The following is a 56,695-nucleotide window of genomic DNA, read 5'->3' as shown; positions in this document are numbered from 1 at the left end:
TCGTGGCGGTGCAGGTCGAGGCCGGCCAGGGTCCGTTCCTTGACCTCGCGCAGGTGGCGGGTGACGAACTGGATCCGGGTCACCGCCCCTTCGATGTCGGGGTCGAGCGTCGGCAGGATCGGCTGCCAGCGCTCGACGTGCCGGTCGACATGGTCGCGATCGCTCATGCGGCCCAGCCTATGCCGACGTCAAAATATTTGATGTCGAAAAGTTCGGCGTCGAATTACATTGTCCGGGTGAAGACCCACCCCCTGCGCCTACGCCCGTTCCGGCTGCTCTTCCTGGGCCGTACCGTCTCCGCCCTCGGCGACGCCGTCGTGCCCGCCGCCCTTGCCCTGGCCGTGCTCCGGGCCACCGGCTCCACCGGCTCCCTCGCTCTCGTGCTGGCCTGCGCGTTGACGCCCCGCCTGCTCCTGCTGCCCCTCGGCGGCGTGCTCGCCGACCGCCTCGACGCCCGCCGCGTCGCGATCCTCGCCGACCTCGCACACGGTTGGCGGGAGGTCCGCAGCCGCGACTGGTTCTGGAGCAGCCTGCTCGGCCACGGCGTGTGGAACGGCGCCGCAGCCGTCCTGACGACCCTCGGCCCGGCGGTCGCCGTGCGTCGCCTCGGCGGCGAGGGCGTGTGGGTGCTGATGCTCCAGGCCGGCGCGGTCGGCATGCTCGCCGGCTCGCTGCTCGCCGCCCGGATCCGCCCCCGCAGACCGGTGCTGGTGGCCAACCTCGGGCTGGCCAGCTACGCCGCACCGCTGGCCCTGCTCGCCGTCGCCGCGCCCGCCCCGCTCGTCATCGCCGCCTACGGGGTCGCGCTGACCGCCCTCGGCTACCTCAACCCGGTGTGGCAGACCGTCGTGCAGGGCCAGTTCCCACCCCACGTCCTCGCCCGCGTCACCTCGTACGACTGGCTGGTCTCCCTCGGCGCGATGCCGCTGGGTTACGCCCTCGCACCCGTCGCCGCCCGGGCCTGGGGCGACTCGGTGCCGCTGCTCACGGCCGGCGCGCTGGTCCTCGTCGCCTGCGCCGGCACCGCCGCCGTGCCCGGCGTACGGCGGCTCACCTCGCCGTCGTCATCGCCCGGCGACGAGGTGACCCGGCGCACGGTGAACGCGTGACCAACGCCCCGGCACGCCCGTCAGCGACGGATCAGGCCGCGAGCCCTGGCGACGGCGACGGCGGCGGTGCGGGAGTCGACGCCCAGCTTGCCGTAGACGTGCACCAGATGCGTCTTGACGGTGGCCTGGCTGAGATGCAGCCGCAGACTGATCTGCTGGTTGGACAGCCCGTCGGCGACGAGTTGGAGGACCTCGGTCTCGCGGCGGCTCAGGGCGACGCCCGGGGTGCGCATCCGGTCGATCAGCCGGTTCGCGACGGTCGGGGCGAGAGCGGAGCGGCCGGCGGCGGCGGCGCGCACGGCCGCGGCCAGTTCTTCGGGCGGGGCGTCCTTGAGCAGGTACCCGGTCGCCCCGGCCTCGACGGCGGCGAGGATGTCGGCGTCGGAGTCGTAGGTGGTCAACACCAGCACGACGGGGCCGTCCGGGCGTGCGGTGATGGCGGCCGTGGCGGCGGCGCCGTGCATGCCCGGGCCGAACTGGAGATCCATGAGCACCACGTCGACTCGCTCCCGTTCGGCGAGCGCGACGGCCCGCTCGGCGGTGGCGGCCTCGGCGACCACCTCGAAGTCGGGCTCGGTGGCGAGGACGGCGCGCAGCCCGGCGCGGACGACCGGATGGTCGTCGGCGAGCAGCAGCCGGATCGGAGCGCTCACGTGCCCACCGCCGACCCGCCGGTGCCCGGGAACGCGAAACTGACGGCCAACGCGGTGCCCCGGCCGGGCCCCGACTCCACGGCCAGGCTGCCGCCGAGCTCCTCGGCCCGGGCCCGCATCGCGGCCAGCCCGAACCCTCCGTCGCCGCCCCGCCGGCCGGCGTCGTCGACGTCGAAGCCCGTACCGTCGTCCACCACGTCGAGAACGACGCCGAAGTCCCGGTATCGCAGGGTCACGTCGGCGCGGCTCGCCCCGGCGTGGCGGACGGTGTTGGCCAACGCGGACTGGGCGATCCGCAGCAGGGCTACCTCGTGACCGGTCGGCAACCGCACCGCCGTCCCGTCGAGATGCAGGCGCACGGCCAGCCCGGACCGGTCGGCGGTAGCGGCACACAGCCGCCGCAGGGCCGCCGGCAGCGAGCCGCCGTCGAGGCCGGGCGGGGCCAGCGCGCGGACGAAGCGCCGGGCCTCGGCGAGGTTGTCCTGCGCCGTGCGGCGGGCCTGCTCGACGTGGCCGGCTGCCACGTCGAGCTGCTCGGGAAGGGCCCGCTGGGCGGCACGCAGCAACAGCTGGATGCTCGACAACCCCTGGGCGAGGGTGTCGTGGATCTCGCGGGCGAGGCGTTCACGTTCGGCGAGGACACCGGCGGCGTGCTCGGCGGCGGCCAGGTCGGCGCGGGTGGCGGTCAGCTGCTCGATCAACCGCTGCCGGCGCTCGCTCTCCCGGTACAACGCCTGGTAGCCGAGCACGGTGCCGACCGAGACGGCGGCGCCGATGACCGGACCGATCACCACGCCCGGCGTGACAGTCCCCTGATGACCGGCGACGCCGACGACCGCCACCACGGTCGTCGCCGCCACCGCGAGCGTCCCCCAGCGGGCGGGCAGCAGGAACAGGTGCAGCAGGAACAGCGGAAACGCGAACCACACCCCGTCCGGGGTCAGGACCAGCAGCACCAGCCACCCGGCCGTCAGCACCACAAGCCACACCGCGGCTGCCCGGCGGGACCGGTGGACCAGCGGCAGGGCCGCCCCGGTGGCGTAGACGCCGGCCAGCGCCACCGACGCGGCGAGCACGGCGGCGCGCTGCGGCCCCTGCCCGGTGAGGGCCCGTACGGCGGCGACCGCGAGCAGGACCCCGACCAGCAGGTGCAGGCAGACGCGCAGCACCCGCAGCGGCCGAGCGAGCGATTCCGGGTTCACGATGTCTCCAGGCTAGGACGCCGACGGTCGCCGCCATCAACCAAAGGGTTGATCCTGACGTACGCAGTTCGACTCCCCGAACCCGATCCGCGGCGCGATGGCGACGGCCTCGATCCGCGCGACGGTTGTGGCGGGCCGTCACCGCGGCCCTCCCCCGTCACCGGAAGGCTGATGCGATCGTGTTCGTCGCATGGAGAGATCTGCGGTTCGCCAAGGGCCGCTTCGCCCTGATGGGAACGGTCGTCACGCTGATGACGCTCCTGGTGGTCCTGCTGTCCGGGCTGACCGCCGGCCTGGGTCGGGGCAGCACCTCGGCGATCGCCGACCTGCCCGCCGACCACCTGGCGTTCTCCGCCCCGGCCGACGGGCAGAAGCTGTCGTTCACCGAGTCGACCGTCACCCCGGAGCAGTGGCTCCGCTGGCAGTCCGTGCCGGGGGTGACCGGCGCCGCGCCGCTCGGCATCGCCACCACCAGGGTCAGCGCCGGCAACCGCAGCGCCGCACTGTCCGCGTTCGGCGTCCCGCCCGGGTCGGGCCTGGCGCCCGACACCCTCGCCGCCGGGCAGGCCGTGCTGTCCCGGGGGGCAGCCGACGCGCTGGACGCCCGGCCCGGACAGACCGTGTCCGTCGGCGGACGCCAGCTGACCGTCGCCGGGGTGGCCGGCGACGCCTCGCACAGCCACACGCCGGTCATCTGGACCGACCTGGGCGACTGGCAGGGACTGGCCCCCGGCGCCGGGGACGCCGCGACGGTCGTCGCGCTGACGACCACGCGCGACGCCGACCTGGCTGCCGCCGACCGGCAGTTGCAGACCCGCACGGTCACCCGCTCGGCGGCACTGTCCGCGATCGGCTCGTACACCGCCGAGAACGGGTCACTGCAACTCATGCGCGGCATGCTGTTCGCGATCTCCGCACTGGTCATCGGCGCGTTCTTCACCGTGTGGACCATCCAGCGCGCGGCTGACATCGCCGTGCTGAAGGCGCTCGGCGCCACCACCGGGCACCTGCTGCGCGACGCCCTCGGCCAGGCCCTGGTGCTACTGCTCGCCGGCACGACCGTCGGCACCGCGCTCGCCGTCACGATCGGTGCGGCGGCGTCCGGGGTGGTGCCGTTCGCGCTCACCGCCGGATCCGTGCTGTTCCCGGCCGCCGTGATGATCGCGCTCGGCGCGACCGGCGCCGCCCTGTCCATCCGCCGCATCACGTCCGTCGACCCGCTGATCGCCCTGGGGAGCGCCCGATGAGTCTCGACCTCGCCGACGTCACGCTGACCTATCCCGACGGCGACAGCCGCCTGACCGCGCTCGACCGGGTCAGCCTGAGCGTGCCGGCCGGCACCACCACCGCCGTCATCGGCCCCTCCGGCTCCGGTAAGTCGAGCCTGCTGGCGGTGGCCGCCACCCTGATCACCCCCGATTCGGGAACGGTGGTCGTCGCCGGCACCGACACCACGGGGCTCGCCCGGGGGGAGATGACCGCGCTGCGGCGCGAGAAGATCGGGATCGTCTTCCAACAGCCGAACCTCATCGCCTCGCTGACCGCCGCCGAACAGTTGCAGGTGATCGCCCACCTCGCCGGCGGTTCCCGCCGCGCCGGGCGCGACCGCGCCGCCGAGTTGCTGGCCGCGGTGGGGCTGACCGGGCAGGCCGACCGTCGTCCGCACCAGCTCTCCGGCGGCCAACGCCAACGGGTCAACATCGCCCGCGCCCTGATGAACGACCCGGCGGTGCTGCTGGTCGACGAGCCCACCAGCGCGCTGGACCACGACCGCGGTGCGGCGATCATCGAGCTGGTCACCGACCTCACGCGACGGCGCGGCACCGCCACCGTCCTGGTCACCCACGACCGGGGGCACCTGCACCGGGTCGACGCGGTCGCCGAGATGGTCGACGGCCGGCTGCGCCTGCCGGCCCCGGCCTGAGCACACCGCCGCCCGATGCGGCAGAGTGACACCGTTGGCTCGGGGCGAGGGAGGGCGGTGTCCGTGGAGGGTCCGACGGGAGTGGTGTTTCCGAAGACCGACGCGGGACGCAGTACGTCCGCGCTCGGGCGGGCGGTCGTCGCCGACGCCCTGCGTGCCGTCGATCCGGTCGGCGCGCGCTCGGCGGAACACGAGACGAACTGGCGGCACGGGTACCTCGGGCACTTCCGGCGGCTCGTCGAGGCCGGGCTGCTCTCACGCGACGCCGCGGTGACGATCGCCCGGGACGGCCTCGCCTCGCTGCACCGCCGGATGTCCGTGCTGCGCGCCGACGGCACCGAGACCGGTCTCGGTGCCGTGTTCGCCGCACCCACCGAGGCCGAGCCGCTGCGGACGACGACGGTCACCGGCACCGGTGAGGCCGAGCGCGAGCTGTCGCTGCCGTACCGGGGGCAACGGCTGCGCGGCGACGACCTGCGCCGCCGCCTCGACGCGTGGGTCACCGCCGGCGTCGTCGAGCCGTCCTGCGCCGACGCGGTACGTGCCGTCATGGCCAACCCGGACTGGCTCGACCTGCGCGACCAGCGCATCGTGGTGCTCGGCGCGGGCGCGGAGATGGGCCCGCTGCCGTCCGTGCTGCGCTGGGGCGGCGACGTCGTCGCGGTCGACCTGCCACGCCCGGAGATCTGGCGACGCCTGCTGCACACGACGCGCCGCTGCGGCGGCCGGCTGCACCTGCCCGTCCCGGCCGGCACCGACCCCGACGACGACGCGCTGGCCGCCCGCGCCGGCGCCGACCTGCTGCACAACCTGCCGCAGGTGGCCGACTGGCTCCTCGGTGTCGACGGCCGGCTCGTCCTGGGCAACTACGTCTACGCCGACGGCGCGACCAACGTCCGGGTCGCCACAGCGGTCGACGCGCTCACCGTCCGGTTGCAGGAGCGCCGCGACGACGTGGCGCTCGCGTTTCTGGCCACCCCCACCGACGTCTTCGCCGTTCCCGGTGACGCGGTACAGCACGCCGAACGGGGCTACGCGGCACGCGGCATCCTCCGCCGGTCGTTGCGGGTGGCCTCCGGCGGCCGGCTCCTGCACCGCAACTATCCGCCGGGCGCCGACCCGGGCGTCAACGACAGCCTCGTCCCCCAGCAGGGCCCCAACTACGCGCTGGCGAAACGCCTGCAACGGTGGCGGGCGACGGCGGCCCGGGACGCGGGGACGACCGTGTCGTTCACGGTCGCCCCACCCACCCGGACCCGCTCGGTGCTGCGCAACCGGGCACTGGCGGCCGCGTACGCCGGTGCGCACCGCTTCGGCATCGAGGTGTTCGACCCGGCGACCAGCAACACGCTGATGGCCGCGCTCCTGGTGCACGACCTGCGCACCGGCGGCGGCCCGGCGCTGCCGCACCCGTGGCAGGACGAGGCGTACGGTGCGGCGCACGGCGGGCTGTGGCGGGTGCCGTACGCCCCACGCAGCGCCCTGGGCCTCGCCGTTCTGCTCGGTCTCGGCGGCGCCCGGGCCTGACCCGCCTCACACCCTTGTCGACCCGCGGCTGCCGCGCTCAGTTGACGGCAGTGCCGAACCACTCGGGCAGGTGGCCGAGCAGATCCTGCTGATCTTCACCGACCCACGCCACGTGGCCGTCCGGCCGCAGCAGCGCTGCGGGCACGTCCAGTTCGTCGCTGACGTCGACGACGTGGTCGACCCGATCTGCCCAGCCCGCCACCGAAAGCCGGCCGGTCTGGTCGAGCAGCAGCCCGCGACCGCCGTGCATCAGCTCGTAGAGGCGCCCTCGCCTCAGCCGCACGTCGCGCATCCGCCGGCCGAGCAGTTCATGCCCCTCACCGAAGTCGTAGCGGACCCCGATCGCAGTGATCTTCTCGGTCAGGTACCGGTTGACGTCCTCGAAGTTCATCAGTTCCGACAGCAGCCGCCGCACTGACCGGGCACCCGGATCGAGGGAAAGCAGCTGCATCTGCGCACGGGTGTTGTCCAGCACGTCTGCGGCGACCGGGTGCCGTTCGGTGTGGTAGCTGTCCAGCAGCCCTTGCGGCGCCCAGCCGTTGATCTCGGCGGCCAGCTTCCAGCCGAGGTTGAACGCGTCCTGGACACCGAGGTTGAGGCCCTGCCCACCGACCGGCGGGTGGATGTGCGCCGCGTCGCCGGCCAGCAGCACCCGGCCGGTCCGGTAGCGCTCGGCCAGCCGGGTGGCGTCGCCGAAGCGGGAGAGCCAGTGTGGTGAGTGCATGCCGAAGTCGGTGCCGGCGAGCTCCCGTACCTGCTGTTTCAGTTCGTCAAGGGTCGGCGGGACCGTACGGTCCTCGGCCACTCCTGCGGCCGGCGCTACGACGCGGTACACCCCGTCCCCGAGAGGCATGGCGCCGAACCGCAACTGGGTCTTGCGGACTTCGGCCATCACGGCGGCCAGCGTCTCCGGCGGCGCGGTCAGCTGCACCTCGCCCAGCAGTGTCTCGACCCTGGTGGGCTCACCGGGGAAGCCGACGCCGAGCAGCTTGCGCACCGTGCTGCGACCACCGTCGCAGCCGACGAGGTAGCGCGAACGTAGCCGCGTGCCGTCGGCCAGCTCCACGGTCACCCCGTGCTCGTCCTGGTTCAGCCCGACCAGTTCGCAGCCGCGCCGGATCTCGACGCCGAGTTCGGTGGCATGCTCGGCCAGCAGGCGGTCGGTGACGGGCTGCGGGATGCCGAGGACGTACGCGTGTGCGGTGTCCAGCCGGCCGGGCGACGGCTTGGGGATGGCGGCGAAGAAGCCACCGACCGGATGCCGCTGACCGAGCGCGAGGAACCGCTCCAGCAGGCCGCGCTGATCCAACATCTCGATGCTGCGCGCGTGCAGGCCGAGGGCGCGGACAACCCTGGTCGGTTCCGGCTCCTTCTCCAGCACGAGCGCGTGCACGCCCTGTAGCCGCAGCTCGCTGGCCAGCATCAGGCCCGTCGGTCCACCACCGGCGACGATCACATCGATCACGAGAATCCCCCATTCACAAGGTCGCATTGCGGCCAGCTACTCCGCGCAGGTCCGGCGGCGGCGCACCTTCGCGCCGTGTGCCCGCGACCGCACCGCGAGTCCCACCGGCGGTTCGACGTCACGCGAAACCCACACGTCGACAAGGGAACCCGCACTTCGCGAATCCGCGATTCCCGCAGGCACTGGCTTCGACCGGAGATTCTGTGTCACTACCCGGGTCTTGCCGCAAGGCCCCCGGTGCGCTATACGTTAGGAGTGGCAGGGAGTTCTACTCCTTGCCTTTTGTCTTGTCGCCAGCTCCGGAGCCGTGGTCACCACTGACGTACCCGACTACGGGATCGTCGGCGGCAACCCCGCACGGCTCGTCCGCGCCGGTGCAGCGAAGAGGACATCGCTCGGCTGGTTGAGGTGGCCTGGTCGGGCTGGCCGGACGGAACACCTCACCGACCACGTACGGACGATCGTGTCGTGCAGCATCGCCGACCATCGGCGAGGCCGGCGCGCAGGCCTCGCCGTGTCCCTTCCGCCGTAGACCTGAAGTGAGTGATTCCATGTCCCGTCGCCGCACCCACATCGCGATGGTCGGCATCCCCGCCGTCAGCCACGTCCTGCCCAGCCTCGAGGTCATCCGCGAGCTGGTGGCCCGCGGTCACCGAGTGACCTACGCCAACGACCCGGCGGTGGCCGATCTGATCACGGCCACCGGCGCCGAACTGGTCAACTGCGCCTCCGCGCTGCCGGTCGCCGACAACGACTGGCCCGACGACCCCATCGCCGCGATGGACCTCTTCCTCGACGACGCAATCCGAGCACTGCCCCAGCTGCGCGCCGCCTACCAGCACGACCCGGCGGACCTGTACCTGTACGACATCGGCGCCTACGCAGCGCGCGCCCTCGCCGAATCGCAGCGCCGGCCCGTCATGCAACTGTCCCCGACGTTCGTGGCCTGGGACGGCTACGACCGGGACGTCGCGGCCCACCTGCGGCAACTACCGGGTGCCGACGCCTACCGGGCGAAGTTCGCACGGTGGCTCGCCGGCTGCGGTGCGTCCACCACCGACGTGGACGCATTCTCCGGCCGGCCGTCGCGGGCTCTGGCCCTGATCACCCGGGCGATGCAGCCGCACGCCGACCGGGTCGACACCGACACGGTGACCTTCGTCGGGCCCTGCTTCGACGCGACGACGGGCGCGGACGGCTGGACCCGTCCGGCGGATGCAGAGAACGTGCTGCTGATTTCCCTGGGCTCGGCATACACCCGTCAACCGGAGTTCTACCGTCAGTGCCTGGCGGCATACGGCAGTCTGCCCGGCTGGCATGTCGTACTCCAGATCGGCAAGTACACCGACCTGCGGGACCTCGGCGACATTCCGCCCAACGTGGAGGTGCACGCCTGGGTCCCGCAGCGGGCGATCCTGGAGCAGGCGGACGCCTTCGTTACCCACGCCGGTATGGGCGGCTGCGGCGAAGGACTGCTGGCAGGCGTCCCGATGATCGCCGTGCCGCAGGCCGCCGAGCAGTTCATGAACGCCGACCGGCTCGTGGAACTGGGCGTGGCCCGTCGCATCGACACCGCGCAAGCCACCGCCGAGACCCTGCGGGCGGCCCTGATCGACCTGGTCACCGACGCGGAGGTCGCCCGCCGCTCGGCACTGCTGCGCGTCGACGCACGGGCCGAGGGTGGCACCCCGCGCGCCGCCGACCTGATCGAGAGCATGCTGGCCTAACCCCCTCAGGTTCTCGGGCTTCTTGTGCCGGGGGCCGTCCATCCTGCTCGCGGCCCGGTGTCACTGATGCCCGCAAAACTGGCCCTCACCCTGCCCCTCAATCAACTGCAGGCATGGCGGGACCGGCCCGCCACCGAACTCGCCGACGAGGGCCCGCGGTGACCTCCCCACGGCGGGGCCGAGTTGCTCGGCGACCTGTACCACGGGCGGATCCCGGCCGGAGCGGTCTACGCCGGCCGCGCCTCGCCCGGCCTGCCGGCGAGCCGGTACGCCAACCCGCACCGCGTCGGCTCCTGCCGCCGCTGCCGCCGGGAGCACGACCAGGCCGACGCGGTGGCCGCGTACGCCGACGACCTCGACCGGCAACCAGACCTCGTGGCCGTCGCGCGACGGGACCTCGCCCACGTCGACGCCTGCTGGTGCCGCGAGAACGTGCTCCTCTGCCACGGCGAGGTGCTGCTGCGGGTCGCCGCCGGCGCCACACCCCGCACCGCCCTGGCGGCCGTACTCGGCGGAACTCCCGCCGCCACCCCACTGTTCGCGGGGTCGGGGTCGTGCTGGAACACGACCCCGACCACTACCTCCGGAACCCGAAACCGCTGACCAACAACCCCGAGACACCTGAATGGCAGACCCATCATTACCGACCCACCTACATCCACCCGACGTGTACCTGCGCGGCGTCGCGCGGGGCTGGGCCGACCCGCAGACCGACCCCACCCGCATCGACTGGTCCGCCCGGCAGGCCGCCGCCGCCATCCCGTTCCGGGTCGTCAACGGCCGGCCGGTCAACCCGGGCGAGCGCACCCCCGTCCACTACGGCCGCAACCGCCTCGGACACTGGGGCGAGACGTAGTGGGCCGACGCCGCGGTGACCGCCACCGACACCACCGGTGGCCGGTGGATCGTCATGATCGAGCGCCGGACGGCGGGGGCGCTGCCCGGCGGCCACATCGAGCCGGGCGAGACCCCGGCCGACGCGGCGGCCCGGGAGCTGACCGAAGAGCCCGGCCTGGTCGTCACCCTCACCGACCCGTGGGTCGAGATTATCGATCGTCAAAAGTTCCGGAGTCACGGCAACGTTTGCTGGGGTCGAGAGCGTAAGTAGTGGCCGTGAGTTTGAAACTGAGGGTGCGGGTGGCTGATGCATGATCGCGAGGATAAGGAGGTGACAGCCTTTGTGCGGGCGCGTTACGGATCGCTGCTCCGGACCGCCTTCCTGCTGTGCGGAGACCGAGGGAAAGCCGAGGATCTGGTCCAGACGACGTTGGCCAAGACGGTTGTGGCGTGGCCTCGGCTTCAACGCTCGGAAGGCGTCGATCACTACGTTCGGCGCATTCTAGTCAACACCTTCGTGACCTGGAGGCGGCGCAGATCCTGGTGGGAGCAGCCCTTGGGTCGGCTGGTGGAGAGTCAGGCACGCGACGAGTACGTGGGGGTGGAACAGCGAGATTTGCTCCGCCGGGCGTTGGACGGGCTGCCAGCACGACAGCGTGCCGCCGTCGTACTGCGCTTCTACGAGGATCTGTCCGAGCAGGACACGGCGCATGTCCTGGGTTGTTCGGTTGGCACGGTCAAGAGTCTTTCTTCAAGGGGTCTGCAGACTCTGCGTAAGCAGTGGGTTGGGGCCGACGCTGTTGCCGATGAAGAGGTGCGCTATGCGTGACACGACCGAGTTGCGTGACGGTCTGGCGGATCTGGCCGAGTCGGTGGTACCGACCGAGGGCTATGAAGGCAAGATCATGCGGCGGGCAGACCGGCGTCGTGGGCGGCGGCGTATCGCCGCTGGAGCCGCTGCTGCCGTGTGCGTGGCGGTGCTGGTCACGACGTTTCGGGTTATCGGATTCGGGCCCACACCCCAACTCGCTGCACCGCCGCCGGACGGCCCGTTTCTGGGCTGGTCCCCGGTGGGAGACGTGGACGCCGGCCTGGTACGTGAGGCCACCAGCGTCTGGGACCGTACCAACTCGGCAGGCCCGCACACTGATGTTCGGGCCCTTGTCGCGACGCGCCATCCACGCCTGCGCTCGACGGTGGTCGTCCTGCAGGGATACGACAAGCAGGGCGACGCGCGGTTGGCGTTCTTCACCGGTGATCTTGGTGCGGCGGACGCCTTGCGGATACGGGTTGATCGGCCGGCGCCCGACCCGGTGAAGACTCAGGTGATAAGTCTGGTCAGTCCACGGTTGTCCGGAGCCACCGGCGAGGTCAGTAATGGCCCCGCGGGCACCTATGCCATTGCCCTCGCCATGCCGGGCGTGACAGCGGTGCGGGTGTCGAGTACCGCCGTCGAAAATGAAATGATCCAAGAACCGGACGGACCCACCAGTCGCCTTATGGTAAAACGATTCCCGCTCGCTGCGACCGCGCAGACGACGACGATCGCGGGGTTCACCAAGCCGAAGCGACCGTTCGCCAGCCTCACGAAGGTGTTCGAGGTTCCCGGTGAGGACGGCGTGGACGGCGACGCGCGGGCCGTACCCGCTGAGGTACTCCGCAGGAACGGCCAACAAATTATTGTGGCGTTTCCGAAGGATCAGGGAGTCCGGCGAGGGCAACTAGCTGTTGTCGCCGAAGGCTTGGTCGGACGCGTAACAGCAGTAGATAACGTCCGCGGCGAAGCCACTGTCGACCTCGTTACCAGCACCGGGTTCACCGGCCAGGTATACACGAATATCAGTAATGTTCCGGGTTCCGTACGTGGCACCGGCGGAAAGCTGGTCATGGAAGGCGTTCCCGCAGACGGTGAGGTTTACCAGACCAACCGTGTCTTGATGCCGGATCCGTCCCAGCAGAGCAGTCAGGTTGGCGCTGTCACGATCGGGCGAGCGTCTGCGGACAAGGCGGCAGGCGCGACCACGGTGGAGCTTACGCCAACAGCCGACCTTGCCAACGTGACCAGATTGTCGATCATGACGCCATCCGCTCCCTGACGGCGCAGCCGATAGAGCCAACCCACCACGTCACACACCTGGGCCGACAGCCTCACCCATCGTCCGACGAACCTCATCGCCGTCGGGACCGGCGTAGGCGACTTCGAACCCGGTCGGAGGGACCATCCGGGACCCGGAAATGGCCCGCAAGCGCTCCGCCAACCCCTGGCCTCCTGACGACGTCCCTTGCGTTGGCACCATTGCGGGCAGATCCATGTCGCCGAACGGAGCTCAGTCTCCGTACCAGTGGAGCACCAGGCCAGGCTCGTCACGCCACCGCGCCAGCAGCGCCCGTAGCGCCGCCACCAGCTCACGCTCCACGTCGTTGCCCGCCGCCGTCTTGAGGCGGTCGACGTCGGCATCGAGCTGCGGCAGATTCTCATGGCTGAGTACGCCATCTGACCATGGGTCCAGCTGACCCAGAATCAGAAGTCGGTTTCCGCCGGCCGCATTCACCAACGGCAGCAGGTCCTCCACAGACACGTCGAGCAGCAAACCGCGTTCCTCCGCCGTGGCCCACTCTTCGGCGTCAGCCCGGCGGCGCTCTCGCCGCTGCGTCCGGGTAGCACGACGAGGACTCTTCGAACGCGGTAGCGGAGGGCGTAGCACCATCAGCAACCCCACCCTGGTGACGCTACGGCATCACTTTCCCTGAGCCGGAATCAGATCCACCGAGCCCTTTCCGGCCAGCGGACATCGCACTGCTGCCCTTAGTGTACTTCCAAGACAAAGAAGATGAAGCAGATGAAAGCGGTTCGGTCGCCGAGGTCGGGCGGTAGGAGTTCGCGTGGGGTGTCGGGTGAGAAGGGAGGCTCACTGATGACCGCGATGCGGAAGCCGGCCTCGGTGAACGCGTCGGCCATCGCGTGCAAGGGCCGGTGCCAGAAGGTCAGCACGGCGCGCTCGTCGCCGAAGATGTACTCGTCCGAGTACTGCGTAACGGAGAAGTAGTCGGCTTTGGGGTCGCTCGCTTCGAGGACGCGGGGGTGGTTGACCGAAAGAAGGAGGCGGCCGCCGGGCTTCAGCACGCGCCGCAGCTCGGACAGTGGTGCTTTCCAGTCTTGCAGGTAGTGCAGCACGAGCGAGGCGACGACATCATCGAATGCGCCGTCGGCGAACGGTAGCGGCAGGCTGATGTCGGCTACCCGCAGGTCGGCGTCCTCACCCAGCCTCTTTCGTGCCAGTTCGATCATGGCGGGGCTGGAGTCGACCCCGGTCACGATGGCGCCCTTCGTGCGAAGGGCTTCGGACAGGGGCCCGGAGCCGCACCCGGCGTCGAGGATTCGACGGCCGTGGACATCGCCGGCGAGCTTGAGCATTGCCGGTCGCTCGTAGTGGGCGTTGAAGAGGCCTGACTCGTTCTCTCTTGAGTAGCTCTGGGCGAAGCCGTCGTAGTGGTCGGCCCTCATCGCGTCCTCGCTTCTCTGGGTGCTTGCCGGACGGGAGAACCGGTCGATCGTGGCACAATCCCCCTTCCCTGCGCTGCCCCTGCCGCGAGGTGAACCAGCGCACCGCGCCGGCACGGCTCGAACGAGACGAACCAGCAGGATCCCAACGGTCACCCTGACGAACGCCAGCGAGACAGCTACGGCACCACTTTCACTGAGCCGGCATCAAATCCACCGAGCCGAGGCGTCAACCTCACTGCGCCACATCAGGTGCGCAGAGCCAGGACACCAACCCGTGCCAGCGCAGCTACGGCTCACCGCAGCGCCCCGCGCATAACAGTCATTATGATGTCTGGTCGATTTGCACCCTTCATCCCACCTGATTGCTGGTTTGTCATTACCAGTAATCCGTTAATAGACGAAGGAGTGCCCCGCGTAGGCAACGCAGATCGGAGGTTGCTGCTGGGCGGATCCGAAGGAAGCGGAGAGGGCCCCTCGCTTGGGTAGCTGTCCCAGCCCGCCAAATATTCGATCTTGAGTGATGCTGGCCGCCGGGGTGTCCCGGGTGTGAGTAGTTGAGGTACAGGAAATCCCGGTGAGATTGATCTTGCTGTGCTTCCCCTACCGGTCGCCGTTCCGGGCCTGCACGAGCAGCTGGGCCACCAGGTCGTCGGAGCCGCCTTCGGCTTGGCGGGCCAGTTCGTCCAGCACGGTGTCGCCGTTGAGGACCTGCGCGGTGAGCCGTTCCATCAGCGCCGGGTCGGTGCCGCTGCCGGGCCCGGTGATGCAGGCATAGACCGGACGGCGGGGGCTGATGACTTGTGCATCGTCGGACCCGGTGGCGTCTTCGGCCTCGGCGAGCGCCCGGTACAGCGAGGCGACCGAGGGGTGCTTGCCCGCGTTCTTGCCGGTCTTGAAACGACTGTCCGAAGTGCGAAGCCCCGGCCGGCAGCCCGTGCCGCACCCGGAGTGGGAAGTGTGCGACCGTGTTTGCGGCTTGATCGGGCGTCAGATCCACCCGGGCAGTGTGTCAGAACTGTCTCGCACAACATGCCGGTTTTGAGAGGGGTTCTGCGAACGGCGACCTGCGGATTCGCGAGCGGCTCCGGGGTGTTCGCAGAACTCTCGCAACTGGTCATTTATGCGAATCGTCGAGCGTCACGCTTGTCACCAAGCAGTTGCAGACGGCCCGCTGGCCCCCACGATGCGGTTGACAGCAGGGACCATCACCAGGGCTGTCGCCTAGATTGCCACAGCGCCCTGCGCGAACGCCTACGGGCAGTGGATCACCACGCGTGGCGCCGAGACCGTCGCCGACTGCCTGGCGTCGACGACGGATGCCCCTGAAGTCATGGCGACCTGATTCCGCCGGGGCCGCGGGGTGGGTGCGGACGGGCTCGGGGTTCGCGGATTGCGGTCGCTTACCCCGCTCCGGCGCATGCCTCCGCCTCTGCCAGGTACCGCGCCACCGGGCCCAGGGTCACCATTCCGCTGGTGGCGCCGGCATGTTCGGCACAGGCATCGCGCAGGGCAGCCTGGGCGCGTGCGGCGATTCCGGGCTCGCCGAGGCGTACGGCGGCGCGGACGGTCAGACACCACATGGCCTCCTGCATGTGGTCACGCGGTGGGTCGGGCACCGTGGCGAGGGCGGCACGGGCCTCCTCGGTCCGGTCCTGGGCGAGCAGTACGAGGGGTCGTGCCCAGGGTCGGTACGGGCCCCAGTCGAGGTGCGGGTCGGTGGGCGCGGGCCGGTCGTGCAGCAGGCGAAGTCCCAGTAGGGCGAGCGGGAAGAGGCCGCGGTGCAGCCCGGGCATTCCGGACGTTCGGAGGGCGTTCTCGGCAGCGCGGTAGTGCGCCGCGGCCGTGGCGGCGGTCGGTCCGCCGGGTTCGGTGCTGCGGGCGGCTGTGACCCGGGCCCGGAACCACCCGGTAAGGACGGGGACGAGGGGCGCCTCGATGGTGGCGGCGAGCTGTTCGGCGGCCTCGGCGTGGGAGGTTGCGGTGTCGAGGTCACCGAGGGCGGAGGCGGACTGCAGGCGGATGAACCGGCCGAGTACGGCGAAGTTCGGCAGGTCGTGCCGGGTGGCCAGGTCGAGGATCTCGGCGCCGGTCCTGTCCCGTGCGGCCGCGAGCCCGGGACGGGTGAAGGACTGAAGGAACACCCCGTTGAGGGCGAAGGCGAGCAGGGCGGGATCGGCCAGATCCCGTGCCAGCGCCTCGGCCCGCCGCGCCGCCTGCCGCGCGCGCCCCGGCTCGGTCCCGGACAGATCGGCGCTGCGGCTCTCGACGGCGATCGTGGCGAGCAGGCGGGCGGAGAGGTCGGCGGGGCCGTCGGGGCCGAGCGCGGTGAGCGTGCGCTCGGCGGCCGCGACGACGGCGCGGGACTGCTCGGGGTCGTCGGCCCGGCTCCAGAGGGCGGGCACGTCGTAGGCACCGATGATCCGGGCGGTCAGGGAGAGGTCTCCCGTACGTTCCGCGGCCTGGACGGCGACGAGACGGTCGCGCCGCGAGTGGACGAGGGCGCCGCCACCCGCCAGGGCGAGGGTGCGGGCCAGATCCACGGTGGTGCGCGGACCGAACCGGACACCAGGGCCGGCCCACGCGGTACGTGCGCCTTCGAGCGGCACGGACCCGCCGAGGATCTCCATCTCCAGGCGTTGCAGGTCGGCACCGGGGTCCAGTCCGAGTTGGTTGACGAGCATCGCGCGGGCGCGGCGGAGGGTGGCCAGCGCGTCGGCCCGGCGGCCCGCACGGTACTGCGCGCGGGCGAGCAGCCCCCAGGCCGGCTCGCGCCACGGATGTTCGGCGACATGAGCACCCAGCCCGGCAACGAGATCGGCCCCTTCCCCGGAGTCGAGGAGGAGGCGGGCACGCAACTCCACGCCCTCCAACCGCAGTTCCTCCAGCCGGATCCGCTCGCGCTGCGCCCATGCGGAGCCGGGCACGTCGGCGTACGCGGGTCCGCGCCAGGCCGCGAGTGCCGCGCCGAGGTCGGTCACCGCGTCGGGGTGGCGCCGGGCACGGGCCAGGGTGTCCTGGAACCGGTGGACGTCCACGTCCTCGCGCGGCAGGCGAAGCGCGTAGCCGGGACCTTCGGTGACGATGACGCGCGGCGGATTGCGGGGCGGTCGGTCGGGTTCGAGGGCACGGCGCAGCGCGGCGACGAACGTACGCAAAGCGCCAACGGCGCGGGCAGGCGGAACGGTCCACAGGTCATTGACAAGGGTGTCGGTGGTGACCATCCGTCCCTCGGCGGCGACGAGCCGGGCGAGTACCTCACGATGGCGGGGTCCGCCCAGGTCAACCGGGCTGCCGTCGTCGCGGAGGGCACGCACCACACCGAGCACGTCGATTCGCATGCCCCCATCCTCCGTGCCAGGGGCCGACTGCGCCCAACCGTACTGATCGGCTGCTGATCGCCGTCGCCCAAGCTGATCCGGTCAAGTCCCCGACCCGAAAAGGTGGTCCCTCATGACGCTCACCATTCCCGGCTTCGATCACATCCGTCTGCCCGTTGCGGACGGTGTGGAGCTGGCTGCAGCTGTCGGCGGCAGCGGTAGCCCGGTCGTGCTGTTGCACGGTTTCCCCCAGACCCACCTGATGTGGCGACACGTCGCCGAGCGGCTCGCCGACGAGCACATGGTGATCTGTCCTGACCTGCGGGGCTACGGCGCCAGCGACAAGCCGGCGGCCACCGACCCCGATGTGTACGCCAAGCGCACCATGGCCGCCGACGTCGTGACCCTGGCGGCGGCGCTCGGCCACGAGCGCTTTGCCCTCGTCGGCCACGACCGAGGCGCCCTGGTCGCCTTCCGGACGGGGTTGGACCACCCTGAGACCATCACGCACCTGGGCATCCTCGACATCGTGCCGACGCTCGACATGTGGAACGTCCTGCACGGCACCTCGGCGGCGGTCGGCTACCACCTCTTCCTCATGGCGCAGCCGCCGGGCCTGCCGGAGGCGATGATCACAGGCAGCGCGGACGCGTTCTTCGGCTCGTTCCTCGACGCCTGGGCCAACGACCCGACCACCATGCCCGAGGATGTACGTGCCGAATACCTGCGCGCGAGCGCCGCGGCAGTGACGTCGATCGTCGCGGACTACCGGGCCTCGGCGGACATCGACGTCATGCACGACCAAGCGGACCTGGACGCCGGGTCGCAGCTGGCCATGCCCGTGACGGTCGTCCAGCAGGACTGGGGCTCGCAGCTCGGCTTCGACGCTGCCGGGGTGTGGAAGGCGTGGGCGCCGGACCTGGACCACCGGCTGACCCGCGCCGGGCACTTCATGGCCGAAGAGGCACCCGACGAGATCGCAGCCGCGATCCGGGGCCTGCTGGCCCGCTGAGCCTCCTGCTCTCGACTCGTGGCTGGACCACGGCCGGTCGGCGAGCGCCCGGCACTCGGCGATCAGCATTCTGGCTTCGGGAACGAGTTCCGGACCCACTTTCGGGCGACTCTTGGCCCCACTTCGCGATCTCCGCGGGGCTTGATCGGGAATGAGCATTGGCCCCACCTCGTGGGAGCTGGCTTGGTCGGCGGGTGGGGCCGGAACTCGCTGGAACCGCCTCCCGGAAACCGGCGGTGGGGCCGACGCGCGTCCGTAGGTGGGGCCAGGAGCCGTTCCCGAAACCAGCATTCTTTTCTTACGCTGGGTACCCAGGCGATGCCGCCCGGCCTACACGGGGTGCAACGAACGGCCTAACGTCTTGGGTGCGCCGGCGGTCAGTCCTCTTCCTCGTCGTCCTCGGCCGTGGGGTCGCGGAAGGGGCGCAGGCCCTGGCCGGGGCCGCTGGCCGTGATGTTGAACAGGTAGCGGCCCAGGAAGTTGATGTGCCGGTCCCTGAGCGGGGAGAGGCGGGCTGCGTCCTCGTCCTTGATGTCGTGGCCCTCGGCGCGGAGCCGGGCCACGGCGGCATCCAGGTAGCGGGTGTTCCACAGCACCACCGCATTGAGGACCAGGCCCAGGGCGGCCAGCTGGTCCTCCTGGCCCTCGCGGTACGCCTGGCGGATCTGACCCCGGCCGCCGTGGCAGATCGCGCGGGCGAGCCGGTGGCGGGACTCCTGCACGGTGAGCTGCCGGTTCATCAGCCGGCGGTAGGTGTCGTCCACCGGGTCGACCAGGGCGAGCAGGTGCATGGTCTTGTCGATCCGCCCGTACTCGGCGAACGCGGCCCCCAGCGGGGTCGGGTGGCCCTCGCGGCCAAACATCCGCCTGAATCGGGCGCGTGAGCCCGGCCCGATGGCCCGGCCCCGGCCCACGGCAGCGACTGCCCCTGCTACCCGCACCGACCGAGAGCGGGTGGGGTGCGCTGAACGGGTGGACCGCCGGGCCGGGCCACCAGGCCTGAGCACCCTTCTCACGCTCGAAGTAACGAGGAGGATCATTGGTGTATGAATGCTGGGGTGACACCACAGTCGAGCGCCGCTGCGCTCACCGCTGCGAGGCATCTCGCCTGGGCCTGCGCCGATATCGTCGGTCCGTCGGTCCGGTCGGTGATCCTGCACGGCTCACTCGCCGCCGGTGACTTTCACCCCGGCCGTAGTGACATCGATTTGCTCGTGGTGGCTGAGGGCGCGCTCTCCGACGCGCAGGCCGACGCGCTGGAGATCCTCGTACGCCAGGCTGATCTTGGCGGCGCGAGCGGCATCGATCTGCATGTCGTGGCCGCCAAGGTCGCCGGCGCGCCGACGCGGATGCCGCCGATGGAGCTGCACATCGGTCGGTACGACGGCTCCTCCATCGGGGTCGAGGTCGAGTCGCGGGTGGCCGCCGCGCCCGACCTGCCGGCCGAGCTGTCCATGGCCCGCGCAGACGGGCACGCCCTGGTCGGCGCCCAGCCGCACGACGTGATCGCGCCGGTGCGGGCCGACTGGATCCGCGAGCGCGGCAGGCACTGGCTGAAGACCTGGCGGTCTCATACCGACGACGCGGAGGACGCCGTGCACATGGTGCTCACCGCCTGCCGCATCTGGCGCTTCACGGTCGACGGGACGCACTCCTCCAAGTCTGAGGCTGCCCGCTGGGCCCTGAACCAGGATCCGTCGCTGACAGCGATTCGGCAGGCCGTGCATCAGTACACAGTCGATCCGGCCGCGCCGGTCGACGCGGCCGGCATCGCCCGCGTGTTGAACACCGCCCTACGCGAGACCGCACCCGCCTCGTCCCACGCCGACGGTGGTCCTTCAGCTCGATGACCCAGGCACGCCGGCCGGCGCGGGGCTCAGGGCGAGGCCCGCCGGGACCGGTGGTTGGCGTGCTTGCGGGCCGCGAAGTCGTACGCCTCGGCCAGCAGCCGCCGCACCGTGTCCACGGTCGCCTCACCGGGGTCCACCACGCACACCCAGTGCTGCGAAGCGTAGACCGGATGCGGCAGCACGGTGTCCGTCACGGTGTGGTCGACGTCGCCGTCCGGCCCGTGCCGCTGCGGAAACAGCGCGCCGTACGCCGACCGGTCCAGTCCGATGTTGAGCCGCCACGCACCCGGCCTGCTCAGCGCGGAGGCGTCGTCGTAGTGGTCGCCGGTCACGATCGTCGCGAACGGCATCTGTCGCTCGGCGGGCAGGTCGCGCCCGGGGTCGTAGACGAAGAAGGTGTCCCCGTTCGCCTCGAGGGCGTCGACCCCGTCGAAGGTTTCGCAGACGTACCGCTTCGTGTCCTCAACGTTCATGCCTCAATTTTTTCATTGAAATGCTGGTTGAGGCTTTCGCCCATTTCCTATCAGTCGAGGCCGGCGAACCCTCAAATGCGGTTTCAGCCCGGCCACCGCCTTCGCGTGGCCTGGGCCCGGACGGTGCCCGGAACCGAATCGACACCGGCCGGGAGCACGAGCGGTGGACCCGGATCCGCGGGTGCGACGGTGAAGGGGGCGAGGAGACCGGGCAGCACCTGCTCGGCCAGGGCGGTCACGTCGGCGGCGGCGACGTCGATCGCCGCGTACCGGCCGTGTCCGGCGGCGGTGGTGGCGGTCAGGGTGGCCAGGCCGAGCCGCCGCTGCCACACGCTCTGGCGCACCCGCCAGCCGATGACCGCCCGCCCCCGCAGCGCCGCCGTGGCCCGGCTCACCAGGCCCGAGCGGACCACCAGGTGATCGCCGGAGACCGTGTGGCCCAGCGCCCGGTACGCCACCACGGCGGCCACCAACACCAGCGGCGCCAGCACGACGCCGATCAGCCAGATCCGGGTCGCGCCGAGCGACTCGCCCAGCACGGCCAGCCCGCCGGTGGCCAGTGCCACGGTCAGCACCGCCCAGCCGGCGCGGCGGCGCAGCGCGGCCCGGGGATGCCGGCGCAGCGGCGCGGTCAACGGATTCGGGTCCGCCTCCAGCACCGCCGCCGCGACCGTACGCGCCACCCTGAGTGGACCGCGCGGCAGGATCGTGGTCGCGGGCGTCATGCTCCACACCGCCAGGCCGGTGGTGATGACGTTCGTGTCGGCCGTGCCCATCCACCGCCACAGCACCGGCTCGGCGATCTCCACGCCGCGCAGCCGGTCGTCGTCCCGGTCGACCTCCCGGGTCTTGAACAGCCCATGGGTGGTGCGCAGCACGCTGCCCCCGAGGGTGGGGACCCGCAGCAGCCGGAAGTTCCAGTACTCGGCGACGAACGCCACGGCCATACCGAGGACGCCGAGCACACCCGCGGCGGCGACACCGAGTACGACGGTTCTACCCGTTCCCAGCGAGCGCCAGTCCACCAGCCCGGCGACGGCGTCGACGGCGTCGACGGCGTCGAGGCCGAACGACTGTGCCGTCCAGTAGGTGCCCCAGAACAGACCGGCCGCCATCACGAACGCCCACCAGTTGACGACGTTGTGCACGATCCACGACCAGCGGATCCGGGCGAGGACGACCGCCCGCTCCGGCAGCAGGGCACCCGGGGCAATGGGGCCACCGCCCGCCGGGTCACTCCCGCCGGACGTGGGGCGCCGGGTCGCCGAGGGTCCGCCAACTGGGCCCGGATGCCCGGCGGCTGCGCCGCGCAGGAGTTCCCGGCGCAGCCGCTCGGCCGTCGCGACGGTCACCGCGTCCAGCCGCAACGCCTCCCCGTCCGTGCCCGACAGGCCGGCCCCGACCGTCACCACCCGCAGCCCGGCCAGCCGGTGCCGCAGCAGCGCCGTCGCCTCGACACTGCGGATCCGTTCCCGACGCACCGACCGGTGCGTACGCAACAGCAGACCGGTGCGCAGTTCCACCCGCTCGTCGGTGACCCGGTACCGGGTCTTCAGCCAGCGCAGCAGGTCCCTGGCGGCGCCGGTGACGCCGATGACCGCGACGGCCAGCACCGGCCACAGGGTCGACAGCCGGGGCTCGACCCGGAACACCGTCACCGCCAGGCCGGCCGGGGCCAGGGAGAGCAGGCTGCGTACCGCGTCGACCCACACCACGCGTGAGTCGAGCCGGCGCCAGGGCGGGCCGCTCACGTCGCGTCTCCCGTGGTCTGCCGCACCAGCTCGGTGAGCTGCCCCGCGGTGTGGGCGGCGACGTCGGCGTCCAGCCCCACCAGGCGCACCGCCCCGTGCGCGGACGCCGTCGTCACGGTCACCGTCGTCACGGTCACCGTGGCCAGACCGAACAGTTGCTGCAACGGGCCGCGCACCCGGTCCACGGTCTGGATCCGCGACATCGGGGCGACCTGCCACTCCCGCACGAACCAGCCCGAGGTCGCGTACACCGCATCGGCGTTGGTCTCCCACCGGTGCACCGCGTACCGCCACCACGGCACCACGGCGGTGTGCCCGGCGGCGAGCACCGCGACCACGACGAACGCCGGGCCCAGCCACGGCCGGGCCGGCCCGAACACCGCGTACGCCACGCCGAGACCGGCCAGCACCGGGGCAGCGCCCAGCAGCGACCGCACCGTCCACCAGCCGATCGCCCGCCGCTCGACCCGATGGACCGCGTCGCCGCCGGCGGCGGGCCACCCGTCGACGCGCGACGGCGGCGGGCCCGGGAGCGGTTCGGCCTGCTCACCGAACGGGAGCGGGAGGTTGCCCTGGCCGTCGCGGCGGGACTGTCCAACGCGGACGTCGCCGGCCGGTTGTTCATGTCCGTGGGCAGCGTCAAGGCGCACATCTCCAGCGCCCTGACCCGGCTCGACATGACCAACCGGATCCAGCTCGCGCTGCTCGCCCACGACGCCGACGACGACTGAGGGCGGCACGGCTCACCCCACACCCGTGCCGCCCTCACCGCACCTACGCCTGGTCGATGCTGTCGAGGACGGGGATGAGCTGCTCCTCCTCGTACGTCAGATGGGCCTCCAACTCGGTGGTGAGCCGCTCGACCTGCCGGCGGGCCTCGGCCTGGTCGGCGTCGGGGTCACCGACCACCTGCTGGAGGCGCTCGACGAGCGCCGCGATGTGACGGTGTTCCTCGCGCAGCCGCGCCAGCGTCGGGGCGAGGTCCGGACGCTTCCCCTCCAGCCCGGCGAACATCCCCGCGTCCTCGTTGCGGTGATGGTGGTGCAGGCCCTGGCAGACGGTCAGGCAGTTCACCCGCAGTTGGGCGCCCAGCCCCGTACCGGAGCCGGCGACCTCGTCGCGGATCAGGGCCAGTTCGCGGCGGAACGCGTCGTGGACCAGCTTGAGTGCCGCGCCCCAGGACGGCGCCTCCGGCGGCCCGCCCGCCACCTGGTGCAACGCCACCACGGGGATCACCCGGGTCGTCTTCGCCTGGTACGTGCCCCAACCCGGGTCGGCCGCCACGGCCCGGTCGAAGATTTCGTCGCGTTCGGCGCCGGTCAGCACGACCGCACGCGCCTGGTAGGTGAAGACCCCGTCCTCGACGGTGACGTCGGGGTTGGCGAGGAGGTTGTGGTACCAGTGCGGATGCCTCGGGGCGCCACCGGCCGAGGCGATGACGAGGATGCGTTCCTCGCCGTCGGGCAGGTAGCCGACCGGGGTGGTGTGCGGGGTGCCGGAGCGGGCTCCCGTGGTCGTGAGCAGGATCAGCCGGGCTCCCTCGAAGGGCCCGCCGACCCGGCCGGAATTGGCGCGGAACTCGTCGATGATCTGCTGGTTGAAGTCGTTGGGCAATGCTCTGCTCTCTGCTCGGCAGGAGGTGCGGCCACGGTGGATCGCCCGCCCGGCGATGGTGGCGGCGAGGACGCGGGTACGCCGGCGCAGGGACCGGCGAGGACGGTGAGAAAGGCGTGCGCAGAAGCGCGCCGCGGTGGACGTGGCGTCGACACCGGCGGGTGCGGGGGCATCGGCGGACCGCGGGCCCGCCCCCGCCTCACCTGATGGCCGGGTGCCCTGTCCGCTCGTGGCTCATGGCCGACCCGGCAGTCACGGGTTCGACCCTAGGGGCTGTGGCGGCGGCGGACAACCCGATCGGGGCTACGCCCTGCGGCGGTGCCAGGGCGCTCGCCAGCCTCGCCGACGTGGCGGAGCCGACGGTGCCGGGGTCGGGGTGGCGGCGGCCTCACGTTCGGCCCGCCAGCCGCGGACCACGTCGTCGGCGTTGACCGGGCGCACCGAGACCCGGGGGCCGGTGGGCGTACGCAGCCAGGAGACGATCTGGGCGTTGAGGTCGGCGACGAACGCGCGCACGGACTCCTCGGTCGGCAGGTCCCGCACCTCGTCGGGCAGCTGCTCGATCCGGCGGCGCAGTTGCAGCGGCGTCGGCAGCAGCAGGTCGGTGGGGATCTTCTCCCGTTCCAGGAAGCTCTTGATCCACCACGACTCGTCGTACGGCTGACCGCGGCCGGGAATGGGCTTGCCCATGCCCGGTAGGTTGTCGAACTCGCCCCGCTCCTGCGCCGCGCGGATCCGTGCCTCGACCGACGCTTCCCAGCTGTCCACCTGCCGGCACCTCCCCCGGGCCCCACGGTAACGCGGCCACCGGGTCGGGGCCGACGCAAGGAGTCAGCGTCCCGCCCGGGGCGGGCATTCCCTGACGGGGTGGGCCCAGCGGGCGTGCCGGTGGCCGTCGCGGGGGAACGGTGGCCGGGCCGCCAGCACCTCCTGGAAGAGGTATCCCGCCTTCTCCGCGACCCGGCAGGACGCCGGGTTGTCGATCTGGTGCATCAGGTCCAGCCGCCGCAGGCCGGCGAACCGGGCGAACGCCCAGTCGGTGACCGCCGTCAGGGCGTGCGGGGCGATGCCCCTGCCCCGGGCGGGCGCGGCGGTCCAGTAGCCGACCTCGGCGTCCTCGCCGCCCGCGGTGACGTTCTTGAGGATCACCTGCGCCACCAGGGTCCCGCCGGCCGGCCCCGACTCGAGCACGGCGAAACTGAACCGGCGGCCGTCGTGCCAGTCGCGGCGCGCCGCCGCCAGGAAGCGGCGCGCCTCGGCGGTCGTGGTCACCGGCGCCCGGGTCCAGCGCCGCAGCACCGGGTCGCGGTAGGCGGCGATCAGGGCGTCGGCGTCGGCGTCACACCAGGGACGCAGCAGGAGTTCCGGCAGGGTCGGGGTGGCCGGGGCGTGCAGCATCGCCACAGTGTGCCCGCGTCCGCAGCGACGGTGGGGGCACGGTGGCAACGGGGCGCCTCCTGGTCGCGTCGCACCCCGTGCGGAGGGTGCAGGTCCGGGCCGACGACTATCCGCCGGCGGCGCGGTGCCGGCGGAGCATCCCGGCGGCCAGCGGCGCGGCGTCCAGGTCTCCGGCGGCGATCCGGGCGGCGACGGTACGCCGTACGAGGCGGTCGGCCAGCGTCGGTGCGTGCCGGGCGAGGGCCAACTCGACGCGCCCGCGCCTGGTGGTGGCCACGTCCCGGGGTGCCCGTCGGGCGGTGGCGGCACGCAGGATCGCCGCGACGACCCCCTGCACCGTCTCCGGGCGGGACACCCCCTTGAGGGACAGGCCGGCGTCGGCGGTGCTGTCGTGGATCGGGGAGGCGACCATGCTCGGGTAGACGACGCTGACCCCGACGTGGGTGCCCACCTCGTGGCGCAGCGCGTCGGCGTAGGCGACCAGTGCCCGCTTGCTGACCCCGTACGCGGCGGCGAGGGGCAGCGGCAGCAGGGCCATCCGGCTGGCGACGAAGACCACCCGGCCGCGCGCGGCCTCCAGGGCGGGCAGCGCGGCGGCGGTGGTCCGCCAGGCGGCGAGCAGGTTCACCTCCAACTGCTGGCGCACCACCTCGTCGGGTGGCAGCTCGGCCGGGGCGGGCCCGCCGACGCCGGCGTTGTTGACGAGCAGGTCCAGCCCGCCGAGCTGCTCCACGGCGGTGGCGACCGCCGGCGGCACGGCGGCCGGGTCGGTCAGGTCGCAGCCGAGCACCGGCACGCCGCCGACGGTGCCCGGCCGGCGGTCGACGCCGACGACCCGCGCCCCGGCGGCGGTGAGCGTGGCGCACAGCTGCCGGCCGAAGGTGCCGCTGGCCCCGGTGACCAGCACCCTGCGCTGCGCCAGCCCGCTCACGCCGTGGCTCCGGTGGCGCGGGCGCGGCGGGTGCCGGCGGCCAGTTCCCGTCCCAGCTCGACCAGGTACGCGTCGAAGTCCACCCGCATCGCGGGCCGGCGCTGTCCCCACCGGGCGGTGGCGGCGCGCAGCTCGGCCCGGCAGGCGGCCCGCTGCCGGTGCGGCTCGGGCAGGGCGTAGCGGCCGGACAACTGCGCCGCGACCAGCTTGGCCTGCGCCTCGACCAGCGGGAACGCGGCACCGGTGGACTGCATCAGCCCGACGAACGTCAGCCCGGGTGCGTCGAGGTGGAAGACGTGCCGGTACAGCGGCAGGGTGTCCGCCCCGCCGCCGAGCAGCGCGGGGTCGAGGAACGGGATCTCGACCCGGTAGCCGGTGCACCAGATGACCAGGTCGATCTCGTCGGTGCGGCCGTCGGTGAAGGTGACCCGGTCGCCGTCGAAGCCGGCGATGCCGGGGCGGGGCTCGATCTCGCCGTGGGTCAGCCGGGACAGCAGCCCGTCGGAGAGCGTCGGGTGGTCCTGGAGGAAGCCGTGGGTGGGGGCGGGCAGCCCGTAGCGGACGGGCGGGCCGACGGTCGCGGCGAGCATCCGCTGGGTGATGCGCTGGCGCAGCCGCCACGGCAGCCGCCGGGCGAGGGCACCGTTGAGGGTGTCCGACGGGCGCCCCAGGAGGTGTTTCGGCACCACCCAGACGCCCCGGCGCAACGACAGCAGGGTGCGCCGGGCCGCGTACGAGGCGTCCACGGCGATGTCCATCGCGGAGTTGCCCCCGCCGACGACCAGGACGCGCCGGCCGGCGAGCTGTTCAGGTCCCCGGTAGGCGTGGCTGTGCATCTGTTCGGCGGTGCTGGTGCCCGGGGGCTCGGGGGTGGGCGGTTTCGGCACCCGGTTGTGGCCGTTGGCGACGACGACGGCGTCGACGGTGACGTCGACCGGGCCGTCGGGCCCGTCGGCGTGCACCGTCCAGCGGCCGTCGGGTTCGCGGACGACCCGGCTGACGGTGTGCCGCAGCCGCACCGCCTCGTGCAGCCCGAACCGGTCGGCGTAGTCGGTGAGCCAGCCGGCGATGCGGGTGTGGTCGGGATAGTCGGGCCAGTGCGCCGGCATCGGGTGGTCGGCGAACTCGGTACGCGACTTGCTGGTGTTCAGGTGCAGGGTCCGGTACGCGGGCGAGCCGGGCGCCCCGTACACCCAGAGGCCACCGACCCGCTCGGCCGTCTCGAAGCAGACGGCGGGCACGCCGACGTCGGCGAGCGCCTTGAGGGTGGCCAGTCCGGCCGCGCCCGCGCCGATGACCGCCACGGTTGGCTGTGCGCCCATCGCCGACCCCTTCCCATTAATCCAACGTGCGTTGGATAATGGCCCGGCACGGGCGGCACGTCAAGGCGTCACCGGCCCGTACAGGCCGTCGAGGAAGCGGTGCACGAACGCGCGGAACTCCCGCCGCTCCCGCGCCTGCGACCCGCCGGCGGCGGCCAGGGCCACCACGTGACCGTGCACCGCCCACACCAGGCTGCGCACCGTCACGTGCGGCGCCGGCTCGACCAGCGCCCCGGTCGCCGCGGCGGCGGTCAACAGGTCGGCGACCAGCCGGTACAGCGGGGCCGCGTACCGCTCGTCGAGCTCGGCGTGCCGCTGCGGCTCCAGCCAGCGGCGCAGCCACAACGCGGTGGTCTCCGGCCGGTCCTCCAGGAAGTCCACGAACACGTCCACCAGCTCGTGCAGCGCGCGCCGGATCTCCGCCGGCCCGCTGTCCAGCGCCGTGCGGGCCCGCCCGGCCGCCTCCTGCAGCACCTCCCGCTCGGCGGCGAAGACCCGCGCGAAGCAGGCGTCGTAGAGCTGCGCCTTCGTACCCGTGTGGTGCGAGACCGTGGCGACGTCGACGCCGGCCGCCGCGGCGACCTCCCGCAGCCCGACGGCGTCGAAGCCGCTGCGGGCGAACAGCGCGGTCGCGGCCGTGAGCACCACCTCCCGGGTGGGTCGGGTCTCCTCACGACGGGGTCGCCCGGGTCGGCGGCGAGGCATGGTCATGGCCGCCATTCTGCCCCTACAATCCAGCATCCGTTGGATTGCGGGCGGCGCGCCCGGAGAGGAAGGCCGCCATGACCGGGCTCGACCGACAACCGACCGGCACGGACGTCACCACCACCCTGCCCCGCGGGCCGCTGCTCGGCTTCGCCGCCGGTTCCCTCGGCATGGGCGTCTGGGTGACCGTTCCCGGCCTGCTGCTGCTCTACTTCCTCACCGACGTGCTGGCCGTCACCCCCTGGCTGGCCGGCCTGGCGCTGCTGCTGCCGAAGGTCGCCGACGTGCTGCTGCACCCCTGGGTCGGGCACCGCTGCGACGTCGAGCAGTCGCGCCGGGGCGACCGGCGTCGGCTCCTGCTGCTCGGCTGCGCCCTGCCGCTCGCGTTCGTCACCCTGTTCGCCGTGCCCGGCGGACTCACCGGCGCGCCGGCCGCCGCCTGGGTGGCGGTCGCTTTCGTCGCCGGCAACCTGCTCTTCGCCGCCTACCAGGTCCCCTACCTTGCCACCCCCGCCGACCTGTGGATCGGCTACCACGAGCGGACCCGCCTGATGGCCTTCCGGATGGTGGTGCTGACCCTCGGCATCCTCGCCTCGGGGCTGCTGGCGCCGCTGCTGGCCGGCGGGGACGACGCCACCCGGGGCGGGTACCAGCGGATGGGTGTCCTGCTGGCCGTCGGGATGTTGGCCGCCATGCTGGTCGGGGTGGTCGGCATCGGCCGGCTGCGCCGGGCCGCCGCCGCGGCGTCCGCACCGCACGGCGGCGGCTGGCGCGGGCTCGCCGAGGCGCTGCGCGACCGGCAGTTCCGTTGGCTGGTCGCCGCCTACCTGGCCATGTCCACCACCACCCACCTGGTCCTGGCCGGGGTGCCCTACTACGCGCAGTACGAACTGGGCCGCCGTGGCCTGACCACCGTGCTGGTGGCCGCCTTCGTCGCACCGGCGCTGCTGGTCACCCCCGCCTGGTTGGCGGTGGCCGGCCGGTTCGGCAAGCAACGGGCGCTGCTGGGCGCGCAGGGCGCCTTCGCGGCCGGCTCGCTGGTCCTCGCCGTCGGCCGCCCGGCCGGGCTTGCGGTGCTGGTGGCCGCCGTGGTGGTGCTCGGCGTCGCGTTCGCCGGAATGCAACTGCTGCCGTTCTCGATGGTGCCCGACGTGATCCGCGCGGGCAGCGGCGCCGCCGGCACGTACACCGGGGTGTGGACCGCCACCGAGGCCACCGGCGCGGCGCTGGGCCCGTGGGCGTACTCGCTGTGCCTGGCCGCCGGCGGGTTCGTCGCCTCCACCGCCGGGGACAGCGTCACCCAGCCCGACGGCGCGTTGACCGCGATCCGCTGGGGGTTCGGGCTGCTGCCCGCGGCGGCGATGCTCGTCGCGGTGCTGCTGCAACGCCGCTACACCCTGGACCGGGCGGCCCGCACCGCCGGCTGAGCCGGTCGCGCGCCCTGGTGACGCGTCCGGGGTCGGACGGGTTGCCCGGGCGCCTCTGGTTGCCGGCTGGTGGGCCGTCGGGCGCTGCGCCGGCGGCGGTCGGGCCCGGCAGTAGACTCCGCCCTCGATGGACGCCGAGCCCACCCCCGCCGAGACCCGCCCCTGCGCCCACTGCGGACGCCAGGTGCCGCAACGTGCCGGCGCGGGCCGGCCGTTCCGCTACTGCCGCGACAACGACGGCGCCTGCCAGCGGGCGTCGCGTAACAGCCGGATGCGGCACCGCAACGCCCCCGGCCTGCCCGGGCAGGTGGCCCGCACCTGGGAGGCGGTGGACCGGCTGGAGCAGGTCGCCGAGACCCTCGCCGAGGCCCTGCACGCCGAGTTGTCCCCCGTCGGGGTGGAACGGCAGCTCGCGCAGGCCCGCGCCGACGCGGCGACCCAGGTGGCGGCGGCGCAGACCGAGCGCGACGAGGCCCGCCGCGACGCCGAGGACGCCGCCGCGGCCGCCGTCCTGGCCCGCGAGCAGGCCCGGAGCGCCACCGCCGAACGGGACGCCACCCACGCCGAGGCACGCCAGGACGCCGAGCGGGCCACGGCGGCCATCGAACGCGCCGACCGGGCGGAGGCGGCCCGGGACGACGCCCGCCGGCAGGCCAGCGCCGCGGAGGCCCTGCGGACGCAGGCCGAACGCGACCGCGACACGGCCCGCCACGAGCTGCGGGCGCTACGCACCGAAGTGGACACCGAACGCCGCCGGGCCACCGAGCTGACCGGCGAGCGCGACGCCGCCCGCGCCGACGCCGACCGGGCGACCCGCGCCGCCACCGAGGCGCTCGACCGCGCGCAGCGCCTGCACGCCGAGGCCGAACAGGCCCGCGAGCACGCCGCCCAGGCCCGTGAGCGTGCCGAGCAGGCACGCACCGAAACCGCCGCCGCCCGCACGGCCACCGCCGAGGCCGACGCGGCCCGCCAGCACGCCGACGCCGCCCGCGCCGAGGCCGTGGCGGCCGCCGACCAGGCCCGCGCGGAGCTGGCCGCGCTCGCCGCCCGGCACGACACGCTGGGCGCGGACCTGACCGCCGCCCGCGACGTCGCCGTCGCCGCCGAGGGCCGCGCCGACGACCTGACGGTACGGCTGCGCACCGCCGAGACCGACCGCGACGAGGCGCAGCGGCGGGTGGCCCAACTCGCCGACCAGGTCAGTCACCTCGCCGCCGCCCTGGCCCACCTCGGCCCCCGCGACACCGGACCGTACGGTGAGCGCGGCCGTGTCGGGAGCGACGACGACCGGGCGGGAACGCCCCGGACGGCCTGAACGGGCCCCGCCCGGTCGACACGGCGTCCCGTCCGCCGACGAACGCCGAAGTTCGACCTTCCCAGGGGTGCAGGTCGAGGCCGCTCACCGGTCGGGCAGTGGCCTGACCCATCGCGACCACTCGGCCTGCGGGGCGTAACCGAGTGCCCGCCACGCGTGGTGGGCGGCGGTGTTGTCGTCGAGCACCATCGCGTCGGCGCGGGCGGCCCCGAGCCGACGGCCCCGCTGCTCCGCCGCCTCCACCAGCAGACGGGCGACGCCGCGTCCCCGGCGCTCGGGTGCCACCGCCAGCCGGTACAGGTGGCACCGCCAGCCGTCCCAGCCGACGATGACCGTGCCCACCAGCACCGCGCCGTCCACGGCGAGGATGAGTGCCCCGGGGTCACGGGCGATGAGCTGCTCGAGGGCCCGCGCGCTGTCGGCGGGGCGGTGGGCGTCCTCGGCGGCGTCCGCCCAGAACGCGAGCACGGTGGCGATGTCGGCGGCGTCCGCCCCACGCAAGATCATGTCGGCCACGGCCAGAGACTACCGGCCCCGCCGGTGGACGCCGGCCAGGGCAGCGACTTCACCGGTCAGCCGTCGCGCGTTCCCGGCCCAGTTCGTGGCCCGGCGGGTGGGACGGCGGCGTCCTGGGACAGCGCGGGTGGCCGCCACCGGCCATGATGCCGGGGTGGGAAAGACACACGAACACATCGCGGGCCGGCTGCGTACCTTCATCGAGGAGCAGCCGCTGTTCTTCACGGCCACCGCCCCGCTGTCGGGCGACGGCACCATCAACCTGTCCCCGAAGGGTCTGCGCGGTTCGTGGGCGGTCCTCGACGAGCGGACCGTGGCCTACCTGGACTTCGCGGGCAGCAACGCCGAAACGATCGCGCACCTGCGGGAGAACGGCCGGATCACGCTGATGTGGTGCGCGTTCCAGGGGCCGCCGAACATCGTGCGGGTCCACGGGCGTGGCGAGCCGGTGTTCCGCGACGACCCCCGCTGGGGCGACCTGATCCGCCACTTCCCGGACATCGACCCCAGCGTCCACGGCCTGCGGGCGATCGTCGTCGTGCGCGCCGAACTGATCCGCGACACCTGCGGCTACGCGGTGCCGTTCATGTCCTACGACGCCGACCGTGACCTGCACGGCAAGCGGTTCTCCCGGGAGGACGACGCCTCGCTGAGCGACTACTTCGCCGGCAAGGAACACGTGGCCCGCAGCATCGACGGCCTGCCGGGGCTGCCACTGCCACTGCCACCGACCCCGGCGGCCTGAGGCCGGACGCCGGCATCCGCCGGACCTGGCCCGGGCCGAGTCCGACGCCCGAACCGGGCCAGGTCCGAGGGGTGCCGTCCCTCAGGTGGTTCCGACCGGCGCGTCACCGGCCATCGCGCCCCACGCCGCACCGGGGCGGCTACCATCCCCGTCGGCAGCGGAAACACTCCACCCGTCCGACCCGACCCGGGGCGACCCCGCCGGACGGCTGGCATGGCCGGCTACCCTTGGGCGGGCTCGCCCGGCGCCCGGGCGGGAATGGCCCGGCGGGAACGGACCGTTACACCAAGAAGACCAGCACCACGAACGAGGGGAAGTCGATCATGGGCGAGCGTATGCTGCGCGGAAGCCGTCTGGGCGCGGTCAGCTACGAATCCGACCGCAACACGGAGCTCGCGCCGCGGCAGACCCGCGAATACCTCTGTGCCAAGGGCCACCAGTTCGAGGTTCCGTTCGCCGTCGACGCCGAGGTCCCCACGACCTGGGAGTGCAAGTTCGACGGCAGCGTGGCCCGCCTGGTCGACGGCAACGAACCGGAGCAGAAGAAGGCCAAGCCGCCGCGTACCCACTGGGACATGCTGCTGGAGCGGCGCTCCATCGCCGAACTGGAGGACATCCTCGCCGAGCGGCTCCAGGAGGTTCGCACCCGCCGCGGCCGCGCCTGAGCCGTACCGCAACGCGACGGCGCCCCGGGAGCGATGCTCCCGGGGCGCCGTCGCGTTGCGCCCGAGGTCAGTTCCGCCCGGGCTCGACGATCTCACCCTCGATGGCCCGGCCCCCATCGACGACGGTCGGCTCGGCAACCGGCGACTCCGCCGGCTGCGGCGCACCCCGACGCACCCGCACCCGGCGGGGCCCGAACAGGTCACCGGCCACCATCGACGACACCCGACGCTCCGTCGCCCGCTGCACCCCGTTACGGGCCAGCCGGCGCACCGGCGGCACCAGCAGCAACACCCCCACCAGGCCGCTGACCAGGCCCGGCATCGCCAGCAGCAGCGCGCCGAGCAGCCCGACGAGACCGTCGGTGACCTGCCGCCCCGGCGGCCGACCGGCCTGCGCGGAATCCCGGAAGCCCCGCCAGGCGCGCATCCCCTCCCGGCGCAGCAGCACCAACCCGAGCAGCGACACCGCGAACACCGCCAACAGTGCCGAGCCGAACCCGATCGCCCGCCCCACCGCGACGAACACCACCAGCTCCAGCAGCGCCACCGCCAACAGGGCCAACGGCACAAACCTCAGTCCTCGGCGCATCTCACCCCATTCGCCATCCGCGGCGCCTCCGGGCGCGGGTCACCCGCGCGGGCGCCAGCGCCCCGTCCAAGCATGACACGCCGCCGCTCAGGGCCACCGCACCTGCCCGGAGGGGGTGCCGTGCAGGCCCCGCCGTACCGCCTGCCGCCGGTCCTGCACCCCCCAAGCGGTGATCCGCCACAGCGCCTCCGCCACGATCAGCGGGCTCATCTTGCTGCTGCCCCGCTCCCGCTCGGCGAACGTGATCGGCACCTCGACGATGCGCGCCCCGGCCCGGTGCGCCAACCGCGACAGCTCCACCTGGAACGAGTAGCCCTGCGAGCAGACCGACCCCAGGTCGATCTCGTCCAGGGCCGCCAGCCGGTACACCCGGTAGCCGCCGGTGGCGTCGGACAGCGGCATACCCAACGCCAGCCGCGCGTACAGGTTGCCGCACCGCGACAGCAGCAGCCGCCGCAGCGGCCAGCCCACCACGCGCGCGCCTCGGGTCCACCGGGAACCGATCACCACGTCGGCGTCGCGGGCCGCCGACAACAACGTGGGCAGATCCTCGGGGGCGTGCGAACCGTCGGCGTCCATCTCCACCACCGCGTCGAAGCCACGCTCCCGCGCCCACGCGAACCCCGCCAGGTACGCCGCACCGAGCCCCTGCTTGCCCTCCCGGTGCAGCACGTGCACCCGCGGATCGGCGGCGGCCAGCGCGTCGGCGACCGCGCCCGTACCGTCCGGACTGTTGTCGTCGGCGACCAGGATCTCCACCGCCGGCGCGGCCCGGCGTACCCGCGCCACGATCTGCGTCACGTTGTCGGCCTCGTCGTAGGTCGGGATCACCACCAGCACCCGACCCACGCCCGGATGACCGGTGTCCGCCCGGCTGCCGATCGTCTCGCCCACCGTCGCTTCCCCTCCGCCGGCGTACCGGCTGGTGTCACCCGGCGCGATGCCGGCGGCGCAGCACGGCCGCGCCGACCAGGGACGCCACGGCCAGGGTGGCCAACGCCACCTCCGGCCACAACCCGACCCGGGTGGCCAGGGTGCGCCCGTCGTCCAGCCGCAGCTGCCGCACCACGACCGCTCGGGTGTTGAACCCGGTGGCGTCGCTTACCCGCCCGTCCGGGGCAACGAACCCGGACACCCCGACCGTGGAGGCCATCAACGCCGGCCGGCCGTGCTCGATGGCCCGCAGCCGCACCATGGCCAACTGCTGGCGCGCCTCGGCCACGTCGAACGTGGCGTTGTTGGTCTGCACCACCAGCAGTTGCGCCCCGCCGGTGACGGTGTCCCGCACCACCTCGTCGTAGGCGACCTCGAAGCAGATCACGTCGCCGAGCACCGCCACCCCGGTACGCAGCACCCCCGGCTCGGTGCCTGGCACGAAATCGGCACGCACCCGGTCGACCTGCTTGCTGACCATCCGGGCGACGTCACGCATCGGCACGTACTCCGCGAACGGCACCGGATGCCGCTTCGTGTACAGCTGCTCCAGGTCCGGGCCGGTGCCGGGCCGCCACAGGATCCCGGCGTTGCGGACCTGACCGTCACCGGGGCCCTGCAGCACCGCGCCGACCAGGATCGGTGCGCCGATCGTGTCGGCGGCCCGCGAGATGCGCGCCCCGGCGTCGGTGTCGCGCAGCGGGTCGATGTCGCTGGAGTTCTCCGGCCACACCACCAGGTCGGGGCGGGGCCGGGTGCCGGCGGCCACCTGCCCGGCCAGCTCGATGGTGGCGTCGACGTGGTTGTTCAGCACCGCCTGCCGCTGGGCGTTGAAATCCAGCCCGAGCCGGGGCACGTTGCCCTGCACGATCGCCACCGTGACCGCGTCACCGCCCCCCGAGGCGGCCACCGGCACCAGCAGCCCCACCACGGGCACCGCGACCGCCGCAGCGAGCAGCCCGGCGACCGGCACCCACCGCCGCAGCCCGTCCCACGGCCGCCACAGCGCCGCGGCGAGCAGCCCGCCGGCGAGCGCCACCGCGAACGTCACCAGCGGCGCACCACCCCACGCCGCCAGCCGCAGCAGCGGCGAGTCGTCCTGGCTGAACGCCAGCCGCCCCCACGGGAACCCCCCGAACGGGGTGCGGTCACGCAACGCCTCCTGCCCCACCCACAACACCCCGGTCACCGCCGGCCAACTCCACCGCAACCGGTCGACCAGCGGGGAGACGTACGCGCCCGCCGCACCCAGCAACGCCAGGTAGCCGGCCTGCAACAGCGACAGCAACACCCACGGCAGGTAACCGGTGTGCAGGTTCGTCCAGCTCAGCAGCGGCGCGAACAACGCCACACCGGTGAGGAAACCCAACCCGGCGCCGGCCCGCAGCCGGCGGCGGTGCGTCGCCGCGGCCAGCAACGCCACACCCAGCGGCGCCAGCGGCCACAGCCCGTACGGGGGAAACGCCACCAGCAACGCCAGGCCCGCCACCACCGCCATCGGCGCCGCCACCCACAACGGCAACGGCCGCCCCGCCACCTCAGGCGTCCCCGCCTGGCCCGCGCCCGGCCCGCTGCTGTCCCCGGTCGGCGCCGGCACGTTCCCCACGATCACGGGCCGAAGGCTACCCGCCCACCCGGTTCCCGCCCCGCCCGGCGGTACGCGACGTCCCGTCCCGACCCGTCCGGGCGGTTCCTCCCCGACCGGACGGCAGCCCACCCCGGGGGCACCACCACGACGACCGCGGACACAAATCGGGGCGCGGCTTGCGCCGCGCCCCGATGCTCCCAGGCCCTTCCCGGCCGGTGGGGCGAGAATGAGCTGCGCCGACCTTCGGACCGACCCGACGCGGACTGGCTGCCCCCGCCTGGCCGTTGTCTACTGGCCGTGCACCTCACCCTGCCCGTACACCGGTAACCGCGGCCGGTTCGCGCCGCCCCGCCGACCCCCGCCCGCTGGACCTGGCCGCCGCAACGCACTGCTCAAATGTCGCTCGGCCAGCGGACGAAGGGACGAAGCGAACAACAGCCGCTTCCCGTAGTAGGACTCAAAGACGGTACGGCGTGGACCCCCGCCGCTGTCAACCCACCCGGGCCTGTCGTGTGATGTACCACGGCGTGTCGCGTCGGCGAGTCTCAATCCGTGGCCAGGTGTCGACGCAGCAACAGCCCCGCCGCCTCCGGATGCTCGGCGGCCAACAACCCACCGGCGGCCAACACGTAGTCGGTGTCGACGACAGGTCGCGCCGCACGCGGCAGCGGCCACCCACCCGCGTGGTCGGTCAACACCGCACCCAGCACCCCCGCCGCGTCGACAGGCGCGGCATGGCGCAGCACCCCACCGGAACCCACCAGCAGCCGCACGTCCCGCAGATCCCGACCAGCCCGCTCACCGGTGGCCGCCCCACGGGCGTGCCGCCGCAACGCCACCGTCGCCGCCAGAGCCGCGATCCGCGCGTCCACCGCCCGGTCGACCTCCCCGGCGGGCAGGAACCCCGGCTCGCCGGCCCGTACCGCCGCCCCCGCCGCCAGGTCGTCATGCTCCGCATCGCCCAGCAGCCGCTCCTCGACGGCCGCCCGCACCACCCCCGGCGCACTCCACCGCATGCCCAGGTCCCCCTCGACGGTGCGGGCCCGCCACAACGACCCCGCCACCTCCCGCCCCGGCCCGGTGGCCCGCTCGTCCGGCGTCAACACCGAATACACGTCCGTGGTGGCGCCACCCACGTCCACCACCACCAGATCACCACCCAGGGCGTCGGCCAGCACCTCCACGCCCGTCAGCACCGCGTCGGGAGTGGCCGCCCGCACCAGCCGCGCGAACCGCGACCCCCGCGACAACCGCTTCCCACCGATCACGTGCCGCAGGAACACCTCCCGGATCGCCGCCCGCGCCGACGCCGGCGCCAGGACCCCGATCCGCGGCAGCACGTTCTCCGCGACCGTCACCGGCACTCCCGCCGCCGCCAGCACGGCACGCAGGTCGTCGCGGACGTCGACGTTGCCGGCCAGCACCACCGGCACCCGCCAGCGGGCCCGCGCCAGCCGTGTCGCGTTGTGCGTCAACGTCTCGGCGTCACCACCGTCGGTGCCGCCCACCAGCAGCACCACATCCGGGCGGGCCGCCCGGATCCCGGCCAGCCCCGCCGCACCGAGCCGCCCCGCCGCCACGTGCACCACGTTCGCACCCGCCGACAGGCCCACCCGCCGGCCGGCCTGCGCCGTCACCAACTGCTCGTAGCCCACCACCGCCAGCCGCAACCCACCACCGGCCGACGAACACACGTACCACGGCACGCCACCCGCCGACACACCAGCGGAGGCCGCGGCCGTGCCCACCGCGGCGTCCAGGCCGTGCAACACGTCCGTACCCACCGTCGTCGGCGAAGACGCCGCCGCCACCAACGCGCCGCCGTCAAGGTCCACCACCGCCACCTTCGTGTACGTGGACCCCACGTCGGCGCAGACCGCGTACCTCACGCCACCGGCGGCACGACCACCGTGCCGGTCGCCGTGACCGCCACCACCGGCTCGTCGAGCACCTCCGCCGCCGACCCACCCCGATCCGGGCGCCCCCGACACACCACCCGCGCCACGAAGTCGATCGTGCGGCTACGGGTGCCCACCCGGGTCACCGTCGCCGTCACCTCCAACACGTCCCCCGCCCGCATGGCCCCACGGAACTGCACATCCGAATACGACGCGAACAGCCCCTCGTCACCGTCAGTACGGATACACACCTCCGTGGCCACATCCCCGAACAACCCCAACGCGTACGCCCCGTCCACCAGGTTGCCCGCGTAGTGGGCATGCGAATACGGCACATAACGCCGGTGCACAACGGTCAGACCCACCCGGGAATCACTCATGCCTTCGCCTTCTTCTCCGTGATCAACGCGTGCACCAGGAAACTCGCCACCTCGCCCGGAGTCGTCCCCCGGCCGAAGATCCGATCCACACCCAACTCGCCGGCCATCTTCTCGTCGAACCTCGGCCCACCCACGATCAGCAACGGCCGCCGCCCCGCCGGCATCGCCTCCCGGAACGCCGCCGACATCTCCCGCGTGTTGTGCAAATGAGCATCACGCTGCGTCACCACCTGCGACACCAGCACCGCGTCGGCCCGCTCCACCCGAGCCGCCTCCACCAACTCCGGCACACTCACCTGCGCACCCAGGTTCGTCACCTTCAACTCCCGGTAGTACTCCAGGCCCTTCTCCCCCGCGATGCCCTTGACGTTGAGAATCGCGTCGATGCCCACCGTGTGCGCGTCCGTGCCGATACACGCCCCCACCACCGACAACTTGCGCCGCAGACGCCGCTTCACCACCGCGTTGACGTCCTTGGCCGACAACAACGGAAAGTCCCGCTCCACCACCTGCACCGCCGACACGTCCACCAGATGGTTCACCCGCCCGTACACCACGAAGAACGTGAACCCGTCGCCCATCGGCTTCGCGTGCACCAACATCGCCGGGTCGATGCCCATCTTGTTCGCCAACTGCACCGCCGCACCCTCGGCCCGCTTGTCGTGCGGCACCGGCAACGTGAACGACACCTGCACCATGCCGTCACCGGTCGTGTCCCCGTACGGCCGAACGATCTTCTTCCCGGCACCCACGCCGGCCTCCACGGCGCTCACGCCCGCGCCACCTCCCCACCCACGGCCACCGGCGCCTCCAGAATCTCCGTGGCCGGATTGAAGTAGTCGACCTCGTGCGCGGCCACCCCCGCCAGACCCTTACCCCGGTCCGCCGGCCGCTTCATGATCCCGAACGTGCCCTCGGCGATCGCCGACAACAACGACTGATCCCCGATCCGCTCCAACAGGTCCACCGCCTCCGACAGCACCCGGTTCGCCCGCTGCTGGATGAACCCACCCGGCGCCGGCACGAAATCCTCATGCAACCCACCGGCCGCACCCAGCACGTACCGCACGTTCTGCAACGCGATGTCCCGATCCGACAACCACGGCGTCACCACCGCCTCGGTCATCATCCCCACCAGCAGGATCCCCTGACCGGTCATCGTCCCCACCAGATTGAAGAACCCGTCCAGCAGATTCCCCCGGAACACGTCCCCCGTCATGTGCTTCGTCGGCGGCATCCACTTCAACGGCGCATCCGGGAACAACTCCCGCGCCAACAACGCGTGCGCCAACTCCAACCGGAACGACTCCGGCACATCAGGATTGATCTCGAACGCGTGCCCCAGACCCAACTGCCAGTCCGCCAACCCCGCCTCGTGCGCGAAGAACTCGTTCAGCAGCTGCGACACCGTCACCGTGTGCGCCTCCTCCACCGCGTCCGCAGTGGTCAGATAGTTGTCCTCACCGGTGTTGATGACGATCCCCGCCCGCGCGTGCACCTGACGCGAGAACCGCTGGTCCACGAACGTACGAACCGGATTGATGTCCCGGAACAGAATCCCGTACATCGAATCGTTCAACATCATGTCCAGGCGCTCCAGCCCGGCCAACGTCGCCATCTCCGGCATGCACAGACCCGACGCGTAGTTCGTCAGCCGCACGTACCGGCCCAACTCCTTCGACGACTGATCCAACGCCGCCCGCATCAACCGGAAGTTCTCCTGCGTCGCATACGTGCCCGCGAACCCCTCCCGCGTCGCCCCCTCCGGCACGTAGTCCAACAACGACTGCCCCGTCGAACGAATCACCGCAATGACGTCCGCACCCGCCCGCGCCGCCGCCTGCGCCTGCGGAATGTCCTCGTAGATGTCACCCGTCGCCACGATCAGATAGATCCACGGCCGCTGCTTCGGATCCCCGAACCGCCTGACGAGACGATCCCGCTCCGCACGCCGCCGATCAATCGACCGAACCCCCGCGCCGACCGCCCTGCGGGCAGCCCTACGCGCCACAGTCGCCGCCCTACCCGACGGCACCTCGAACCGCACCGACCCGGCCGCCGCCTTCTGCGCCAACAACGTCACATCGGCGATCTGCTCCCGGACCATGGCGTCGAACACCGGCACCGCCACCCCGTGCCCCAACCCCACATCCGCGACCACCGCATCCACCAGCCGGTTCACCCACGGAATACCATCCGGGTCCGCACCGGTCACCCCGGCCAGCCGCAGCACCGCCCGCTCCACCGACACCGTCGTGTGGCTACGCGCCAGATCCACCACCGGCTGCCCGGCACGGCGCGCCAACTCCCGCGCCCGCGCCACCAACCGCGGATCCAGATCAAGCTTGCCCATCACACCGTCACCTCACCCTGTCCGGCAACGACGCCGACCCGCGCTGCAACCATGGTTCGCCCGCTCACGAAGACCCTTCCTCGAAGATCACGTCACCGCGCAGCACCGTGCGCCGACACACCGGCAGCGGCGTCGGATCCTCCGGGCCACGCGCCTCCGGATCCTCCGCCAACAACACCGGCAACCCCCGATCCACCCCCGCCGGCGTCGACCACACCGCGAACGTCGCCGGCGCCCCCAACGCCAACACACCCTCGTTGTCCAGATGCACCGCCCGCCACCCGCCCCGGGTGTGCGCCGCGAACGCCGCCCGCACACTCATCCGCTGCGTCGGACTGTGATGCCACACCGCCGCCCGCACCGAACCCCACGGATCCAACGGCGTCACCGGCGAATCCGACCCGAACGCCAACGCCACCCCGACCCCGTGCATCGCACCCATCGGGTTCGACTCCAACGACCGCTCCAGCCCCAACCGCGACTCGTACATCCGGCCCGCCCCACCCCACAACCGGTCGAACGCCGGCTGCATGCTCGCCACGATCCCGAACTCCACGAACCCGGCGATCAACCGCTTGTTCATGATCTCCGCGTGCTCGATCCGATGCCGCGCCGCCCGCACCCGATCCGTACCCAACTTCTCCGCCGCCCCCGCGAAACCCGCCAACACCGTCGAGATCGCCGCGTCACCGATCGCATGGAACCCGCCCTGCATGCCGTACGCCGCGCAGTCCAACAGATGCTCACGCACCTGCTCCGCACTGACGTACCCGTGCCCACAACCCCCGTCCCCATCCAGGTACTCCCGCGACACGTGCGCCGTACGCGACCCCAACGCCCCATCGGCGAACAGGTCACCACCCGCCCCCACCGCCCCCAGATCCCGCGCCCGCGCCGCACCCAACAACTCACCCCAGTACCCGTACACCTCCGCCACGCCGTCCCCCGACAACGCCAGCAGACCCGTGAAATCCTCCTCGTCCGAGATCTCCGGACCACCACACTCGTGCACCGCCGCGACACCCAGCGACGCCGCCCGCGCCAACGCCACCCGCTGCGCCGCCACCCGCTGCGCCCGCGTCACCGACCCGAACGCCGCCGCCCGCACCACATGGTGCGCGTCACGCCGCAACCACCCCGACGCGTCATACCCCACCGCCGACACCACACCAGGACACGCCGCCAGCAACGCCGACGACACCAACGCCGAATGGATCGACGCCTGCGACAGATACAGCCGCCGCCCCCCGGCCGCCCGATCCAGCGCCGCCGCGTCCGGCAACTCCGGCACCGCCCAGCTCGACTCGTCCCAGCCGTGCCCCAGCACCACCGCGTCCGACGGCAACCCCGCCACGAACCCCGCCACCGCGCCCAACAGCTCCGCCGCCGACCGCACCGCCGACAGATCCAGCCCCGACAACGCCAACCCCGTGTCGGTGGCGTGCACGTGCGAGTCGACGAACGCCGGCGTCACCAACGCCCCGTCCAGATCCACCACCCGCTCGGCAGCCGGCGCGTCCGCGTCCACCCCCAGCCAGGAGATCCTGCCGTCGGTCACCAGCAGCGCCGTCGCGCTCGGATCGGCCGGGCAGTGCAGCGTCCCGCCGCGGTACAGAGTCGAGGGGTTCGTCATGACCATCAGTCTGCCGCCAGTCGCGCCTCGAACAACGCCCGCACCCCCGACTCCGACCGCAGCAGACCCAACGCGAACTCCGCATGCCCCGGCACGTACCCGTTGCCCACCAGCATCGTCACGTCCGCCGCCAGACCCTCCGCCCCCAACGCCGCCGCCGCGAAACTCGTCGCCATCGAAAAGAAGATCACCGTGCCGCCGTCCGCCGTCGCCAGCACCGCACCGTGCTCACACCCCGGCACGTCCACGCAGACCACCGTCACGTCCGCCGGCGCACCCAACGCCGTCGTCACCGCCGTCGACAACGCCACCGGATCCCGCGCGTCGGCCAACGCCACCGCGTCCGCCAGACCCACCGCCGCCAACCCGTCACGCTCCGCGACCACCGGCACCACCCCGACCGTACGGGCGGCACCCGCCCGCCGCGCCGCCGCCAACGACAGCGACCCGCTCTTGCCCGCGCCACCGATCACCGCCACCCGCACCGGCGTCGGATCCCCCGCCCGCTCCCGCTCCGCCACGTACCGCGACACCACCCGCGCCGTCAGCGCCGGCGCACCACACACGTCGAGCACCGCCAGCGACAGCTGCGGATCGAGATCAGCCGGCAGCACCGCCGCGATCGACCGCGCGAACAGGATCGCGTACCCGTCACACGGCACCTGCTCGCTGCGCCCGTCCCACCGGGCCAACCCGTCGAGGATCGTCAGCGGCGTCAACGTCAGCGACACCAGGGTCGCCACCCGCTCCCCCGCCTTCAGCCCCAGCGGCGAACGCCGCCCCGCCTCCTCCACCGTGCCGATCAGCATCCCGCCCGACCCGGTCACCGGGTTCTGCATCTTCCCCCGGGTCGACACGATCTCCAGCACCTCGGCGCGCACCGCGTCGCCGTCCCCGCCGTGCTTCTCCCACAACTGCCGGAAGCTCGCCGCGTCCAGGTTCAACCGCTCCACCCGGATCCGCACCTCGTTCGCCGCGATGCCCGGACTCGCGTCCAGCCGCCACGCCGCCTGCGGCAGCACCCCCGCCGGTTCGACAACGCGGTGCAGACCCACCGGTGACGTCACGCCGACCTCCCCCTGTCATGCCGCTCGAAGCCCCGACCTGGGCTCGCGTAGCGGGAAAACTTACGGCAGACTAATTTCTACACCGGATATTTTCCAGTAGCCTTCGGGGCCGCTGACCAATCACACCACTTCGAGGAGGGGCCGTGACCCAGACCCAACCGGTGGAGACCATGCCTGCGCCCCACCCCGCGCCGGCCGCGGTCCCCACTGTCGGACAGCCCTACGAATACCGCCGCGCGCCCCTCGTCGAACCCGACTGGACCCGCTTCCCCGGCTGGCGCCACATCACCCGCGACCAGTGGGAGAACGCCCAGTGGCAGCGCGTCAACTGCGTCAAGAACATCAAGCAGCTGCGCACCGTCCTCGGCGACGAGGTCGACGAGACCTTCTACGCCGACCTGGAGGCCGACCAGAAGGCCCTGGCCACCATGTCGATGCTGGTGCCGCCGCAGATGCTCAACACCATGGTCCCGTTCGCGCCGATGAGCACCGAGGCGTTCCTCGCCGACCCCATCCGGCGCTACATGATCCCCGTCGCCTCCGACCGGCGCACCGACTGGCCCTCCCACCCGTACGCCAGCCGCGACTCGCTGCACGAACACGATATGTGGGTCGCCGAAGGCCTTACCCACCGATACCCCACCAAGGTCCTCGCCGAGCTGCTCTCCACCTGCCCGCAGTACTGCGGGCACTGCACCCGCATGGACCTCGTCGGCAACTCCACCCCCGCGGTCGACAAGCTCAAGCTGACCCTCAAGCCCGTCGACCGCTACGACGCCCACATCGGCTACCTCAAGGCCCACCCCGGCGTCCGTGACGTCGTCGTCTCCGGCGGCGACGTGGCCAACGTCCCGTGGAAGAACCTCGAGTCCTACCTGATGCGGCTGCTGGAGATCGAGACCATCCGCGACATCCGGCTCGCCACCAAGGCCCTCATGGGCCTGCCCCAGCACTGGCTCCAGCCCGACGTCGTCGAGGGCCTCGAACGGGTCGCCCGCACCGCCGCCCGCCGCGGCGTCAACCTCGCTATCCACACCCACGTCAACCACGCCCAGTCGCTCACCCCGCTGGTCGCCAGGGCCGCCCAGACCGCCCTCGACGTCGGCGTCCGCGACGTACGCAACCAGGGCGTGCTCATGCGCGGCGTCAACGCCACCGCCCCCGACCTGCTCGACCTCTGCTTCGCCCTCCAGGGCGAGGCGGGCATCCTGCCGTACTACTTCTACATGTGCGACATGATCCCCAACGCCGAGCACTGGCGGGTCCCGGTCTGGCACGCCCAGCAGCTCCAGCACGACATCATGGGCTACCTGCCCGGCTACGCCACCCCGCGCATCGTCTGCGACGTCCCCTTCGTCGGCAAGCGCTGGGTGCACATGCTCACCGAGTACGACCGCGAACGCGGCATCTCGTACTGGACGAAGAACTACCGCACCTCCATCGAGTCGGCCGACGCCGAGGCGCTCAACAAGCGTCACGCCTACTACGACCCGATCGACACCCTGCCCGAGACCGGGCAGAAGTGGTGGGCCGACCACCGCATCGAGGACTGACCCACCGACGCCCGTCACCCCCGGAGCCGCCCGCCGGCCCGGGGGTGACGCCTGTCCGCCCCCCTGGCCGGCCGGAAGACGCCGCTCGCCGACACGGCTCCGAAGAGTCGCGGGCCGAGATCCGTTCCCGGCGACCGCCGACCTGACGCCGCCGAGGACGTGGCGGCCTCCGGCGTGTGCCGGGGGCCGCCACCGTGATCCACGGGTCACCTCGTGAAGGTGTCCTTCGCGTTGCGGCCGGCGTCCTTGACGTGCTCGCCGGCCTGCCGGGCCCGCGCTTCGGTCTGCTGCGTCGCGCCCTCGCCACGCATCCGCTCGTTGTCGGTGACGTCGCCGATCCGCTCCTTCGCGGCGCCGGCAATCTGCTCGGCCTTGTTCTTCGCCTTGTCGGTGAAGCTCATGTCGCCTCCTCCGCACCGGGCCGGGACTCCCCCGCCCCTCGGCTGATCGGGTGCCCCTCGTGGGTCGTCGGAAACGTGGTCGTGCTTGTCGTGGTGGGCCGCACACCCGCTAGGGCATCCTAGGACACTAGGGGAACGGTGGTGGGCGGGGTCTGATTGACTGGACGAATGGGAGAGATCCTGCTGATCCGGCACGGCGAGACCACCTGGAGCGCGAGCCGCCGGCACACCTCGTACACCGACCTCCCGCTCACCCCCGACGGCGAGCGACAGGCCCGCGCCCTCGGCCGGTTCCTCGCCGGCCGGCGCCTCGCCGCCGTCCTGACCAGTCCCCGCGCCCGGGCCCTGCGCACCGCGCGGCTCGCCGGCCTCACGGTCACCGGCACGGTCGACGACCTCGCCGAATGGAACTACGGCGAGTACGAGGGGCGCACCACCGCCGACATCCGCGACGACCGTCCGAACTGGTCCATCTGGGCCGACGGCTGCCCCGGCGGGGAGTCCCCGAACCAGGTCGGGGAGCGTCTCGACCGGGTGCTCGCCCGAGTCCACCCGCTGCTCGACCGGGGCACCGTCGCCCTCGTCGGGCACGCCCACAGCCTGCGCGTGCTCGGCGCCCGCTGGGTCGGCCTGCCGCCGTCCGCCGGCGGGCTGCTGCGGCTGGACACCGCCACACTCAGCGTGCTCGGCCACGAGCACACTCGGCGGGTCATCCTCCGGTGGAACCAGCCGGTTCCCCCGACGCCCGGGCACGCGCCCGAAGCTGGGGCTCGGCACTGATCTTCGGTGGCCGGGTCTCGTACGGCGTCGACAGCACCACCGTCGTGCGGGTGGTCACGTTCGCCGCCGTACGGATCTCCTGGAGCAGCCGCTCCAGGTCTGCCGGGCTGGCCACCCGCACCAGCAAGAGGTAGAAGTCCTCCCCCGCCACCGAGTAGCACGAGTCGATCTCCGGCAGGTGGGCCAGCCGCTCCGGCGCGTCGTCGGGCTGCGACGGGTCGAACGGCCGGATCGCCACGAACGCGGTCAGCGGCAGGTCGAGGGCCTCGAAGGAGACCCGGGCGGCGTACCCCTTGATCACGCCGCGCTGCTCCAGGCGACGCACCCGCTGGTGCACGGCGGAGACCGACAGGCCCACCTTCTCCGCCAGATCCGTGTACGACAGCCGACCGTCAGCGGTCAGCGCGGCGATGATGGCGCGGTCGATCTCCTCCACGGCGTGCAACCTACCGGGAAAACCGCTTCCCGGCGACGACGCGGCCCGTCGGCGCGACACGGCACACATGCCGCGTCGACAGGCCGCCGACCGTCAGCCCTTCGCCAGAGCCCGCGAGATGACCAGTCGCTGGATCTGGTTGGTGCCCTCGACGATCTGGAGCACCTTGGCCTCGCGCATGTACCGCTCCACCGGGTGGTCGGCCACGTAGCCGGCCCCGCCGAGGACCTGCACCGCGTCGGTCGTCACCCGCATCGCCGTGTCGGTCGCGAAGAGCTTCGCCTTCGCCGCCTCGATCGAGTACGGCCGGCCGGCGTCACGCAGCCGTGCCGCGGCCAGCGTCAACGCCCGGGCCGCGGAGATCTGGGTGGCCAGGTCGGCGAGCGTGAAGCCCAAACCCTGGAAGTCGATGATCGCCCTGCCGAACTGCTGCCGCTCCCGGGCGTAGCCGACCGCGTAGTCCAGCGCCGCCTGGGCCAGCCCGATCGCGCAGGCGGCGATGCCGAGGCGCCCCGAGTCGAGGGCGGACATGGCGATGGTGAAGCCCGCGCCCTCCCCGCCGATCAGCCGCTCGGCCGGTACCCGGGCCGAGTCGAAGGCGATCTGCGCGACCGGGGAGGCGCGCAACCCCATCGTCCGCTCCGCCGCCTGCGGCGCGATGCCGGGCGTGGCGCGGTCGGCCAGCAGGCAGGAGATGCCCTTCGGGCCGGGGCCGCCGGTGCGGCAGAAGATGTTGTAGAAGTCCGCCACCTGGGCGTGGGTGATCCACGCCTTGGTGCCGTCGACCACGTAGGCGTCACCGTCGCGCACCGCCTTCGTGGTCAGGGCGGCGGCGTCCGACCCGCCCTGCGGCTCCGAGAGGCAGTACGCCCCGAGCAGTTCGCCGCCGACCATGTCGGGCAGCAGCTTGCGCTGCTCGTCCGTGCCGAACTGGGCGAGGGGGTAGCAGGACAGGGTGTGCACGCTGACCGCCTCGGCGACCGCGAGCCACCGGCTGGCCAGGATCTCCAGCACCTGGAGGTAGACCTCGTAGGGCTGGGCGGCGCCGCCGTGCTCCTCGGCGTAGGGCAGGCCGAGCAGGCCGGCCCGCCCGAGGGTGCGCAGCACCTCCCGGGGGAACTCCGCGCGCTCCTCGAACCCGGCGGCCCGTGGCGCGAGCTCCCGGTCGGCGAGTTCGGTGGCGAGGTCGAGCAGGTCGTGAGCCTCGTCGGTGGGGAGGATCCGGTCGACAGTCATAGCGCGATGAGCTCCGTGGGGGTGGTGTTGAGCCGTTGCACGCCGTCCGGGGTGCAGACGACGATGTCCTCGATGCGGGCGCCGTGCCGGCCCGCCAGGTAGATGCCCGGTTCGACGGAGAACGCCATCCCCGCCTCCAGCGGCCGGGCGTTGCCGGCCACGACGTAGGGCTCCTCGTGGCCGTCCAGGCCGATGCCGTGACCGGTGCGGTGCAGGAACGCCTCGCCGAAGCCGGCGGCGGCGATCGGCTCACGGGCCGCCGCGTCGACGTCCTCGGCGGTCACCCCGGGGCGGACCGCGGCCACCGCCGCCCGCTGGGCGGCGTGCAGCACCGCGTAGTAGTCGACGAACTCGGCCGGCGCCGGACCGCCCGCGACGTAGGTGCGGGTGCAGTCGGAGCGGTAGCCCGAGGGCATCATCCCGCCGATGTCCACCACCACCGGCTCCCCGGCGCCGATCGGCCGGTCGGAGGTGCCGTGGTGCGGGCTGGCCCCGTTCGGGCCGGCCGCGACGATCACGAAGTCCACGGTGACGTGGCCGGCGGCCCGGATCGCCGCGGCGATGTCGGCGGCGACCTCCGCCTCGGTGCGCCCCGGCCGCAGCCACCGGCCCATCCGCTCGTGCACCGCGTCGATCGCCGCGCCCGCCTCGGCCAGCGCCGCGACCTCGGCCGGGGACTTGCGGACGCGCATCTCGCGCAGCACCTCGGAGGCCAGCCGCTGGGCGGCGTCGGGCAGCGCCGTGCGCAGGGCGAGGACCTGCTCGGCCCACATCCGGTCGGCCAGCCCGACCGCCGCCACCGGCCCGCCGAGCGCGGCGACGAGCAGCGGGTACGGGTCGGTGCCGTCGGCGTGGTCGACGATGCGTACGCCGGTGGCCGACGCGGGGGACGCCTCGGCGGCCGGCCGTTCCAGGGTGGGCACGATCAGCGTCGGCTCGCCCCGCGCGGGCAGCACCAGGCAGGTCAGCCGCTCCCCCTCGTGCGCGTCGTAGCCGGTCAGATAACGCAGGTCCGAGCCGGGGGTGAGCAGCAGTGCGTCCAGGCCTGCGGCGGCGGTGGCGTGCTGGGCGTCGGCCAGCCGCCGGGGCGGATAGAGCTCGTCAGATCCCACCCGGTCAGCTTAACGGTCGTTCGGGCATGGACCCAGCTCGCTACCCGCCGTCCTGGACGGCTCGCAGCCCGGTTCCGCCACCGTCGGCCGTACGCGTCGATAGGCTGGGCGCGGACGGATCGCCGTACGGAGAGGACCGGCCGCCGTGGCACCGACGGACCCTGAGCGCGCCGCGGCCCGACGCCGCCGGCTGCTCTGGGCGGGGATCCTCGCGGTGGCGGGCCTGGTCCTGCTGGCCGTCGGCCTGACCGTCGCCGAGGGCACGGCGGCCTGGCTCGAGGTGGCGGTCGCGATCGTGCTGCTGCTCGCCAGCTACGGCCTGCAGTACGTGGCGCGTCGCGAGACGTACCACGACGAGCACGAACGCCCCTGACCGGCCGCGCCGTACCCCCGATCGTCGGTGGGGTGTGCCAGGCTGTCGGGCGTGGCACAGCGACCCCCGATCATGCTCATCGACGCGCCCAGCCTCTACTTCCGGGCCTACTTCGGCATCCCCGAGTCGGCGGCGCGGGCCGCCGACGGCAGCCCCGTCAACGCGGTGCGCGGCTTTCTCGACATGCTGGCGACCCTGATCCGCACCCGCCGGCCCGACCGGATGGTCTGCGCGATGGACCACGACTGGCGGCCCGACTGGCGGGTGGCGCTGCTGCCGTCCTACAAGGCGCACCGGCTGGCCCCCGAGGGCGGCGAGGTGGTGCCCGACACGCTCAGTCCTCAGGTGCCGCTCATCCTCGAGGTGCTCGACGCCGTCGGGATCACCCACGTCGGCGCGGCCGGCTACGAGGCCGACGACGTGCTCGGCACCCTCTCGGTGACCCAGCCGGCGCCGGTGGAGGTGGTCTCCGGCGACCGGGACCTGTTCCAGCTCGTCGACGACGCCCGCCCGGTGCGGCTGCTCTACGTCGGGCGGGGCGTGGCCAAGCTGGACGACTGCGACGACACCGCCGTGCGCGCCCGCTACGGGGTGCCGGCGGACCGGTACGCCGACTTCGCCGCCCTGCGGGGCGACCCCAGCGACGGGCTGCCCGGGGTGGCGGGCGTGGGCGAGAAGACGGCCGCCCGGCTGGTCGAGCGGTACGGCGACATCGCGGGCATCCTGGCCGCTCTGGACGAGCCGGACTCGGGCTTCGCCCCCGGGCTGCGCACCAAGCTCGTCGCCGCGCGGGACTACCTGGCCGTCGCGCCGAAGGTGGTCCGGGTCGCCCTCGACGTGCCGCTGCCCGAGCTGGCCACCGCGCTGCCGACCGCCCCGGCCGATCCCGACCGGCTGCTGGAGCTGGCCGGCGAGTGGAACCTGGCCGGCTCGACACGCCGCCTGGTCGACGCCCTCGCCCAGCGGGCCTAGCCCGCAGCGCGGGCAGACCCGCGACGCGTCCCGCTCCCCCGCCAGGGCACACGGCCGAGCGGGCACGTGGGCCCGGCTGGCCGAGTCGGTGCCCGGTGGCCCGGGCGGGGTTCAGCGCGGCGGGTTGTCCCGGCGGGACGGGAACGGGGTGCCCGGCCGGCCGAGCGTGGACCGGGCCCGCAGCCCCACCGGGTCCGGTGCCGCCACCGGGGGCGCCTCGGCCGGCTCCGATCCCCGCAGGGTGTCGAAGTACGCCGCGGCGGCCCGGTCCTCGGCGGTGGGGGCGGCGAGCAGCGCGTAGACCAGCCCGACGACGCCGAACACCACCGCGAGGATGATCGGCACCAGCAGGGTGCTGACGCCGGCCCCGACCACCTCGCCCTGCCGGGCGTGCGCATGCACCGACATGGCGCTCATGCCGGTGAAGTGCATGCCGTTGACCGCGATGCCCATCAGCAGGGCCGAGCCGACGATCGCCAGTCCCCGGCGGACGGTCACCGCCAGCCAGAGCGCCACCGTGGCCGCCACCACCGCGATCACGACCGACAGCACGACGCGGACGGGATCGTAGTCGATCCGGCCGTTGAGCCGCATGGCCGCCATGCCCGTGTAGTGCATCGCGGCGACCCCCGCGCCGGTGAACAGGCCCCCGCCGATCAGTCGCACCGCCGAGAACCGCCCGGTGCCGACGATGGCCAGGCCGATGCCGACCGCGATCACCGCGATCAGCGCGCTGGCCACGGTGATCGGCACGTCGTACCGGATCCGGGTGCCCTCGACGGCGAAGCCGAGCATCGCCATGAAGTGCATGGTCCAGATGGCGGTGCCGCCGATGGCCCAGGCCGCCAGGGTTCCCCACCAGGCGCGCTGGGCCGCGCTGCCCGCCGTACGGATCCGCCCCGCGCAGATCAGGCCCAGGGCCGAGCCCAGCACCGAGAGCGCGTAGCTGAGCGCGGGGGTGATCCACCCGTACTCAAAGTGATTGATTTCCGCCATGGCGGCTTTCCCCCAGATCGACTACCGACGCGTAACAGCGCGCCGCAGCAATGATCAGGTATGCCTTCACCAGGCACAACGGCACCCCCCGAACAATTCGGGGGGTGCCGTTGTGATGACTTTACGATGCGTCGATTTCGCTCGCCGGCTACTGACAGTGATGTCAGGCCGAGGCGTGGTAGGCCAGCACGCCCCGGTTCACGGCGCCGATCGCCTGCCGGGCGGTGGCCCGGAGTTCCGGCGAGGCGCCGCCGGAGTCGGCGAGCTGGCCGAGCAGGTCGACCACCTGCCGGGCCCACCGGACGAAGTCGCCGGCCGGCATCTCGCCGTCGATCTCGTGGCCGCTGCCGAGCACCTTCGCCAGGGCCTCGCCCCGCGCCCACCGGTAGATCGGCCAGGCGAAGCCGAGGTCGGGCTCGCGGGTGACGGCGAGGCCGCGGGCCGCCTCGTCGGCCTCGATCTCGCTCCACAGCTTGAGCGTCTCGTCGACCGCCTCGGCCACGGGGCCGCGCGGCAGCGACGCCCGCTCGTCGACGTCGCGGCGGGCCTCGAAGACCACCACGGAGACCGCCGCCGCCAGCTCGGCGGGGGAGAGCCCGTCCCACACGCCACGCCGGAGGCACTCGGCGACCAACAGGTCCGCCTCCGTCCAGATCCGGCCGAGCATCCGGCCGGCATCGGTCACCGCGCCGTCGGACGTGAGGTAGCCCCGGGCGGTGAGCAGCGCGACGATCAGGTCGAACGTGCGGGCCAGCGAGCCGGTCCGGCCGGCCACCCGCTGCCGCAGCTCCTCGGTGTCCTTCTCCAGGCGGCGGCGGCGCTCCGCCCAGCGGGCGTGTTCCTCCCGCTCCGGGCAGGCGTGGCAGGCATGCCGGCGCAACTCGGTGCGGAGCTGGCTGAGCCGGTGGTCCTCACCGGTCGTCTGCCGCGACCGGCCGCCCCGGCGGCCGCCGTGCCGGTCCAGCCCGATGCCGCTGACCTCGGCCGCCAGGTCACGCCGGGCCGCCGGCGAGCGGTGGTTGAAGTGCTTCGGCACCCGGATGCGTGCCAGCACCTCGGCGGGGGTGTTGAAGTCCCCCGGGCTGACCCGACCCGCCCAGCGGTCCTGGGTGAGCACCAGCGGCCGGGGCTCGCCGAAGCCGCCGGTGGCCGGGTCGAGCACGACGGCCAGGCCGGCCCGACGGCCCGACGGCACCCGGATCACGTCGCCGACCCGCAGCCGCTCCAGCGAGGCCACCGCGGCGGCCTTGCGCTGGCTCTGCCCCTGCCGGGCGATGGCCCGCTCCCGGTCGGCGATCGCCACCCGCAGCGCGAAGTACTCGTCGAAGTCGCCGTGGTGGCAGGCCGCCTCCGCGCCGTACGCCTCGATGGTCTCGGTGTTGCGCTGGACCTGGCGGGCCAGGCCGACCACCGACCGGTCCGCCTGGAACTGGGCGAACGAGGACTCCAGCAGCGCCCGGGCCGGCTCGGCGCCGACCGTGCCGACCAGGTTGACCGCCATGTTGTACGACGGCCGGAAGCTGGACCGTAGCGGGTAGGTGCGGGTGGAGGCGAGCCCCGCGACGTGCCGGGGGTCGGTCTCCGGGGACCAGACGACGACGGCGTGCCCCTCGACGTCGATGCCGCGCCGGCCGGCCCGGCCGGTGAGCTGGGTGTACTCCCCCGGCGTCAGGTCGACGTGCGCCTCGCCGTTGTACTTGACCAGGCGCTCCAGCACGACGCACCGGGCCGGCATGTTGATGCCCAGGGCCAGCGTCTCGGTGGCGAAGACCGCCTTGACCAGGCCCCGGACGAAGAGCTCCTCGACGACCTCCTTGAACACCGGCAGCATGCCGGCGTGGTGGGCGGCCAGGCCGCGTTCGAGGCCGTCGAGCCACTCCCAGTAGCCGAGGACGGTCAGGTCCTCGCCGGGGATCGCGGTGACCCGCGACTCGACGACGCGGCGGATCTCCGCCCGCTCCTCGGGGGAGGTGAGCCGCAGGCCCGCGGCGAGGCACTGCTGCACGGCGGCGGCGCAGCCGGCGCGGCTGAAGATGAACAGGATCGCCGGCAGCAGCCCCTCCCGGTCGAGCCGGTCGACGATGTCGGGGCGCATCGGGCCGCGCCAGCGGGGCCCACGCCGGCCGCCGCCGGGGCCGGCGCTGCGACCCTCGCCGAGTTCCAGCCGGCGCATGGTGTCGCGGGTGTAGCGCAGCAGCTCGGGGTGCACGTCGTGCTTGCGGGCGGCGTCGGCGTCGTGGAACAGGTCGAACATCCGCTTGCCGACCAGCATGTGCTGCCACAGCGGCACCGGGCGGTGCTCGCTGACCACCACGGCCGTCTCGCCGCGCACGGTGACCAGCCAGTCGGCGAACTCCTCGGCGTTGGACACCGTGGCCGACAGGGAGACCAGGGTGACCGAGGCGGGCAGGTGGATGATCACCTCTTCCCACACCCCGCCGCGGAACCGGTCGGCGAGGTAGTGCACCTCGTCCATCACCACGTACGCCAGGCCCTCGAGGGTGGCCGAGCCGGCGTAGAGCATGTTGCGCAGCACCTCGGTGGTCATCACCACCACCGGGGCGTCGCCGTTGATGGCGTTGTCGCCGGTGAGCAGCCCGACCTGCTCGGCGCCGTAGCGGTCGACCAGGTCGTGGTACTTCTGGTTCGACAGGGCCTTGATCGGGGTGGTGTAGAAACACTTGCGCCGCGGGGGCGGGGCCGCCTCGTCGCCGGTCGCCGCCGCATCGTCGGCCGCGGCGCGCGTCGGTGTGCCGCGCAGCGCCAGGTGTACGGCGAACTCGCCGACCGCGGTCTTGCCGGCGCCGGTCGGGGCGCACACCAGCACGCCGCTGCCCCGTTCCAGCGCCTGGCACGCCTCCCGCTGGAAGTCGTCGAGATCGAACCCCAGCTCGAGGGCGAACTCGTCCAGCGCCGGGAACTGTGAGGCCTGCGCGGCCCGGCGGCGCGCCGCGGCGTACCGCTCGGCGGGGCTCGACATGCCCCCAAGATTAATGCGTGCCGCCGACAGCCACCGGACAAGGCCAACCGGCAGTGGGGTCGGAGGCGGTCGGTAGGGTGCACGACGTGCCGGATCATGCCGAACCGCCCCACGTCCCGCGCGGCGCCGACGACGCCGTCCGCCCGGGCCCGTCCCGCCGGCCGGTGGAGGCGGTCCTGCTCGACTTCCACGGCACCCTGGCCCAGGTGGAGGAACCCCGGGAGTGGGTGCTCGCCGCCGCGGCCGGCTGCGGGGTGAGCCTGGAGCGGATGCGGGCCACCTCGCTCGCCGACCGCCTGCTCACCGCGGGCCGGGCGGGCGGGCCGCCGCCGACCCGGATACCGCCCCGGCTGGCCGAGCTCTGGGCCGACCGGGATCTCTACCCGCACGCCCACCGGGGCGCCTACACCGGGCTCGCCGAGACCGTGGACGCGGGCATCGAGGGCTTCGCCGAGGCGCTCTACGAGCGGCTGCTCGTGCCCGAGGGCTGGGTGCCGTACCCGGACACCGCACCGACCCTGGCCGCGCTGCGCGACGGGGGCGTCCGGGTGGCCGTGGTCAGCAACATCGGCTTCGACATCCGGCCGCACTTCGAGGCGTGGGGGCTGGCCGAACTGGTCGACGCGTTCGTCCTGTCGTACGAGGTGGGGCGCTGCAAGCCGGACCCGGGGATCTTCCTGCGCGCCTGCGGGATGCTCGGCGTCGACCCGGAGCGGGCGCTGATGGTGGGCGACACCCCGGCCGACGCGGGGGCCGTCGCGGCCGGCTGCGCGGTGCTGGTGCTGCCGGCCGCCGAGGCGGGGCGGGCCAACGGCCTGGGCGCCGTGCTGGACCTGGCCGGGGTCGACAAGCAGCGCTAACGGCACGTCGACAGCACCGTTAACAGGCGGCGCTAACGCGAGGGCGTTATCGTCGCTGCCATGATCACCGAGACGTCGCCCCGGGACCGCATCGTCCGGGCCGCCGCCACCCTGCTCGCCGAGGGCGGACGGGAGGCGGTCTCCACCCGGGCGGTCAGCCGGGCGGCAGGAGTGCAGGCGCCGACGATCTACCGCCAGTTCGGCGACATGCGTGGCCTGCTGGACGCGGCGGCCAGCTACGGGTTCGCCGCGTACCTGCACACCCAGGCGGCCGGGGATCTCGCCGGCGACCCCGTCGACGACCTGCGCCGGGGCTGGGACCTGCACGTCGGCTTCGGGGTGGCCAACCCCGCGTTCCACGCGCTCGTGTACGGCGACCCACGCCCCGGCGAGACCCCGACGGCGGCCCGGGTCGCGGCCGACATCCTGCGTCAGCTCGTACTCCGGGTGGCCGAGGCGGGCCGGCTGCGCACGGGCGTCGACGAGGCGACCGAGATGCTGCACGCCACCGGGTGCGGCGTCACCCTCACCCTGATCCGGACCCCGCCGCCGCAGCGCGACCCCGCCCTGTCGACCCGGACCCGGGAGGCCGTGCTCGCCGCCCTGGTCACCGACTCCGCCGCCGCCCGGGCCACCTCCCGCGCCGACCGACCGGTCCGGCACGCGGTGGCACTGCGCGCCGCCCTCGACACCCTGACCACCGACCTCACCGCCGCCGAACGCGCCCTGCTCGCCGAGTGGCTCGACCGCGTCGCCCGCACGGCCTCCTGACCCGCGCGGAGGCGCACCCGCACCCCCGTCATCACGCCCGGCACGGCCGGCGCTCCTGACCCGGACGCGCGCGGGCGCGCGCGTCAGCGCAGGAGGCGCAGGGCGGCGGGCACCGCGGCGACGGTCAGCGGGAGGTCCAGGGCGCGCTCGCCGTCGGCGTACGTGGTGATGCCCTCGGCGCTCAACTCGACCGTGCGGGCACGGTAGCTGCGCACCAGCGGATGCGCCACGTGGGTGCCCCGGTAGATGCGTGGCTTGACCCGCATCAGGGTGCGCCGGTCGAACCGGCCGCCCACCACCACGTCGAGCAGGCCGTCGGTCGGGTCCGCGTCCGGGCAGATCCGCATGCCGCCGCCGTAGCTGGCGGTGTTGCCCACGGCCACCAGCACGGCGTCCACCTCGTGCGCCACCCCGTCGAGCCGCAGCGTGTACCGGCGTGGGCGCAGCCGGGCCAACTCCACCACGATCGCCAGGTCGTAGCGGCGCGGACCGCTCGGCCAACGCATCCGGTTGGCGCGCTCGTTGACGATCGCGTCGAAGCCGGCCGCGAGCACCGCCGCGTACCAGCGGCTCGTGCCGTCGCCGGCCGTCATCCGCGCCAGGTCCACCGGGTGGGTGCGGCCGTCGCGCAGCGCCGCCGCGATGACGTCGACGGCGGCGAGCGGGTCGACCGGGAAGCCGGTGTCGGCGGCGAAGTCGCCACTTCGACCTGGGTCGCTTCCTGCCCGGCTACCTGCGTTGGTACTTCTTCGCATACGGTCGACGGCTGACCCGGGCGAAGCTGGCCGGGCGTG

General features: G+C 73.0%; 54 protein-coding genes and 3 pseudogenes (1 of these 57 cut by a window edge). 22 read left to right on the top strand and 35 right to left on the bottom strand.

What is annotated here, in order from left to right; all coding sequences use genetic code 11:
• A protein-coding gene (locus AB0D32_RS20940) for a MarR family transcriptional regulator (RefSeq protein WP_357092464.1) crosses the window boundary here: on the bottom strand, positions 1–167 show its 5' end (the start). The gene continues 331 nt to the left of window position 1, outside the view; 167 of the gene's 498 nt are visible here — the first part of the coding sequence; it begins with the start codon at positions 165–167; its stop codon lies beyond the left edge, outside the window.
• Between the two features lie 69 nt (positions 168–236).
• Between AB0D32_RS20940 and AB0D32_RS20935 the strand changes: the two genes are divergently transcribed.
• Positions 237–1,109, top strand: coding sequence for a hypothetical protein (locus AB0D32_RS20935; protein ID WP_357092461.1), 873 nt, complete (start codon positions 237–239; stop codon positions 1,107–1,109).
• 20 nt (positions 1,110–1,129) lie between these two features.
• Here AB0D32_RS20935 and AB0D32_RS20930 read toward each other — a convergent pair whose 3' ends face one another.
• Entirely contained in the window at positions 1,130–1,762 is a 633-nt protein-coding gene (locus AB0D32_RS20930; RefSeq protein ID WP_357092458.1) for a response regulator transcription factor, read from the bottom strand.
• Complete coding sequence (locus AB0D32_RS20925) at positions 1,759–2,964, bottom strand: sensor histidine kinase (protein WP_357092455.1); 1,206 nt, start codon at positions 2,962–2,964, stop codon at positions 1,759–1,761. Before AB0D32_RS20925 ends, AB0D32_RS20930 begins: the two co-directional genes overlap by 4 nt.
• Before the next feature lie 179 nt (positions 2,965–3,143).
• Between AB0D32_RS20925 and AB0D32_RS20920 the strand changes: the two genes are divergently transcribed.
• The 3 genes from AB0D32_RS20920 (at position 3,144) to AB0D32_RS20910 (ending at position 6,415) form a co-directional block, all read left to right on the top strand.
• Positions 3,144–4,211: an ABC transporter permease gene (locus AB0D32_RS20920; RefSeq protein ID WP_357092452.1), complete on the top strand. Its 1,068-nt coding sequence runs from the start codon at positions 3,144–3,146 to the stop codon at positions 4,209–4,211.
• Positions 4,208–4,888: an ABC transporter ATP-binding protein gene (locus AB0D32_RS20915; RefSeq protein ID WP_357092448.1), complete on the top strand. Its 681-nt coding sequence runs from the start codon at positions 4,208–4,210 to the stop codon at positions 4,886–4,888. The genes AB0D32_RS20920 and AB0D32_RS20915 overlap by 4 nt, the downstream gene beginning before the upstream one ends.
• Before the next feature lie 63 nt (positions 4,889–4,951).
• Positions 4,952–6,415, top strand: coding sequence for a hypothetical protein (locus tag AB0D32_RS20910; RefSeq protein WP_357092444.1), 1,464 nt, complete (start codon positions 4,952–4,954; stop codon positions 6,413–6,415).
• A 37-nt stretch (positions 6,416–6,452) separates the two neighbouring features.
• Here the strand turns inward: AB0D32_RS20910 and rox are convergent, their stop codons facing one another.
• Entirely contained in the window at positions 6,453–7,880 is a 1,428-nt protein-coding gene (rox, locus tag AB0D32_RS20905; RefSeq protein ID WP_357092442.1) for a rifampin monooxygenase, read from the bottom strand.
• A 551-nt stretch (positions 7,881–8,431) separates the two neighbouring features.
• Here rox and AB0D32_RS20900 point away from each other — a divergent pair.
• From AB0D32_RS20900 to AB0D32_RS20880, 5 genes and pseudogenes are all read left to right on the top strand, one after another.
• On the top strand, positions 8,432–9,607 hold the full coding sequence (locus AB0D32_RS20900) for a macrolide family glycosyltransferase (RefSeq protein ID WP_357092439.1): 1,176 nt from the start codon (positions 8,432–8,434) through the stop codon (positions 9,605–9,607).
• A gap of 183 nt (positions 9,608–9,790) precedes the next feature.
• Entirely contained in the window at positions 9,791–10,210 is a 420-nt protein-coding gene (locus AB0D32_RS20895) for a DUF4326 domain-containing protein (RefSeq protein WP_357092437.1), read from the top strand.
• A gap of 22 nt (positions 10,211–10,232) precedes the next feature.
• Positions 10,233–10,684 (top strand): annotated as a pseudogene (locus AB0D32_RS20890) (NUDIX domain-containing protein); the annotation flags it as partial.
• Between the two features lie 67 nt (positions 10,685–10,751).
• Positions 10,752–11,273, top strand: a complete 522-nt coding sequence (locus tag AB0D32_RS20885; RefSeq protein WP_357092435.1) for a SigE family RNA polymerase sigma factor — start codon at positions 10,752–10,754, stop codon at positions 11,271–11,273.
• The gene (locus AB0D32_RS20880; RefSeq protein ID WP_357092433.1) at positions 11,266–12,540 is read left to right on the top strand and encodes a rod shape-determining protein MreC; all 1,275 of its coding nucleotides are present in this window, start codon (positions 11,266–11,268) and stop codon (positions 12,538–12,540) included. Before AB0D32_RS20885 ends, AB0D32_RS20880 begins: the two co-directional genes overlap by 8 nt.
• A 231-nt stretch (positions 12,541–12,771) precedes the next feature.
• On the opposite strand, the gene AB0D32_RS20875 is transcribed toward AB0D32_RS20880, so the two are convergent.
• The 4 genes from AB0D32_RS20875 to AB0D32_RS20860 all read right to left on the bottom strand — a co-directional run bounded on the left by AB0D32_RS20875 (position 12,772) and on the right by AB0D32_RS20860 (position 17,287).
• Positions 12,772–13,035 carry a hypothetical protein gene (locus AB0D32_RS20875; RefSeq protein WP_357092430.1) on the bottom strand — a complete coding sequence of 88 codons (264 nt, stop codon included), beginning with the start codon at positions 13,033–13,035 and terminating at the stop codon, positions 12,772–12,774.
• A 215-nt stretch (positions 13,036–13,250) separates the two neighbouring features.
• Complete coding sequence (locus AB0D32_RS20870; RefSeq protein WP_357092427.1) at positions 13,251–13,949, bottom strand: class I SAM-dependent methyltransferase; 699 nt, start codon at positions 13,947–13,949, stop codon at positions 13,251–13,253.
• Positions 13,950–14,549: 600 nt separating this feature from the next.
• Positions 14,550–14,678, bottom strand: coding sequence for a hypothetical protein (locus AB0D32_RS20865; RefSeq protein ID WP_357092424.1), 129 nt, complete (start codon positions 14,676–14,678; stop codon positions 14,550–14,552).
• A 671-nt stretch (positions 14,679–15,349) separates the two neighbouring features.
• Positions 15,350–17,287: an AfsR/SARP family transcriptional regulator gene (locus AB0D32_RS20860; RefSeq protein ID WP_357092421.1), complete on the bottom strand. Its 1,938-nt coding sequence runs from the start codon at positions 17,285–17,287 to the stop codon at positions 15,350–15,352.
• Positions 17,288–17,399: 112 nt separating this feature from the next.
• On the opposite strand from AB0D32_RS20860, the gene AB0D32_RS20855 reads away from it, so the two are divergent.
• Positions 17,400–18,278 (top strand): alpha/beta hydrolase, encoded by an 879-nt coding sequence (locus AB0D32_RS20855; RefSeq protein WP_357092418.1) that lies wholly within the window; start codon positions 17,400–17,402, stop codon positions 18,276–18,278.
• Between the two features lie 377 nt (positions 18,279–18,655).
• Here the strand turns inward: AB0D32_RS20855 and AB0D32_RS20850 are convergent.
• Positions 18,656–19,144 (bottom strand): annotated as a pseudogene (locus AB0D32_RS20850) (Tn3 family transposase); the annotation flags it as partial.
• Positions 19,145–19,324: 180 nt separating this feature from the next.
• Between AB0D32_RS20850 and AB0D32_RS20845 the strand changes: the two are divergent.
• Positions 19,325–20,128: an aminoglycoside adenylyltransferase domain-containing protein gene (locus AB0D32_RS20845; RefSeq protein WP_357092415.1), complete on the top strand. Its 804-nt coding sequence runs from the start codon at positions 19,325–19,327 to the stop codon at positions 20,126–20,128.
• Positions 20,129–20,154: 26 nt separating this feature from the next.
• On the opposite strand, the gene AB0D32_RS20840 is transcribed toward AB0D32_RS20845, so the two are convergent.
• The 3 genes from AB0D32_RS20840 to AB0D32_RS20830 form a co-directional block, all read right to left on the bottom strand.
• Positions 20,155–20,601: a DUF6194 family protein gene (locus tag AB0D32_RS20840; protein ID WP_357092412.1), complete on the bottom strand. Its 447-nt coding sequence runs from the start codon at positions 20,599–20,601 to the stop codon at positions 20,155–20,157.
• Positions 20,602–20,684: 83 nt separating this feature from the next.
• Positions 20,685–22,352, bottom strand: coding sequence for a PH domain-containing protein (locus tag AB0D32_RS20835; RefSeq protein ID WP_357092409.1), 1,668 nt, complete (start codon positions 22,350–22,352; stop codon positions 20,685–20,687).
• Positions 22,349–22,789, bottom strand: coding sequence for a PH domain-containing protein (locus AB0D32_RS20830; RefSeq protein WP_357092407.1), 441 nt, complete (start codon positions 22,787–22,789; stop codon positions 22,349–22,351). Before AB0D32_RS20830 ends, AB0D32_RS20835 begins: the two co-directional genes overlap by 4 nt.
• 33 nt (positions 22,790–22,822) lie before the next feature.
• On the opposite strand from AB0D32_RS20830, the gene AB0D32_RS20825 reads away from it, so the two are divergent.
• Positions 22,823–23,083, top strand: a complete 261-nt coding sequence (locus AB0D32_RS20825; protein ID WP_357092404.1) for a helix-turn-helix transcriptional regulator — start codon at positions 22,823–22,825, stop codon at positions 23,081–23,083.
• A 43-nt stretch (positions 23,084–23,126) separates the two neighbouring features.
• Here AB0D32_RS20825 and AB0D32_RS20820 read toward each other — a convergent pair whose 3' ends face one another.
• From AB0D32_RS20820 to AB0D32_RS20795, 6 genes are all read right to left on the bottom strand, one after another.
• Entirely contained in the window at positions 23,127–23,966 is an 840-nt protein-coding gene (locus AB0D32_RS20820; protein WP_357092401.1) for a nitroreductase/quinone reductase family protein, read from the bottom strand.
• Between the two features lie 303 nt (positions 23,967–24,269).
• Positions 24,270–24,734 carry a DUF1992 domain-containing protein gene (locus AB0D32_RS20815; protein ID WP_357092399.1) on the bottom strand — a complete coding sequence of 155 codons (465 nt, stop codon included), beginning with the start codon at positions 24,732–24,734 and terminating at the stop codon, positions 24,270–24,272.
• Between the two features lie 63 nt (positions 24,735–24,797).
• Entirely contained in the window at positions 24,798–25,364 is a 567-nt protein-coding gene (locus tag AB0D32_RS20810; protein ID WP_357092396.1) for a GNAT family N-acetyltransferase, read from the bottom strand.
• A gap of 106 nt (positions 25,365–25,470) precedes the next feature.
• A complete protein-coding gene (locus AB0D32_RS20805; RefSeq protein WP_357092393.1) occupies positions 25,471–26,295 on the bottom strand; it encodes an SDR family oxidoreductase in 825 nt (274 codons plus the stop codon).
• Positions 26,292–27,617: an NAD(P)-binding domain-containing protein gene (locus AB0D32_RS20800; RefSeq protein ID WP_357092390.1), complete on the bottom strand. Its 1,326-nt coding sequence runs from the start codon at positions 27,615–27,617 to the stop codon at positions 26,292–26,294. Before AB0D32_RS20800 ends, AB0D32_RS20805 begins: the two co-directional genes overlap by 4 nt.
• 60 nt (positions 27,618–27,677) lie before the next feature.
• Positions 27,678–28,328 (bottom strand): TetR/AcrR family transcriptional regulator, encoded by a 651-nt coding sequence (locus tag AB0D32_RS20795; RefSeq protein WP_357092387.1) that lies wholly within the window; start codon positions 28,326–28,328, stop codon positions 27,678–27,680.
• Positions 28,329–28,399: 71 nt separating this feature from the next.
• Between AB0D32_RS20795 and AB0D32_RS20790 the strand changes: the two genes are divergently transcribed.
• Together AB0D32_RS20790 and AB0D32_RS20785 are read left to right on the top strand one after the other, a co-directional pair.
• Complete coding sequence (locus tag AB0D32_RS20790; RefSeq protein WP_357092385.1) at positions 28,400–29,749, top strand: MFS transporter; 1,350 nt, start codon at positions 28,400–28,402, stop codon at positions 29,747–29,749.
• Positions 29,750–29,876: 127 nt separating this feature from the next.
• Positions 29,877–31,064 (top strand): hypothetical protein, encoded by a 1,188-nt coding sequence (locus tag AB0D32_RS20785; RefSeq protein ID WP_357092382.1) that lies wholly within the window; start codon positions 29,877–29,879, stop codon positions 31,062–31,064.
• An 84-nt stretch (positions 31,065–31,148) separates the two neighbouring features.
• Here the strand turns inward: AB0D32_RS20785 and AB0D32_RS20780 are convergent, their stop codons facing one another.
• Positions 31,149–31,571 (bottom strand): GNAT family N-acetyltransferase, encoded by a 423-nt coding sequence (locus tag AB0D32_RS20780; RefSeq protein WP_357092689.1) that lies wholly within the window; start codon positions 31,569–31,571, stop codon positions 31,149–31,151.
• A 163-nt stretch (positions 31,572–31,734) separates the two neighbouring features.
• Between AB0D32_RS20780 and AB0D32_RS20775 the strand changes: the two genes are divergently transcribed.
• Positions 31,735–32,325, top strand: coding sequence for a pyridoxamine 5'-phosphate oxidase family protein (locus tag AB0D32_RS20775; protein ID WP_357092379.1), 591 nt, complete (start codon positions 31,735–31,737; stop codon positions 32,323–32,325).
• A 323-nt stretch (positions 32,326–32,648) separates the two neighbouring features.
• Complete coding sequence (locus AB0D32_RS20770; RefSeq protein ID WP_007460094.1) at positions 32,649–32,990, top strand: RNA polymerase-binding protein RbpA; 342 nt, start codon at positions 32,649–32,651, stop codon at positions 32,988–32,990.
• Positions 32,991–33,057: 67 nt separating this feature from the next.
• Here the strand turns inward: AB0D32_RS20770 and AB0D32_RS20765 are convergent, their stop codons facing one another.
• The 9 genes from AB0D32_RS20765 to AB0D32_RS20725 form a co-directional block, all read right to left on the bottom strand.
• Positions 33,058–33,579 (bottom strand): FxsA family protein, encoded by a 522-nt coding sequence (locus AB0D32_RS20765; protein WP_357092376.1) that lies wholly within the window; start codon positions 33,577–33,579, stop codon positions 33,058–33,060.
• A gap of 87 nt (positions 33,580–33,666) precedes the next feature.
• A complete protein-coding gene (locus tag AB0D32_RS20760) occupies positions 33,667–34,473 on the bottom strand; it encodes a polyprenol monophosphomannose synthase (RefSeq protein WP_357092374.1) in 807 nt (268 codons plus the stop codon).
• A 34-nt stretch (positions 34,474–34,507) separates the two neighbouring features.
• A complete protein-coding gene (lnt, locus tag AB0D32_RS20755) occupies positions 34,508–36,109 on the bottom strand; it encodes an apolipoprotein N-acyltransferase (protein WP_357092687.1) in 1,602 nt (533 codons plus the stop codon).
• Between the two features lie 536 nt (positions 36,110–36,645).
• The gene (locus AB0D32_RS20750) at positions 36,646–37,989 is read right to left on the bottom strand and encodes a glutamate mutase L (RefSeq protein WP_357092371.1); all 1,344 of its coding nucleotides are present in this window, start codon (positions 37,987–37,989) and stop codon (positions 36,646–36,648) included.
• Entirely contained in the window at positions 37,986–38,378 is a 393-nt protein-coding gene (locus tag AB0D32_RS20745) for a hotdog domain-containing protein (RefSeq protein ID WP_357092368.1), read from the bottom strand. Before AB0D32_RS20745 ends, AB0D32_RS20750 begins: the two co-directional genes overlap by 4 nt.
• On the bottom strand, positions 38,375–39,151 hold the full coding sequence (locus AB0D32_RS20740; RefSeq protein WP_357092365.1) for an OAM dimerization domain-containing protein: 777 nt from the start codon (positions 39,149–39,151) through the stop codon (positions 38,375–38,377). Before AB0D32_RS20740 ends, AB0D32_RS20745 begins: the two co-directional genes overlap by 4 nt.
• Complete coding sequence (locus AB0D32_RS20735) at positions 39,148–40,734, bottom strand: lysine 5,6-aminomutase subunit alpha (RefSeq protein WP_357092362.1); 1,587 nt, start codon at positions 40,732–40,734, stop codon at positions 39,148–39,150. Before AB0D32_RS20735 ends, AB0D32_RS20740 begins: the two co-directional genes overlap by 4 nt.
• Positions 40,735–40,795: 61 nt before the next feature.
• Positions 40,796–42,364: an amidohydrolase gene (locus tag AB0D32_RS20730; RefSeq protein ID WP_357092359.1), complete on the bottom strand. Its 1,569-nt coding sequence runs from the start codon at positions 42,362–42,364 to the stop codon at positions 40,796–40,798.
• Positions 42,365–42,369: 5 nt separating this feature from the next.
• Positions 42,370–43,419, bottom strand: coding sequence for a zinc-binding alcohol dehydrogenase (locus AB0D32_RS20725; RefSeq protein WP_357092683.1), 1,050 nt, complete (start codon positions 43,417–43,419; stop codon positions 42,370–42,372).
• Positions 43,420–43,574: 155 nt separating this feature from the next.
• On the opposite strand from AB0D32_RS20725, the gene AB0D32_RS20720 reads away from it, so the two are divergent.
• A complete protein-coding gene (locus tag AB0D32_RS20720) occupies positions 43,575–44,984 on the top strand; it encodes a lysine 2,3-aminomutase (RefSeq protein ID WP_357092356.1) in 1,410 nt (469 codons plus the stop codon).
• A gap of 206 nt (positions 44,985–45,190) precedes the next feature.
• Here AB0D32_RS20720 and AB0D32_RS20715 read toward each other — a convergent pair whose 3' ends face one another.
• Complete coding sequence (locus tag AB0D32_RS20715; protein ID WP_357092353.1) at positions 45,191–45,385, bottom strand: CsbD family protein; 195 nt, start codon at positions 45,383–45,385, stop codon at positions 45,191–45,193.
• Between the two features lie 168 nt (positions 45,386–45,553).
• Between AB0D32_RS20715 and AB0D32_RS20710 the strand changes: the two genes are divergently transcribed.
• Entirely contained in the window at positions 45,554–46,165 is a 612-nt protein-coding gene (locus AB0D32_RS20710) for a histidine phosphatase family protein (protein ID WP_357092350.1), read from the top strand.
• Here the strand turns inward: AB0D32_RS20710 and AB0D32_RS20705 are convergent.
• From AB0D32_RS20705 to AB0D32_RS20695, 3 genes are all read right to left on the bottom strand, one after another.
• The gene (locus tag AB0D32_RS20705) at positions 46,095–46,601 is read right to left on the bottom strand and encodes an Lrp/AsnC family transcriptional regulator (protein WP_357092347.1); all 507 of its coding nucleotides are present in this window, start codon (positions 46,599–46,601) and stop codon (positions 46,095–46,097) included. The two genes, AB0D32_RS20710 and AB0D32_RS20705, sit on opposite strands and share 71 nt — an antisense overlap.
• A 93-nt stretch (positions 46,602–46,694) precedes the next feature.
• The gene (locus tag AB0D32_RS20700; RefSeq protein ID WP_357092345.1) at positions 46,695–47,837 is read right to left on the bottom strand and encodes an acyl-CoA dehydrogenase family protein; all 1,143 of its coding nucleotides are present in this window, start codon (positions 47,835–47,837) and stop codon (positions 46,695–46,697) included.
• Positions 47,834–48,949, bottom strand: a complete 1,116-nt coding sequence (locus tag AB0D32_RS20695; protein ID WP_357092342.1) for a Xaa-Pro peptidase family protein — start codon at positions 48,947–48,949, stop codon at positions 47,834–47,836. Before AB0D32_RS20695 ends, AB0D32_RS20700 begins: the two co-directional genes overlap by 4 nt.
• A 145-nt stretch (positions 48,950–49,094) precedes the next feature.
• Between AB0D32_RS20695 and AB0D32_RS20690 the strand changes: the two genes are divergently transcribed.
• Together AB0D32_RS20690 and AB0D32_RS20685 are read left to right on the top strand one after the other, a co-directional pair.
• A complete protein-coding gene (locus AB0D32_RS20690) occupies positions 49,095–49,322 on the top strand; it encodes a hypothetical protein (RefSeq protein WP_357092339.1) in 228 nt (75 codons plus the stop codon).
• Positions 49,323–49,394: 72 nt separating this feature from the next.
• Positions 49,395–50,294, top strand: coding sequence for a 5'-3' exonuclease (locus AB0D32_RS20685; RefSeq protein WP_357092680.1), 900 nt, complete (start codon positions 49,395–49,397; stop codon positions 50,292–50,294).
• A gap of 111 nt (positions 50,295–50,405) precedes the next feature.
• Here AB0D32_RS20685 and AB0D32_RS20680 read toward each other — a convergent pair whose 3' ends face one another.
• Positions 50,406–51,290 (bottom strand): MHYT domain-containing protein, encoded by an 885-nt coding sequence (locus tag AB0D32_RS20680; protein WP_357092336.1) that lies wholly within the window; start codon positions 51,288–51,290, stop codon positions 50,406–50,408.
• A 163-nt stretch (positions 51,291–51,453) separates the two neighbouring features.
• Positions 51,454–54,270, bottom strand: coding sequence for a DEAD/DEAH box helicase (locus AB0D32_RS20675; RefSeq protein WP_357092333.1), 2,817 nt, complete (start codon positions 54,268–54,270; stop codon positions 51,454–51,456).
• 164 nt (positions 54,271–54,434) lie between these two features.
• Here AB0D32_RS20675 and AB0D32_RS20670 point away from each other — a divergent pair, with 164 nt between their 5' ends.
• Positions 54,435–55,130: an HAD-IA family hydrolase gene (locus AB0D32_RS20670; RefSeq protein WP_357092677.1), complete on the top strand. Its 696-nt coding sequence runs from the start codon at positions 54,435–54,437 to the stop codon at positions 55,128–55,130.
• 60 nt (positions 55,131–55,190) lie between these two features.
• Positions 55,191–55,901 (top strand): helix-turn-helix domain-containing protein, encoded by a 711-nt coding sequence (locus AB0D32_RS20665; RefSeq protein ID WP_357092329.1) that lies wholly within the window; start codon positions 55,191–55,193, stop codon positions 55,899–55,901.
• Between the two features lie 83 nt (positions 55,902–55,984).
• Here the strand turns inward: AB0D32_RS20665 and AB0D32_RS20660 are convergent.
• Positions 55,985–56,599: pseudogene (locus tag AB0D32_RS20660) on the bottom strand (sphingosine kinase); the annotation flags it as partial.
• Between the last annotated feature and the right edge of the window lie 96 nt (positions 56,600–56,695).

It is taken from the genome of Micromonospora sp. NPDC048170 (assembly GCF_040652795.1).
Classification (GTDB): domain Bacteria; phylum Actinomycetota; class Actinomycetes; order Mycobacteriales; family Micromonosporaceae; genus Micromonospora.
This window is presented reverse-complemented; position numbering and strand designations above follow the sequence as displayed.

Excerpts from the sequence above, each read along its gene's own strand:
- AB0D32_RS20860 (WP_357092421.1), bottom strand. The coding sequence starts at position 17,287 with ATGCGAATCGACGTGCTCGGTGTGGTGCGTGCCCTCCGCGACGACGGC.
- AB0D32_RS20665 (WP_357092329.1), top strand. The coding sequence starts at position 55,191 with ATGATCACCGAGACGTCGCCCCGGGACCGCATCGTCCGGGCCGCCGCC.
- AB0D32_RS20870 (WP_357092427.1), bottom strand. The coding sequence starts at position 13,949 with ATGAGGGCCGACCACTACGACGGCTTCGCCCAGAGCTACTCAAGAGAG.
- AB0D32_RS20685 (WP_357092680.1), top strand. The coding sequence starts at position 49,395 with ATGCTCATCGACGCGCCCAGCCTCTACTTCCGGGCCTACTTCGGCATC.
- AB0D32_RS20745 (WP_357092368.1), bottom strand. The coding sequence starts at position 38,378 with ATGAGTGATTCCCGGGTGGGTCTGACCGTTGTGCACCGGCGTTATGTG.
- AB0D32_RS20840 (WP_357092412.1), bottom strand. The coding sequence starts at position 20,601 with ATGAACGTTGAGGACACGAAGCGGTACGTCTGCGAAACCTTCGACGGG.
- AB0D32_RS20770 (WP_007460094.1), top strand. The coding sequence starts at position 32,649 with ATGGGCGAGCGTATGCTGCGCGGAAGCCGTCTGGGCGCGGTCAGCTAC.
- AB0D32_RS20730 (WP_357092359.1), bottom strand. The coding sequence starts at position 42,364 with ATGACGAACCCCTCGACTCTGTACCGCGGCGGGACGCTGCACTGCCCG.
- AB0D32_RS20900 (WP_357092439.1), top strand. The coding sequence starts at position 8,432 with ATGTCCCGTCGCCGCACCCACATCGCGATGGTCGGCATCCCCGCCGTC.
- AB0D32_RS20845 (WP_357092415.1), top strand. The coding sequence starts at position 19,325 with ATGAATGCTGGGGTGACACCACAGTCGAGCGCCGCTGCGCTCACCGCT.
- AB0D32_RS20790 (WP_357092385.1), top strand. The coding sequence starts at position 28,400 with ATGACCGGGCTCGACCGACAACCGACCGGCACGGACGTCACCACCACC.
- AB0D32_RS20700 (WP_357092345.1), bottom strand. The coding sequence starts at position 47,837 with ATGACTGTCGACCGGATCCTCCCCACCGACGAGGCTCACGACCTGCTC.
- AB0D32_RS20915 (WP_357092448.1), top strand. The coding sequence starts at position 4,208 with ATGAGTCTCGACCTCGCCGACGTCACGCTGACCTATCCCGACGGCGAC.
- AB0D32_RS20785 (WP_357092382.1), top strand. The coding sequence starts at position 29,877 with ATGGACGCCGAGCCCACCCCCGCCGAGACCCGCCCCTGCGCCCACTGC.
- AB0D32_RS20810 (WP_357092396.1), bottom strand. The coding sequence starts at position 25,364 with ATGCTGCACGCCCCGGCCACCCCGACCCTGCCGGAACTCCTGCTGCGT.
- AB0D32_RS20715 (WP_357092353.1), bottom strand. The coding sequence starts at position 45,385 with ATGAGCTTCACCGACAAGGCGAAGAACAAGGCCGAGCAGATTGCCGGC.
- AB0D32_RS20865 (WP_357092424.1), bottom strand. The coding sequence starts at position 14,678 with ATGGAACGGCTCACCGCGCAGGTCCTCAACGGCGACACCGTGCTGGAC.
- AB0D32_RS20765 (WP_357092376.1), bottom strand. The coding sequence starts at position 33,579 with ATGCGCCGAGGACTGAGGTTTGTGCCGTTGGCCCTGTTGGCGGTGGCG.
- AB0D32_RS20780 (WP_357092689.1), bottom strand. The coding sequence starts at position 31,571 with ATGATCTTGCGTGGGGCGGACGCCGCCGACATCGCCACCGTGCTCGCG.
- AB0D32_RS20800 (WP_357092390.1), bottom strand. The coding sequence starts at position 27,617 with ATGGGCGCACAGCCAACCGTGGCGGTCATCGGCGCGGGCGCGGCCGGA.
- AB0D32_RS20885 (WP_357092435.1), top strand. The coding sequence starts at position 10,752 with ATGCATGATCGCGAGGATAAGGAGGTGACAGCCTTTGTGCGGGCGCGT.
- AB0D32_RS20680 (WP_357092336.1), bottom strand. The coding sequence starts at position 51,290 with ATGGCGGAAATCAATCACTTTGAGTACGGGTGGATCACCCCCGCGCTC.
- AB0D32_RS20825 (WP_357092404.1), top strand. The coding sequence starts at position 22,823 with ATGGACCGCGTCGCCGCCGGCGGCGGGCCACCCGTCGACGCGCGACGG.
- AB0D32_RS20855 (WP_357092418.1), top strand. The coding sequence starts at position 17,400 with ATGACGCTCACCATTCCCGGCTTCGATCACATCCGTCTGCCCGTTGCG.
- AB0D32_RS20675 (WP_357092333.1), bottom strand. The coding sequence starts at position 54,270 with ATGTCGAGCCCCGCCGAGCGGTACGCCGCGGCGCGCCGCCGGGCCGCG.
- AB0D32_RS20795 (WP_357092387.1), bottom strand. The coding sequence starts at position 28,328 with ATGACCATGCCTCGCCGCCGACCCGGGCGACCCCGTCGTGAGGAGACC.
- AB0D32_RS20880 (WP_357092433.1), top strand. The coding sequence starts at position 11,266 with ATGCGTGACACGACCGAGTTGCGTGACGGTCTGGCGGATCTGGCCGAG.
- AB0D32_RS20710 (WP_357092350.1), top strand. The coding sequence starts at position 45,554 with ATGGGAGAGATCCTGCTGATCCGGCACGGCGAGACCACCTGGAGCGCG.